This window comes from Pseudomonas sp. OF001, assembly GCF_904426495.1.
Classification (GTDB): Bacteria; Pseudomonadota; Gammaproteobacteria; order Pseudomonadales; family Pseudomonadaceae; genus Geopseudomonas.
This window is the reverse complement of the sequence record NZ_CAJGBM010000065.1, coordinates 57,033-114,140: the sequence shown is the minus strand read 5'-3', so window position 1 is coordinate 114,140 and position 57,108 is coordinate 57,033. Positions and strand designations below refer to the sequence as shown.

Here is a 57,108-nt window from a genome sequence, read left to right as displayed (position 1 = left end):
GGCTTCTTCACCGCCAGGGGCGACTACCAGGAGCAGATGGACAAGGTGCTCGCGCTGTTCCCACGCCTTAAGGAGCGCTACGCCCAGCGCGCCGGCACCATGTCCGGCGGCGAGCAGCAGATGCTCGCCATCGGCCGCGCGCTGATGAGCAAGCCGCGCCTGCTGCTGCTCGACGAGCCGTCGCTGGGGCTGGCGCCGATCATCATCCAGCAGATCTTCGAGATCATCGAGCAGTTGCGCGAGGACGGCGTCACCGTGTTCCTGGTCGAGCAGAACGCCAACCAGGCGCTCAGGCTGGCCGACCGTGGCTACGTGCTGGAGAACGGCCGCATCGTCCTGCAGGACAGCGGCGCGGCGCTGCTGGCCAATCCGGAGGTGCGCAAGGCCTACCTGGGCGGCTGACGATCCAGAGGGTGCGCACGGCGCACCCTACGCCCGGGCCGCACTCGGGCCCAGCAGGATGCGCCATGCGCACCACAAGCGGCAGTCGGCGAATCGCGGACATGAAAAAGGGCGACCGAAGTCGCCCTTTTTCTCGATCAAGCAGAACTTAGTTCTGGTTGCTCATCTGAGCCTTGATCAGGTCGCCGATGGTGGTCGGACCGGCGCTCACGTCTTGCTTGCGCAGTTCCTTCATGGCTTCCTTCTCGTCATCGACGTCCTTGGACTTCACGGACAGGCTGATGACGCGGCTCTTGCGGTCGATGCTGATGATCTTGGCTTCGACTTCGTCGCCTTCCTTCAGCACGTTGCGGGCGTCTTCGACGCGGTCACGGCTGATTTCGGAAGCCTTCAGCACGCCTTCCACTTCGGTGGCCAGGGTGATGACGGCGCCCTTGGCGTCGACTTCCTTGACGGTGCCACGAACGATGGCGCCTTTCTCGTTCAGGGCGGCGTAGTTGGAGAACGGATCGTCTTCCAGCTGCTTGATGCCCAGGGAGATACGCTCGCGCTCCGGATCGACCGACAGGATCACGGTGTCCAGCTCGTCGCCCTTCTTGAAGCGACGCACGGCTTCTTCACCCGGCTCGTTCCAGGAGATGTCGGACAGGTGAACCAGACCGTCGATGCCGCCTTCCAGACCGATGAAGATACCGAAATCGGTGATCGACTTGATGGTGCCGGAGATGCGGTCGCCCTTGTTGAAGTGGCCGGAGAACTCTTCCCACGGGTTCGGCTTGCACTGCTTGATGCCGAGGGAGATACGACGACGCTCTTCGTCGATGTCCAGGACCATGACTTCCACTTCGTCGCCGACGTTGACGACCTTCGACGGGTGGATGTTCTTGTTGGTCCAGTCCATTTCGGACACGTGCACCAGACCTTCGACGCCTTCTTCCAGCTCGGCGAAGCAGCCGTAGTCGGTCAGGTTGGTGACGCGGGCCTGCACGCGGGTGCCTTCCGGGTAGCGCGCCTTGATGGCGACCCACGGATCTTCGCCCAGCTGCTTCAGACCCAGGGAGACGCGGTTGCGCTCGCGGTCGAACTTGAGGACCTTGACTTCGATCTCGTCGCCGACGTTGACGATCTCGGACGGGTGCTTGATGCGCTTCCAGGCCATGTCGGTGATGTGCAGCAGACCATCGACGCCGCCCAGGTCGACGAACGCACCGTAGTCGGTGAGGTTCTTGACGATACCCTTGACCTGCTGGCCTTCCTGCAGGGATTCCAGCAGGGCTTCGCGCTCGGCGCTGTTCTCGGCTTCCAGCACGCTGCGACGGGAAACGACAACGTTGTTGCGCTTCTGGTCGAGCTTGATGACCTTGAACTCGAGCTCTTTGTTTTCCAGGTGGGTGGTGTCACGCACCGGACGGACGTCGACCAGCGAACCCGGCAGGAACGCGCGGATGCCGTTGATGTCGACGGTGAAGCCGCCCTTGACCTTGCCGTTGATGATGCCCTTGACCACTTCTTCGGCAGCGAACGCAGCTTCCAGAACGATCCAGGACTCGGCGCGCTTGGCCTTCTCGCGGGACAGCTTGGTTTCGCCGAAGCCGTCTTCCACGGCGTCCAGCGCCACGTGGACTTCGTCACCGACCTTGATGGTCAGCTCGCCCTGCTCGTTGTAGAACTGCTCGACCGGGATGACGCCCTCGGACTTGAGGCCAGCATGCACGGTAACCCAGTCACCGTCGATGTCGACCACGATGCCGGTGATGATGGCACCCGGCTGCATGTCGAGGGATTTCAGGCTTTCTTCAAAAAGTTCTGCGAAGCTTTCGCTCATGTTCATACCTGTTGATCAAGGGCACAGGAAATGTGCCCGATCCGCACCCCAGCCGGCACGGGTTCGTTTGTCATAAAGAGGCGAAGGAATTGGACTGGGTTCCGTCCGCCTCGCTGGATCATCCGGCCAGATCGCGCGCGGCGACTTCGGCGAGGATGCGCTCCAGTACCTGCTCGATCGAGAGTTCAGTGGAATCCAGCAGGATGGCGTCAGACGCCGGCTTCAGTGGAGCCACAGCACGCTGCGTGTCGCGTTCGTCACGCGCACGGATCTCTTCCAGCAGACTGGACAGATTAGCACCAGGCACCTTGTCCTTCAACTGCAGGTAGCGCCGACGGGCGCGCTCCTCGGCGCTGGCGGTGAGGAAGATCTTCAGCGGCGCGTCGGGAAACACCACGGTGCCCATGTCACGGCCGTCGGCGATCAGCCCCGGCGCGGCGCGGAAATCGCGCTGGCGCTGCAGCAGCGCAGCGCGCACGCCGGGCAGCGCGGCGACCTGCGAGGCGCCGGCGCCGGCCTGCTCGGTGCGCAGCTCGTCGCCGACCTCCTCGCCTTCCAGCAGGATGCGCTGGCCGTGCAGGCCTTCCGCGGCGGCGACGAACTGCACGTCGAGGTTGGCGGCCAGGGTCTCCAGCGCCGCCTCGTTGTCCAGGGCGATGCCGTGGCGGCCGGCGGCCAGCGCCAGCAGGCGGTACAGCGCACCGGAGTCGAGCAGGTGCCAGCCGAGCTGGCGGGCCAGCCGGCTGCACACCGTGCCCTTGCCCGAGCCGCTCGGCCCGTCGATGGCGACGACCGGGGCCAGGCCGATCATTGCTCGCCTTCCCGGGCCACGCGCACCCCGACCTCGGCGCACAGGGCGAGGAAGTTGGGGAAGGAGGTGGCCACGTTGGCGCAGTCGTGGATGCGGATCGGCGCGCTGGCGCGCAGCGAGGCGATGCTGAACGACATGGCGATGCGGTGGTCGCCGTGCGCCCACACCTCGCCGCCGCCGATCGGGCCGCCGTCGATGACGATGCCGTCCGGGGTCGGCTCGGCCCTGACGCCGCAGGCCTGGAGGCCGTCGGCCATCACCTGGATGCGGTCGGATTCCTTGACGCGCAGCTCCTCGGCGCCGCGCAGCACGGTGCGCCCTTCGGCACAGGCGGCGGCGACGAACAGCACCGGGAACTCGTCGATGGCCAGCGGCACCAGATCCTCGGGAATCTCGATGCCCTTGAGCCTGGCCGAGCGCACGCGGATGTCGGCCACCGGCTCGCCGCCGACTTCGCGCTGGTTCTCCAGGGTGATGTCGCCGCCCATCAGCTTGAGGATGTCGATCACCCCGGTGCGGGTCGGGTTGATGCCGACGTGCTCGAGGACCAGCTCGGAGCCCTCGGCGATGCTCGCCGCGACCAGGAAGAAGGCCGCCGAGGAGATGTCTGCCGGCACCTCGATGTGGGTGGCGCTCAGCTTGTGGCCGCTCTCCACCCTGGCGGTGGCGCCCTCGACGCTCACCGGGTAGCCGAAGCCGCGCAGCATGCGCTCGGTGTGGTCGCGGGTCGGCGCCGGCTCGGTCACCGAGGTCTCGCCGGCGGCGTACAGGCCGGCCAGCAGCAGGCAGGACTTGACCTGGGCGCTGGCCATCGGCATCTCGTAGTGCATGCCGGTCAGCTTCTGGCCGCCCTTGATGCGCAGCGGCGGACGGCCTTCCGGGCCGGTCTCGATCTGCGCGCCCATCTCGCGCAGCGGCTTGGCCACGCGGTTCATCGGCCGCTTGGACAGCGACGGGTCGCCGGTCAGCTCGGTGTCGAACGGCTGGGCGGCGAGCAGGCCGGAGAGCAGGCGCATCGAGGTGCCGGAGTTGCCCATGTACAGCGGGCCGGCCGGCGCCTTGAGGCCGTGCAGGCCGACGCCGTGCACGGTGACGCGGCCGTGGTGCGGGCCCTCGATGACCACGCCCATGTCGCGGAACGCCTGGATGGTGGCCAGGGCGTCCTCGCCCTCGAGGAAGCCTTCCACCTCGGTGGTGCCCTCGGCCAGCGAGCCGAGCATGATCGAGCGGTGGGAGATGGACTTGTCGCCCGGGACGCGAATCCGTCCGCTCAGGCTGCCGCCCGGTTGGGCCAGGAAGATCAGGTCGTTGGAATGCATGGCGTCCACATAGGCCCGTTGGGCCAGGATTTTGCTGAAATGCTCGCGGGCGACGCGGGCGCGGGTGAACACGCCCAGCAGGTGATGCCCGTCCCCATGATCGATCGCCTCGCGCAGCACGTCGAGATCGCTGCGGAAGCGGTCGAGGATGCGCAACACCGCCTCGCGGTTGGCGAGGAAGATGTCGTGCCACATCAAAGGATCGCTGCCGGCGATGCGGGTGAAGTCGCGGAAGCCGCCGGCGGCGTAGCGGAAGATTTCCAGGTTCTCGCTCTGGTGGGCCAGCGAGTCGACCAGGCCGAAGGCCAAGAGGTGCGGCAGATGGCTGGTGGCGGCGAGCACCTCGTCGTGGTGCTCGACGCTCATGTGCTCGACGTCGGCGTCCAGCGCGCGCCACAGGCCATCGACCAGTGCCAGCGCCTGCGGATCGGTCTCGGCCAGCGGGGTGAGGATCACCTTGTGGCGGCGGTACAGCTTGCCGTTGGCCGCCTCCACGCCGCTCTTCTCCGAGCCGGCGATCGGGTGGCCCGGCACGAAGCGCGCCACCCGCGCACCGAAGGCGGCGCGCGCGGCGCGCACCACGTTGCCCTTGGCGCTGCCGACGTCGGTGATCACCGCATCGCCCAGCTCGAAGGTGGCCAGCTGGGCCAGCACCTTCTCCATGGCGATGATCGGCACCGCCAGCATGATCGCGTCGGCGCCGGCGCAGGCGGCGGCCAGCTCGCTCTCGCAGCGGTCGACCACGCCGAGCTGCACCGCGAGGCGGCGCGACTCGGCGTCCAGGTCGACGCCGACCACCTCGCGGCACAGCCCCTGCTGGCGCAGGCCCTTGGCGAAGGAGCCGCCGATCAGGCCGAGGCCGACCACCACCAGGCGACCGACCAGGGGCGTGGGCCGGCGATCAGCCACGGTCGAGCACCTGGGCGAGCGCCTCGAGGAAGCGGGCGTTCTCCGCCTGGGTGCCGATGGACACGCGCAGGAAGGTCGGCATGCCGTAGCCGGCCACCGGACGGACGATCACCCCGCGCTGCAGCAGGCCCTGGTTGATCGGCGCGGCGTCGGTGCCGAAGTCGACGGCGAGGAAGTTGCCCTTGCTGGGAATCCACTTGAGGCCCAGCGCGGCCAGACCGGCCTCCAGCTGGGCCATGCCGGCGGCGTTGACCCGGCGGCCTTCGGCCAGGTACTCGGCGTCGTCCAGCGCGGCGCAGGCGGCGACCAGGGCCAGGCTGTTGACGTTGAACGGCTGGCGCACGCGGTTGAGCACGTCGGCCACCTGCGGGCTGGATGCGGCGTAGCCGACGCGCAGGCCGGCCAGGCCGTAGGCCTTGCACAGGGTGCGGGTGACGATCAGGTTCGGGTAGCGCGCCAGGTACTCGAGGCCGTTGGGCAGCTCGGAGCCCTCGGCGAACTCGATGTAGGCCTCGTCGAGCACCACCAGCACGTTGGCCGGCACGCGCGCCAGGAACGACTCCAGCGCGTCCGGGCCGAACCAGGTGCCGGTCGGGTTGTTCGGGTTGGCGACGAACACCACGCGGGTGTTGGCGTCGATGGCCGCCAGCATGGCCTCCAGGTCGTGGCCATGCTCCTTCGCCGGCACGGCGCGGCCCTCGGCGCCGGTGGCCTGGGTGGAGATCGGGTAGACGGCGAAGGCGTACTGGCTGAACACCGCGTTCAGCCCCGGCGCCAGCCAGGCGCGGGCGATCAGGTCGAGCACGTCGTTGGAGCCGTTGCCCAGGGTGATCTGCTCAGGAGCCAGGCCGAAGCGCTCGCTCAGCTTGGCCTTCAGCGCGTAGCCGCTGCCGTCGGGATAGCGGGTGATGTCGCCCAGCTCGGCGCGGATCGCTTCCAGCGCCTTCGGCGAGGGGCCCAGCGGGTTCTCGTTGCTGGCCAGCTTGACGATGCCGGCCGGGTCGAGGTTCAGCTCGCGGGCCAGTTCGTCGACCGGCTTGCCCGGGACGTAGGGGGACAGTTTCTGCACACCCGGCACGGCCAGGGCGAGGAAGTCACAGCTCATCGGTTTGCCTCCGGCAAGGATCGCCGGCCACGGGGCACAGGGCGACCCGGGCCGGCGCAGACGCGTTTTACAGTACCGCCTTGGGATAGGAGCCGAGCACCTTCACGGCCACGGTGTCCTGGCTGATCTTTTCGAGCACGCCCCTGACCAGCGGGTCGTGCTGGTGGCCGACGAAGTCGATGAAGAACACGTAGGTCCACTTGCCGCTGCGCGAGGGGCGGGTCTCGATGCGGGTCAGGTCGATGCCGTTCTGCTGGAACGGCGCCAGCAGGTCGTGCAGCGCCCCCGGCTTGTTGTTGGTGGAGACGATGATCGAGGTCTTGTCGTCGCCGGTCGGCGGCACTTCCTGGTTGCCGATGATCAAAAAGCGCGTGGAGTTGTCCGGGCGGTCCTCGATCTTCTCGTACAGCTTGCTCAGGCCGTACAGCTGGGCGGCCATGTCGCCGGCGATCGCCGCGCTGTTCCACTCGCTCTTCACCCTTTTCGCGGCGTCGGCGTTGCTCGACACCGCGACGCGCTCGACGTTCGGGTAGTGGGCGTCCAGCCACTTGCGGCACTGGGCCAGCGACTGGGCGTGGGAGTAGATGCGCGAGATCTTGTCGGTCTTGGTGTTCTCGCCGACCAGCAGGTGGTGGTGGATGCGCAGCTCCACTTCGCCGCAGATCACCAGGTCGTGCTCGAGGAAGCTGTCGAGGGTGTGGTTGACCGCGCCCTCGGTGGAGTTCTCCACCGGCACCACGCCGAAGTTGACCGCACCGGCGGCCACCTCGCGGAACACCTCGTCGATCGCCGCCATCGGCTGGCTGATCACCGCATGACCGAAGTGCTTGAGCGCGGCGGCCTGGGTGAAGGTGCCTTCCGGGCCGAGGTAGGCGACCTTGAGCGGCTGCTCGAGGGCCAGGCAGGACGACATGATCTCGCGGAACAGCCGCGCCACTTCCTCGTTGTGCAGCGGGCCCTTGTTCAGCTCCATGATGTGCTTGAGCACCCAGGCCTCGCGCTCGGGGCGGTAGAACACCGGCCTCTCGCCGGCCGGCAGGGATGCCATCTTCACCCGCGCCACTTCCTCGGCGCAGCGCGCGCGCTCGCTGATCAGCTCGAGGATCTTCTCGTCGAGGCTGTCGATGCGCACGCGCAGGGCCTGCAGCTGTTCCTTCTCGCTCATCAGCCGTGCTCCTTCTCGAACTCGGCCATGTAGGCGACCAGCGCCTGCACCGCGTCGAGGCCGACGGCGTTGTAGATCGAGGCGCGCATGCCGCCCACCGAGCGGTGGCCCTTGAGGTTGAGCAGGCCGCGCGCCTCGGCGCCGGCGAGGAAGGCCTTGTCGAGCTTCTCGTCGGCCAGGCGGAACGGCACGTTCATCCACGAACGGGCGTTCTTGGCGATCGGGTTGGTGTAGAAGTCGCTGGCGTCGATGGCGCCGTACAGCAGCTCCTGCTTGGCGCGGTTGCGGCGCTCCATCTCCTCGACGCCGCCCTGCTCCTTGACCCACTCGAAGATCAGGCCGGACAGGTACCAGGAGAAGGTCGCCGGGGTGTTGTACATCGAGCCGTTGTCGGCGGCGACCTTGTAGTCGAGCATGGTCGGGCAGATCGAGCGGGCGCGACCGAGCAGGTCCTCGCGGATGATCACCACCACCAGGCCGCTGGGGCCGATGTTCTTCTGCGCGCCGGCGTAGATCATGCCGAACTGCGACACGTCGATCGGCCGGGACAGGATGTCCGAGGACATGTCCACCACCAGCGGCACGTCGCCCAGATCCGGCACCCAGTCGAACTGCAGGCCGCCGATGGTCTCGTTGCTGCAGTAGTGCAGGTAGGCGGCGTTCTGGCTCAGCTGCCAGTCGTTCTGCCCGGGGATGGCGAAGTAGTCGTAGGCCTTGGCGCTGGCGGCGACGTTGATGGCGCCGAAGCGGCGCGCTTCCTCGATGGCCTTCTTCGACCAGATGCCGGTCTCGACGTAGTCGGCGACGCCGTCCTCGGGCAGCAGGTTGAGCGGGATCTGGGCGAACTGCTGGCTGGCGCCACCCTGCAGGAACAGCACCTTGTAGTTCGACGGAATGGCCAGCAGGTCGCGCAGGTCCTGCTCGGCCTTCTCGGCGATGGCGACGTACTCGTCGCTGCGGTGGCTCATCTCCATCACCGACAGGCCCTTGCCGTGCCAGTCGAGGAGTTCGGCCTGGGCGCGCTCGAGCACCGCAGTGGGAAGCGCGGCCGGGCCGGCGCAGAAGTTATAGGCTCGCTTGCTCACGTCTTTCTCTCTCATTCACCGATGACCGCCGCCCGGGGCGACGGTGCGCTGTCAATCTTGTAAGGCCGTTCCGCCGGCGAAGCGGGCTCGCGCCCGCCCCGCCACTGCTCACTCCTCGCTGCCGGCGAGTTCGCCAACCTCGTCGCCGACCAGCTCCTCGCCATTGTCCGACGGCTCCTGCACCCGCTCCAGGCCGACCAGGGTCTCGCCCTCGACCAGCTTGATCAGGGTCACGCCCTGGGTGTTGCGGCCGAGCAGGGATACCTCGTCGACGCGGGTGCGCACCAGGGTTCCCTGGTCGGAGATCAGCATGATCTCCTCGCCTTCCTGCACCTGGATGGCGCCGATCAGCGGGCCGTTGCGCTCGTTGGTGACCATGGCGATCACCCCCTGGCCGCCGCGGCCGCGGCGCGGGAACTTGGACAGCGGGGTGCGCTTGCCGTAGCCGCGCTCGGAGGCGGTGAGGATCTGCGCGCCGGACTCGGGGATCAGCATGGAGATCAGCTGCTGGCCGCTGCCCAGCTTCATGCCGCGCACGCCGCGGGCGTTGCGGCCCATGGTGCGCACCACGCTCTCGGCGAAGCGGATCACCTTGCCGGCGCTGGAGAAGAGCATGACCTCGCGGGCGCCGTCGGTGATCGCCGCGGCGATCAGGGTGTCGCCCTCGACCAGGTCCAGGGCGATCAGGCCGGCCTTGCGCGGGCGGCTGAACTGCACCAGCGGCACCTTCTTCACGGTGCCGAAGGCAGTGGCCATGAAGATGTAGGCGCCGGTCGGCTCGGCGACCAGCTCGGCGGTCTCGCCCTCGGCCTCCTCGGCGGCCTCGGCGGCCTCGACCAGCTCGCCCTCGATCACCGCAGTCTCGTTGTCCAGGTCGTCCTCGCCGCCCGACTGCTGCAGGGCCTCCAGGTCGACCTGGAGCATGGCGGTGATGCGCTCGCCCTCGTCCAGCGGCAGCAGGTTGACCAGCGGGCGGCCGCGCGCGGTGCGCGACGCCTCGGGAATCTCGAAGGTGCGCAGCCAGTAGACCTTGCCCTTGCTGGAGAACAGCAGCAGGGTGGCGTGGCTGTTGGCGACCAAGAGGTGCTCGACGTAGTCCTCGTCCTTCACCCCGGTGGCCGACTTGCCCTTGCCGCCGCGGCGCTGCGCCTGGTAGGCGTCCAGCGGCTGGCTCTTGGCGTAGCCGCCGTGGGAAATGGTCACCACGCGCTCTTCCTCGGGGATCAGGTCGGCGATGGTCAGGTCTTCCTGGCTGGCGCGGATCTCGGTGCGGCGGGCGTCGCCGAACTCGGCCTTGACCTTCTCCAGCTCCTCGCGGATCACTTCCATCAGCCGCTCGGGGCTGGTGAGGATGCGGATCAGTTCGCCGATCTGCAGGAGGATTTCCTGGTACTCGGCCAGCAGCTTCTCATGCTCGAGCCCGGTCAGGCGGTGCAGACGCAGCTCGAGGATGGCCTGGGCCTGCTCGGGCGACAGATGGTACCTGCCGTCGCGCAGGCCGTACTGCGGATCGAGGTCGTCGGGGCGGCAGGCATCGGCACCGGCGCGCTCGACCATCGCCTCCACCGCGCTGGACTCCCAGGCGGTGGCGATCAGGCGCTCCTTGGCCTCGGCCGGGGTCGGCGAGGTCTTGATCAGCTCGATCACCGGGTCGATGTTGGACAGCGCCACCGCCTGGCCTTCGAGGATGTGGCCGCGCTCGCGGGCCTTGCGCAGCTCGAACACGGTGCGGCGGGTCACCACTTCGCGGCGGTGACGGACGAACACCTCGAGCATGTCCTTGAGGTTCAGCGTGCGCGGCTGGCCGTCGACCAGCGCCACCACGTTGATGCCGAACACGCTCTGCATCTGGGTCTGGGCGTAGAGGTTGTTGAGCACCACCTCGCCCACCTCGCCGCGGCGCAGCTCGATGACCACGCGCATGCCGTCCTTGTCGGACTCGTCGCGCAGCTCGCTGATGCCCTCGATCTTCTTTTCCTTGACCAGCTCGGCGATCTTCTCGATCAGCCGCGCCTTGTTCAGCTGGTAGGGCAGTTCGGTGATGATGATCTGCTGGCGGCCGCCGCCCTTTTCCATCTCCTCGATCTCGGCGCGGGCGCGGATGTAGACGCGTCCGCGGCCGGTGCGGTAGGCCTCGATGATGCCGGCGCGGCCGTTGATGATCCCCGCGGTGGGGAAGTCCGGGCCGGGGATGTACTGCATCAGCTCGTCGACGGTCAGCTCGGGGTTGTCGATCAGCGCCAGGCAGCCGTCGATCACCTCGCCGAGGTTGTGCGGCGGGATGTTGGTGGCCATGCCCACGGCGATGCCGCTCGATCCGTTGACCAGCAGGTTGGGGATCTTGGTCGGCATGACCGCCGGGATCTGCTCGGTGCCGTCGTAGTTGGGCACCCAGTCGATGGTTTCCTTGTCGAGGTCGGCGAGCAGCTCGTGGGCCAGCTTGGCCATGCGCACTTCGGTGTAACGCATGGCCGCGGCGTTGTCGCCGTCCACCGAGCCGAAGTTGCCCTGGCCGTCGACCAGCATGTAGCGCAGCGAGAACGGCTGGGCCATGCGCACGATGGTGTCGTACACCGCGGTGTCGCCGTGCGGGTGGTACTTACCGATGACGTCGCCGACCACACGGGCGGATTTCTTGTACGGCTTGTTCCAGTCGTTGCCCAGCTCGCTCATGGCGAACAGCACGCGCCGGTGCACCGGCTTCAGGCCGTCGCGCGCATCCGGCAGGGCACGTCCGACGATCACGCTCATCGCGTAGTCGAGGTACGACTGTTTCAGCTCGTCTTCGATATTGACCGGGAGGATTTCTTTGGCCAGTTCGCCCATGAGAAGCCGGATTCCTTTGTTCTAAGCAGGGGCCGGCGGGCCAGCCTCCTGCGCAATCTGGACAGCCCTTGCAGGCCGCTTGAAATAACGCGTGAGCTTACCACAGGCGGTGCGGCTGGCGGCACTGCAGAGGCCACCGGCGTGGCGAGCAGCCTTGGCATCCGCGGTGACGCAAACACCCCCTCGAGGACGGGTCTGCCACCCGCCTGCCCGCCAAACCGCCCAGGAATCGCCCCACTCAGTGCAGTCGCTTGCGGCACATCAGCTGGGCCATCTTGGCCGCGTCCGGCCGCTCGACCACGCCCTTCTCGGTGACGATGGCATCGATCAGATCAGCGGGGGTGACGTCGAACACCGGGTTGACCGCCTCCACCGCGGCGGCCACGCGCTTGCCGCCGACCTCGAGCAGCTCGCGGCCGTCGCGCTCCTCGATCGGGATGTCGTCGCCGCTTTCCAGGCTCATGTCGATGGTCGAGCTGGGCGCCACCACCATGAAGCGCACGCCGTGGTGCATGGCGTTGACCGCCAGCTGGTAGGTGCCGATCTTGTTGGCCACGTCGCCGTTGGCGGTGATGCGGTCGGCGCCGACGATCACCCAGCTGATGCCTTCGGTCTTCATCAGGTGCGCGGCGGCGGCGTCGGCGTTGAGGCTCACCGGCACGTGCTCGTTGGCCAGCTCCCAGGCGGTCAGGCGCGCGCCCTGCAGCCACGGGCGGGTCTCGTCGGCGAACACCCGCTCGACCAGCCCGGCCAGGTGGGCGGCGCGGATCACCCCCAGCGCGGTGCCGAAGCCGCCGGTGGCCAGCGCGCCGGTGTTGCAGTGGGTCAAGAGCTTCTGCGGCCGCGCGTCGTGGCGGCGGATCAGCTCGACGCCGAGCTGGGCCATGGTCAGGTTGGCCTCGCGGTCGCTGTCGTGGATGCCGATGGCCTCGGCCTCCAGCGCGGCGAGCACGTCCTCGCAGTCGGCCAGGCGGTTGAGGCGCTCGCGCATGCGATCCAGCGCCCAGAACAGGTTGACCGCGGTGGGGCGCGACTCGGCCAGCACGCGGAAGTCCTCCTCCAGCGCCGCCTGCCAGTCGCCGCCGGCGGCCAGCCGCGCGCGGGCACCGAGCACCACCCCGTAGGCGGCGGCGATGCCGATCGCCGGGGCGCCGCGCACCACCATCAGACGGATCGCCTCAGCCACCCCTGCGGCACTGTCGTAGGCGCGCCAGGTTTCCTCGAACGGCAGCACGCGCTGGTCGAGCAGATGCAGGACGCCGTCCCGCCAGTCGATTGCCGTGACCTTTTCCGCTGCCAGCAGTTGCTCGCGCATGGGGATTCCTCAACCAGTCATGAAAAGCCGCGCAGTATACCCGCCCGGCCGCGCGCCCGCTTCAAGACCGCCGGCACAGCCGCTACACTCGCAGGCCGTTCAACAGACGCACCGGAAGCCCTGCCCATGCCCAGCCCCACCGCCCCCCTGGACCTGCTCCTGCTCCCCGAATGGATAGTCCCGGTGGAGCCGGCCGGCGTGGTGCTGCGCGAGCATGCGCTGGGCATCCGCGACGGGCGCATCGCCCTGCTCGCCCCGCGCCAGCAGGCCCTGGCCGTGCCGGCCCGCGAGCGCCGCGAGCTGCCCGGCATGCTGCTCGCCCCCGGCCTGGTCAACGCCCACGGCCACGCGGCGATGAGCCTGTTCCGCGGCCTGGCCGACGACCTGCCGCTGATGACCTGGCTGCAGGAGCACATCTGGCCGGCCGAGGCGAAATGGGTCAGCGAGGAGTTCGTCCGCGACGGCAGCGAGCTGGCCATCGCCGAGCAACTGCAGGGCGGCGTCACCGCCTTCTCCGACATGTACTTCTTCCCCGAGGTGGCCAGCGAGGTGGTGCACCGCGCCGGCGTGCGCGCGCAGATCACCATCCCGGTGCTCAACTTCCCGGTGCCCGGCGCCCACGACACCGACGAGGCGCTGCGCCGCGGCCTCGAGCTGTTCGCCGACCTGCGCCACCACCCGCGCATCAAGGTGGCCTTCGGCCCGCACGCGCCCTACACGGTCAGCGACGACCGCCTGGAGCGGGTGCGGGTGCTCGCCGAGCAGCTCGACGCCGGCATCCACATGCACGTCCACGAGACCGCCTTCGAGGTGCAGCAGGCCCTCGAGCTGTCCGGCGAGCGGCCCATGGCCCGCCTGGCGCGCCTCGGCCTGCTCGGCCCGCGCTTCCAGGCCGTGCACATGACCCAGATCGACGACGCCGACCTCGCCCTGCTGGTGCAACACAATGCCAGCGTGATCCACTGCCCGGAGTCCAACCTCAAGCTGGCCAGCGGCTTCTGCCCGGTCGAGCGCCTGTGGCAGGCCGGCGTCAACGTCGCCGTCGGCACCGACGGCGCGGCCAGCAACAACGACCTCGACCTGCTCGGCGAGACGCGCACCGCGGCGCTGCTGGCCAAGGCGGTGGCCGGTTCGGCCACCGCGCTGGATGCCCACCGCGCCCTGCGCATGGCCACCCTCAACGGCGCCCGGGCGCTGGGCATCGACGACGAGTGCGGCTCGCTGGAGGCCGGCAAGAGCGCCGACCTGGTGGCCTTCGACCTCTCCCGCCTGGCCCAGCAGCCGGTCTACGATCCGGTGTCGCAGCTGGTCTACGCCAGCGGCCGCGACTGCGTGCGCCACGTCTGGGTCGGCGGCAAGGCGCTGCTCGAGGACGGCCGCCTGACCCGCCTCGACGAGGACGAGCTGCACGCCAAGGCGCGCGCCTGGGGCCGGCGCATCGCCGGGGAGTGAGCGCAGCGCGGCTCCTCTTGTGGTGCGCACGGCGCACCCTAAGCAAGGCCGCCCGCCCCCAATCCGCCCAAAAACTGGCAAGATAGACGGCTGAGCATCCAGCCTTGCCAACGGAACCACGTCATGAGCAACGTCGACCACGCCGAAATCGCCAAGTTCGAGGCCCTCGCCCATCGCTGGTGGGACCGCGAGAGCGAGTTCAAGCCGCTGCACGAGATCAACCCGCTGCGGGTCAACTGGATCGACGAGCGGGTCGGCCTGGCCGGCAAGCGCGTGCTCGACGTCGGCTGCGGCGGCGGCATCCTCAGCGAGTCGATGGCCCTGCGCGGCGCGACCGTCACCGCCATCGACATGGGCGAGGCGCCGCTGGCCGTGGCGCGCCTGCACCAGCTCGAATCCGGCGTGCAGGTCGACTACCGGCAGAGCACCGCCGAGGCGCTGGCCGCCGAGCTGCCCGGCCAGTTCGACGTGGTCACCTGCCTGGAGATGCTCGAGCACGTGCCCGACCCGGCCTCGGTGATCCAGGCCTGCCAGCGCCTGGTCAAGCCCGGCGGCCAAGTGTTCTTTTCCACCATCAACCGCAACCCCAAGGCCTACCTGCTGGCCATCGTCGGCGCCGAGTACCTGCTCAAGCTGCTGCCGCGCGGCACCCACGACTTCCGCAAGTTCATCCGCCCCTCGGAGCTGGGCGCCTGGTGCCGCGAGACGGGCCTGGCGGTCAAGGACATCGTCGGCCTGACCTACAACCCGCTGTCCAAGACCTACAAGCTGGGCAGCGACGTGGACGTCAACTACATGATCCAGACCCTGCGCGAGGAGTGAGCCGATGCGGTTGCGAGCGGTCCTCTTCGACATGGACGGCACGCTGGTCGACAGCGCGCCGGACTTCATCGCCGTGTGCCAGGCCATGCGCGCCGTGCGCGGCCTGCCCGCCCTGGAGCCGCAGCGCATCCGCGACCAGGTGTCCGGCGGCGCGCGGGCCATGGTCTGCGCCACCTTCGCGCTGGACCCGGAGCACCCCGAGTTCGACGCCCTGCGCCGCGAGTTCCTCGAGCGCTACCAGGAGCACTGCGCGGTGCTGACCCGCCCGTTCGACGGCATCCCCGAGCTGCTCGCCGACCTCGAGCGCGCGCGCCTGCGCTGGGGCGTGGCGACCAACAAGCCGCTGCACTACGCCGAGCCGATCATGCGCCAGCTGCAGCTGGCCGAGCGCGCCGCGGTGCTGGTCTGCCCCGAGCACGTCAAGCGCAGCAAGCCCGACCCGGAGATGCTCCTGCTGGCCTGCCAGCAGCTCGGCCTGGATCCGCGCGAAGTGCTCTACGTCGGCGACGACGCCCGCGACATCGAGGCCGGCCGCGCCGCCGGCACCCGCACGGTGGCGGTGCGCTACGGCTACATCCACCCCGACGACAACCCCGGCCACTGGGGCGCCGACCTGGTGGTCGACCATCCGCGCGAGCTGCGCGCGGCGCTCGACCGGGCGCTGTGCGGCTGCTGAACCGCCCGGCACGCGTTCGACTTCCGGCGCATAGCCGCTGCGTAGCGGCTGCGCCACACTCGAATGCAAACCCAGGGTCGGCTGGCGCAGCGTAACCCACCATTGCCGCGCCAGGCGGCACCTGCCGGTGCCGATGGCGGGTTACGCCGCAAGCGGCCAACCCACCCTGTGCCCGGCCCAGCGCGATTTCGATTCAACGAGGCTCTACCCATGTTCCAATATTCCGCCCGTCCCGACCTGCTCAAGGATCGGGTGATCCTGGTCACCGGCGCCGGCCGCGGCATCGGCGCCGCCGCCGCGCGCAGCTTCGCCGCCCACGGCGCCACCGTGATCCTGCTGGGCAAGACCATCGAACACCTCGAGGAGGTCTACGACCAGATCGAGCAGGCCGGCGGCCCGCAGCCGGCGATCTTCCCGTTCAACCTGGAAACCGCCCAGCCGCACCAGTACGACGAGCTGGCGGCGACCATCGAGCGCGAGTTCGGCCGCCTCGACGGCCTGCTGCACAACGCCGCGATCCTCGGCCCGCGCACGCCGATCGAGCAGTTCAGCGGCGACAACTTCATGCGCGTCATGCAGGTCAACGTCAACGCCACCTTCATGCTCACCAGCGTGCTGCTGCCGCTGCTCAGGCTGTCCAGCGACGCCTCGGTGGTGTTCACCTCCAGCAGCGTCGGGCGCAAGGGTCGCGCCTACTGGGGGGCCTATGCGGTGTCCAAGTTCGCCGTCGAGGGCATGATGCAGGTGCTCGCCGACGAGGTCGACGGCACCAGCGCGGTACGCGCCAACAGCGTCAACCCTGGCGCCACCCGCACCGGCATGCGCGCCCAGGCCTACCCGGGCGAGAACCCGCAGCAGAACCCGGCGCCCGAGGAGATCCTGCCGGTCTACCTGTACCTGATGGGACCGGACAGCGCCGGGGTCAACGGCCAGGCCTTCGACGCCCAGTAGCGCCTCCAGCTGCGGCCGCTGCGGCCGCAGCCTTCCCGGCGAGGCGCAGTCCGCCGCAAGCCGCGCGCCAGACGCCTCCCGCCTACCGCGACCTTGGTCGCAAGTGACTGACGGCGCAGCGCTTTGCTGCCACACTCTGGCCATCCTGCACTTTTCCGGAGCCGCCAGTTCCCATGTCGCTGTCCAGCGGGCTGATCGCCGCGGTCGCCCTCCTCTACATGGCCATCCTGTTCGCCATCGCCTTCTACGGCGACCGCCGGCAGACCAACGGGGTGACCCGCCCACGCCTGCGCGCCTGGGTCTACAGTCTGTCGCTGGCGGTTTACTGCACCAGCTGGACCTTCTTCGGCGCGGTCGGCCAGGCCACCGGCCAGCTGTGGTCGTTCGTGCCGATCTACCTCGGCCCGCTGCTGCTGCTGCTGTTCATGCCGCAGATGCTGGCCAAGATGATCCTGATCAGCAAGCAGGAGAACATCACCTCGATCGCCGACTTCATCGCCGCGCGCTACGGCAAGTCGCGCTCGCTGGCGATCATCGTCGCCCTGATCTGCCTGGTCGGCGTGCTGCCCTACATCGCCCTGCAGCTCAAGGGCATCGTCCTCGGCGTCAACCTGCTCACCGGCGCAGCGCCCAACGCCAACGGCATCGGCGCCCAGGACACCGCGCTGATCGTCTCGTTGGTGCTGGCGCTGTTCACCATCCTGTTCGGCACGCGCAACCTCGACGCCACCGAGCACCACCGCGGCATGGTGATGGCGGTGGCCTTCGAGTCGCTGGTCAAGCTGCTGGCCTTCCTCGCCGTCGGCGTGTTCGTCACCTGGGGGCTGTTCGGCGGCGTCGGCGACCTGCTGGAGCGGGCGCAGGCGGCCCCCGAGCTGGAGGAGTACTGGCGCCGCCCGGTGGACTGGACCGCCATGGTAGTGCAGACCGGGGTGGCGATGATGGCGATCATCTGCCTGCCGCGGCAGTTCCACGTCACCGTGGTGGAGAATATCGAGCCGCGCGACCTCAACCTGGCGCGCTGGGTATTTCCCCTGTACCTGGTGCTGGCGGCGCTGTTCGTGGTGCCGATCGCCCTCGCCGGGCAGCTGCTGCTGCCGGCCGGGTTCGAGCCCGACTCCTTCGTCATCAGCCTGCCGCTGGCCGAGCAGCATCCGAGCCTCGCGCTGCTGGCCTTCATCGGCGGCGCCTCGGCGGCCACCGGCATGGTGATCGTGGCCAGCGTGGCGCTGTCGACCATGATCTCCAACGACATGCTGCTGCCCTGGCTGCTGCGCCGGCACAGCGCCGAGCGGCCGTTCGAGGAGTTCCGCCACTGGCTGCTGTCGGTGCGGCGCATCGCCATCATCGTCCTGCTGCTGCTGGCCTACGTGATCTACCGGATGATGGGGCCGAAGATCAGCCTGGCCAGCATCGGCCAGATCGCCTTCGCCGCCGTCACCCAGCTCGGCCCGGCGATGTTCGGCGCGCTGTACTGGAAACAGGCCAACAGCCGCGGCGTGTTCGCCGGCCTGGCGGTCGGCGCGCTGCTGTGGTGCTACACCCTGCTGCTACCGCTGGTGGCCAGCGGCATGGGCTGGTCGCTGGATATGCTGCCCGGCCAGCGCTGGCTGGCCGGCAACCCGCTGGGCCTGCCGATGGACCCGGTGACCCAGGGCACCCTGCTGTCGCTGCTCAGCAACTTCCTGGTGTTCGTGCTGGTCTCGCTGTTCTCGCGCACCCGCGTCTCCGAACACTGGCAGGCCAGCCGTTTCGTCGGCCAGGAGGCCTCGGTGCGGCCGATCCCGCGCCTGCTGCTGGCGGTGCAGGTCCAGGACCTGTTGATGCTGGCGGCACGCTTCGTCGGCGAGGAGCGCGCGCGGCAGAGCTTCATCCGCTTCGCCTACCGCCAGGGCAAGGGCTTCAGTCCCAACCAGACCGCCAGCGGCGAATGGATCGCCCACACCGAGCGCCTGCTCGCCGGTGTGCTCGGCGCCTCCTCGGCGCGCGCGGTGGTCAAGGCGGCCATCGAAGGCCGCGAGATGCAGGTCGAGGACGTGGTGCGCATCGTCGACGAGGCCTCCGAGGTCCTGCAGTTCAACCGCGCCCTGCTGCAGGGCGCGATCGAGAACATCTCCCAGGGCATCAGCGTGGTCGACCAGTCGCTGCGTCTGGTGGCCTGGAACCGCCGCTACCTGGAACTGTTCGAGTACCCCGAGGGGCTGATCAGCATCGGCCGGCCGATCGCCGACATCATCCGCTACAACGCCGAGCGCGGCCTGTGCGGCAAGGGCGACCCGGACATCCACGTCGCCAAGCGCCTGTACTGGATGCGCCAGGGTACCGCACACACCTCCGAGCGCACCTTCCCCAACGGCCGGGTGATCGAACTGGTCGGCAACCCGATGCCCGGCGGCGGCTTCGTCATGTCGTTCACCGACATCACCGCCCACCGCCAGGCCGAGGACGCGCTCAAGGAGGCCAACGAGAGCCTCGAGCAGCGCGTCGCCGAGCGCACCCAGGAGCTGTCCGCGCTCAACGAGCAGCTGTCCGAGGCCAAGGCCCGCGCCGAGGTCGCCAACCAGTCGAAGACCCGTTTCCTCGCCGCGGTCAGCCACGACCTGATGCAGCCGCTCAACGCCGCGCGGCTGTTCTCCGCCGCGCTGTCCCACCAGGAAGCGCTGCCCGGCGAGGTGCGCGAACTGGTGCAGCACCTCGACTCCTCGCTGCGCTCGGCCGAGGACCTGATCGCCGACCTGCTGGACATCTCGCGCCTGGAGAGCGGCCGCTTCACTCCCGAGCGCAGCGCCTTCGCCCTCGACACCCTGTACGACGCCCTCGGCGTAGAGTTCCGCGCCCTGGCCCAGGAACAGGGTATCGACCTGCGCATCCGCGCCAGCAAGCAGCGCATCGACAGCGATCCGAAGCTGCTACGCCGGGTACTGCAGAACTTCCTGACCAACGCCTTCCGCTACGCCAAGGGCAAGGTGCTGCTCGGCGTGCGCCGCGACGGCCGCCACCTGCGCCTGGAGGTGTGGGACCACGGCCCCGGCATCCCGGCCGACAAGCTCAAGGTGATCTTCGAGGAGTTCAAGCGCCTCGACAGCCACCAGACCCGCGCCGAGAAGGGCCTGGGCCTGGGCCTGGCGATCGCCGACGGCTTCTGCCAGGTGCTCGAGCACCGCATCGAGGTGCGCTCCTGGGTCGGCAAGGGCAGCGTGTTCAGCGTGCGCGTGCCGCTGGCCCGCGGCCGCGCCGTGCCGCAGGCGCGGCCGGCGGCACCGGCCAGCGCGCCGCAGCCGATGAACGGCGCCCAGGTGTGGTGCATCGACAACGAGGACAGCATCCTCACCGGCATGCGCAGCCTGCTGACCCGCTGGGGCTGCCAGGTGCAGACCGCGCGCTCGCGCGCCGAGTGCGAGCATCTGCTCGGCCAGGACGGCCCGCCGGAGCTGGTGCTGGTCGACTACCACCTCGACGACGGCGAGACCGGCCAGGCGCTGATGGGCTGGCTGCGCGCGCACCTGGGCCAGCCGGTGCCCGGCGTGGTGATCAGCGCCGACGGCCGCCCCGAGCTGATCGCCGAGGTGCACGCCGCCGGCCTCGACTACCTGAGCAAGCCGGTCAAGCCGGCCGCCCTGCGCGCCCTGCTCAGCCGCCATCTCAAGCTGCACTGAGCCGCCCGCCGTGCCGCCCGCGGGTGCGGCGCGGCGGGATTTGCCGCGGGACGGCTTGCTAGACTGACCAGCCCCACCCGCCAAAGGATTGCCCATGACGCCCGAGTTCGACGTCCTGCTCGACCTGGCCAGCGCGCTGGCCATCGGCCTGCTGATCGGCACCGAGCGCGGCTGGAGCGCCCGCGCCAGCGACGACGACCGGCTGGCCGCCGGGGTGCGCACCTACGGCCTGGTCGGCCTGCTCGGCGGCCTCGCCGCCCTGCTCGCCGGCCATCTCGGCGTGCTGGTCTGGGTCGGCGTGCTGCTGGCCCTGGCCCTGCTCAGCACCACCGCCTACGTGATCGGCCTGCGCCACGACCCCGACCAGGGCCAGACCAGCGAGATCGCCCTGCTGCTGACCTTCCTGCTCGGCAGCCTGGCGCTGGCCGACGACCGCCTGCTGGCCGCCGGCTGCGCGGTGGTGGTGGCCCTGCTGCTGCGCCTCAAGGAACCGATGCATGCGGCGCTCCGGCGGCTGTCCGCCGAGGAGCTGTCCGGCGCGCTGAAGCTGCTGTTCATCTCGCTGGTGCTGCTGCCGGTGCTGCCCGACCGCGGCTACGGCCCCTGGCAGGTGTTCAACCCCTACGTCACCTGGTGGATGGTGGTGCTGATCGCCGGCCTGGGCTTTGCCGCCTACGTGGCCGTCCGCCTGATCGGCACCCGCCATGGCCTGCTGCTGACCGCCCTGCTCGGCAGCGTGGTGTCCTCCACCGCCATGACCCTCACCCTCGCCCGCCTGCATGGCCAGCGCGAGCTGCACGCCCTGCTGGCCTGCGGCCTGCTGGGCACCTCGGCGCTGGTGTTCCCCCGCGTGCTGCTCGAGGTGGCGGTGATCAACCCGCCGCTGGTGCAGGGGCTGCTGTGGCCGCTGGCCGCCGCGGCGCTGGTCTACGCCCTCGGCGCCCTGTACTGGTGGCAGCGGGCCAAGGCGACGGAACTCGGCGCCCAGGCCGAGCCGCCGCTGAAGAACCCCTTCGAGTTCGGCCCGGCCGTGCGCTTCGCCCTGCTGCTGGCGCTGATCCTGCTGCTGGTGGAAATCGCCCGCCGCGAACTGGGCGACGTCGGCGTGTACCTGGTCGCCGTGCTGTCCGGGCTCACCGACGCCGACGCCATCACCCTGTCGCTGTCGCGCAGCGCCCTGGGCGAGCTGGACCCGCAGGTGGCGGTGCGCGGCATCGCCCTGGCCGTGGTCAGCAACAGCCTGATCAAGGGCGTGCTGATCGCCATGTTCGGCGGCAGGCGCCTGGCGCTATTCACCCTGCCGGTGATGGCAGGCGGTCTGGGACTAGGGCTGGCGCTGGTATTCGCCGGCGCGACTCTGAGCTGAGCGGCGCACCCGACACCTTTGCCACACGGCCTTTCCGTCTTTGCCGCACGGCTGATTGCGCCGTCACAGCGCCCCCTGCGCGGGAAAACTTGGCAGACTGGCGATACAACCGCCCGGCCCCACCCCACTGGGCTGCGGCGGCTCCACATCAAGCAGCTACTGGCCGCCGCGTAACATCCAGCAGATGGCATCGGGTGCCTACATCCGCCCCGCACACTAGGCGTCAGACACCGCAAGCACAGGCCCCGGCCAGGCCCGCAGGAGAATCCGCATGATCGACCACCCCCCAGCGGCTTCCATCACCCCGCAGGAACTGATCCAGCGCATCGTCCAGATGGCACGCCTGCTGCACGTCAGCCTGCAAGAACTGGGACTGAACAAGGCCATCGAGCAGGCCGCGCAGGCCATCCCCGATGCTCGCGAGCGCCTGGACTACGTCGCTGCGATGACCGAACAGGCCGCCGAGCGTGTGCTCAATGCCCTGGAACGGGCCCAGCCGCGCCAGACCATGCTGATCGAGGGCGCCCGCGATCTGGAGGCACGCTGGCAGTCCTGGCTCGCCGCGCCGCAGCAGAGCGACGAAGCGCGCCGCCTAGTGGAGGAAACCCGCCGCTACATCGGAGCGGTGCCTGACCATACCCGGGCGACGCAGAGCGAGCTGCAGGAAATACTCATGACCCAAGACTTCCAGGATCTCACCGGCCAGACCCTCAAGAAGATGATCGAGGTGACCCGCGAGATCGAACAACAACTGCTCAAGGTGCTGATCGACAGCGCTCCGGCCACCGCCGAACAGCGTACGCTACAGCGTCTGGCCGGCAGCGAACGGGCCGACCGCAAAGGCCCGCAGATCAAACCGACCGACGGCGAAGCAGTGACCGACCAGGCCCAGGTCGACGCTCTGCTCGCCCAGCTCGGCCTCTGAACAGCGGCAGGCGCTCACACATATATCCCCTAAATAGGAACGCAGGATCGACGAGCACCTGCTCGCCATCGACCGCAGCCCCCGCGCAGCACGACCTCGACAAGGTGGTACGCCTGCTCCTGCGCGCCCCACCGACGAAGCTGGCAAGCTGATCGCCCACCAGGATGCTTGGACCAGAAGGGCACCGACGCGGCAAATCCTGCTCAAGTCATGACAACGCCAACCCTCTGTAGCATTATGTGCGCCAGACACAAAAACGTGATATGCATCACGTTTTTTTGACGCCACCAAGTGGTAGCACGCAGGGAGGCAGGCACAGAACCAATGACAACGAGCAACCGCCTTTTCGGCAACAACAACCTGCAAGACCGTCACATTCTGATTGTGGAAGACGCCGACGTTGACCGCATGCTGCTGGAAGCCTATCTGCGCCAGAAAGGCGCCCTCGTCCACCTGGCCACCAATGGCCTGGAAGGCATCCGCAAGGCCCTTCTGATCCGCCCGGACATGATCTTGATGGACGTACACATGCCGGTCTGCGACGGCCTGAGCGCCTGCCGGCAACTGCAGGCCGACGCCCGCACCAGCAACATTCCGGTGATTTTCCTGTCCGGCGCGGTGATGCCCGACGAACGCCTGGAAGGCCTGCTGGCCGGCGCCGTGGACTACGTCACCAAGCCGTACAACTTCGAAGAAGTACGTATCCGCCTGAGCATGCACCTGCGCGCGCAGAGCCGCGGCGCAGACGCCGGCGAGCCGGCGCCGAGCGTTTCCAACCTCGACAGCATCTTGTTCCAGTCGGCCCGCCAGCACCTGCTGCGTAACCTGGCCGAGACACCCAACCTCGAATGTCTGGCGCGCATCCTGCGCACCAACCCCAAACGCCTCAACGAGGCATTCAAGCAGTGCGTCGGGGCCACCGTGTTCAGCTACCTGCGCGAGGAGCGCATGCGCCAGGCCCGCACACTGCTCAGCGATACGGTGCTGGAAGTGCAGGCCATCGCTCTGGAGCTGGGCTTTACCAGTGGCGCCAACTTCGCCACCGCTTTCAAGGAACGCTTCGGCGTCACCCCGCGGGAGTTCCGCCAGAGGCAGGGCGAGGAGCACACAGTCGGCGGCGAGTAACAGGAATCCCATCCCAGACTTTACCTTTACCTTTACCTTTACCGCAAACGAGTGACTGCCTGTCGCTCACGAGCACTCAAGACCAAGCAAAGATAGACACCATTAATCCCGCCTTGAAAAGCTAAATACACCCTGAACGACATTGCCGATAAGCATCGACAGACGTGAGTCACCGTAAATCCTTACGAGTAGTGGCTGCTTTCGGTCGAAGGCAAGCGTAACTTCTGCAGGCACCCCTCGGTTCGCCAATTTCTGCAAGGCTGGCGAGGCGAGCACCGAACTGATCCAGGACAGGCGACAAGGGCGCGGCCTCGCGGTGGTCATCGGCGAAGTATGCAAGCTGGCCCGTCATAGTGCCGACGTGGCATGCGAGATCAAGCGCTGGTCGGTGGATCGGGGCGGCGCGACGCTGGCCAGCCGCGTCGGCAAAACCGGTCGGCGCAGCTCGCCAGCAACCGGCACAGGCCCCACGAGGCAAGGGGAGGCCTTCTGAACTGGATGCCCCACCCAGGCCTCCCGAATAGACTGCAGAGACCTGGGTTGCCGGAGGACACGCATCCGGACCGCGCCTTTGCTTCTCGGCTCTTTCGATTTTGCTGGCCGGCACACTCGCCGGCACGCAATTGACGATAAATCATCCCAACCGTAACCTTTAAACAAGCTAGAAACAATAATGCCACACAAAATAAGCGGCCATTAGAGCCTTCACCAAATAATAATTATCATCTAATCCGCCGTAAAGGCGCCAGAAATACAACGTCAAAACCTCGCATCGCGAGGCAAGCGTTGGCTTTTTATTTTCACGGTATTGGCGTACTTGCGAAAGGCAAGACTAAAAACCTTATAACAATCAAGGGTAATGAAAGCCTGCGCATAGTCTGATGCACCGTCATCTTCGCCAGCCTCTAGGCGTTCGCCAGCATGTTTCTGCCTGATGCGCAGAGGCATGCATACATCCATTGGTCTCGGGTAGATATATATCTGCCGGAAATCCCCGCTCAAAGCGCCTGAATTAGCATTCGGCTCGCGCAGGGGATTCCCATGTCTGAAAAATGAGGAAATAACCAATGCTGTTCGGAACCATTGGCTCCCATGAGTACTTGCTCAACAGTGACGACTTCCTGATTTCGCGTACCGACCTGTCCGGAAGGATCACCTACGCCAATCCGGCGTTCATCGCGGTGAGCGGCTTCTCTTGGGATGAGCTCAATGGCGCAGACCACAACATAGTCCGCCATCCGGACATGCCGAAGGCCGCCTTCGCCAACCTTTGGGAAACCCTCAAGGCTGGGCGGGAATGGAACGGACTGGTCATGAACCGGCGCAAGAACGGCGACTACTACTGGGTCGAGGCCCACGTCACCCCCTACTTCGAAGGCAACACCCTGGTCGGCTACGCCTCGGTGCGCATCAAGGCCGACGCCCAGGCCGTGGCGCAGGCCCGTGAGGTCTATGGCGACATCGCTGCCGGCAGGCGCAGCGCCTTCTACCTGAGGGATGGCGTGTTGTGCCGCAAGGGCGTGCTCGGGCAGCTCGCCCGGCTCAACCCCTCGTCCATGCAGTTCCGCCTGCCGGCCATGTCGGTCACCGCCATCCTCTGCACCGGCGCCGGCTTCGCGGTTGGCGCGCAGGCCGCGGCGGTCCCCGTCTGGGAGGCGCTGGACGGTTCCTCGCTGGCCGTGCTCGGCGGCCTGTCCGCCGTGCTCGCCTACATCGGCTATCGCACGCTGCGCTCGATCAAGGCCCCGATCGCCGCGGCTATGAAGTTCAACTCGCAGATCGCCGCCGGCAACCTGAGCGTGCAGATCCCCAACTTCGGCCGCACGGAAATCGGCCAACTGGCAGCCATGATGGACACCATGCGCAAGAGTCTGTCGAGCATTGCCCTCGATGTGAACCGCAGCATCCACAGCGTATCGTCCGCCACCCACAACATCGCCACGGGCAACGACGCCCTCGCCGCACGCACCGAGGACCAGGCCGCCGCGCTGCAGCAGACGACCAGCAGCATGGAAGAGATCACCACCACGGTCGATCAGAACGCCAGCAATGCCCAGCATGCCAACCAGTTGTCCGAGCACGCCTCCAGCCTGGTCAAGGACAGCGGCGAGGTGATGCACAAGGTTGTGCGCAAGATGTCGGCGATCTCCGAGGCCGCACAGAAAATGGGCGAGATCATCGAGTTGATCGACTCGATTGCCTTCCAGACCAACATCCTCGCGCTGAACGCCTCTATCGAGGCGGCCCGCGCCGGCGAGCATGGGCGCGGCTTTGCCGTGGTGGCCACCGAGGTGCGTCTGCTGGCCGGCCGCTCGGCAGAAGCGGCAAGGGACATCCGCCAGCTCATCGACCACTCGACCAGCGAAATCGGCGAAGGCGTCGCCCTGGTCAAGGCGGCGGAGTCGTCAATCGACGAGGTCATCGCGTCGGTCGTCAAGGTCAGCGACATCATGGGCGAAATATCTTCCGCGTCCTCGGAGCAGAGCGCCGGTATCGCCCAGGTGAGCCAGGCCATCGTTCAGCTCGACGGCGTGACGCAGAAGAACGCCGGCATGGTCAACCACGCCCAGCAGGTCTCGGGCAGCCTGCAGGCGCAGGTGCGCGAGCTGGTTCAGGCGATCTCGATCTTCAAGGTCGACAGCCGCCAGCTGCTTGAGCCCGATCTGCAGCACATGCGGGCGGCATTCGACGAGGTGCTCCCGCCACGGGGGCCGGTGAACGCGCTCGCCCCGCGGCTGCGCAACGGCAAAGCCGCCACGGCGGAGGAAAGCTGGGAGGCATTCTGAGCCCGGCCCGACAGTCGGCGGAGCCCCCGAGGGGCGTTGACGCCCATCAAGATGGGCCACCGCCCAGCGGCAGTTAATGAAGGGGACGGGGACTGCGGCAGCCACGCGGCACCTGTTCCCTCCCCCGCAGGCCCCCGCAGCGTGCCGAGGGGCGACTCCCCACGCTTTTCCCGCGCGGCTTCTTTCACCTTACCGGCAATGTTCCCCAGCCATGCTCGACCTGTTTTTCCTGCTCGCCCCCGTCGCCCCCAGCCTGTACCTGTACGGCACCTTCGATCTCTGGCTGGTCGCCCTGTCGATCCTGCTCTCGGTCGGCGCCGCGACCATGGGCCTGCAGGTGGCCGGGATCGCCCGCACCAGCAACACGGTGCTGCAACGCCAGGTGGCGCTGCTCTCTGGCGCCCTGGCGCTGGGCGGCGGCATCTGGGCGATGCATTTTCTCGGCATGCTGGCCTTCCGCCTGTGCAGCCCGGTCAGCTACGACCCGCTGACCACCCTGCTGTCGGTGCTGCCCAGCCTGGCGGCCTCGTGGGTCGCCCTGTCGCTGCTCACCCGCCCGCACCTGCGGGGGCGCCAGTTGGTGCTCGGCGGCGTGCTGGTCGGCGCCGGCATCGGCACCATGCACTACAGCGGGATGGCCGCCATGCGGATGGCACCGCTGCTGCGCTACGACCCGTGGTGGTTCGCCCTGTCGATCCTGCTCGCCGCCGGTCTGGCCATGCTGGCGCTGTGGGTCCGTTTCGGCCTGGAGCACAACGCCCGCCTGCGCCCGCTGCACAGACTGCTGCTCGGTGGCCTGGTGATGGGCTCGGCCATCGCCGCCATGCATTACGCCGGCATGGCGGCAGCACGCTTCATTGGCACCGCAAGCTCGGACAATCCGCTGCCGGCGCTGCAGAGCGGGCTGATCGCCAATGCCGTGCTGTTCGGCACCCTGCTGCTGATCGTTGCCGTACTGCTCAGCAATACCTTCCTACACTACCGGGAGCGGATGCGCTGGACCCTGCGCAGCCAGGAGCGCTTCATCCAGTCGCTGATCGGCAACCTCCCCGGCATCGTCTTCCGCTCCCGGCTGGACGACGCCTGGAGCCTGCTGTTTCTCAGCGACGGTATCGAGCAGCTCACCGGCTGGAGCAGTCGCGAACTGCTCGACAGCGGCGGCCTGCGTCCACTGATCCCCGCCGAAGACCTGCCGCGCCTGGCCGAGGCCCGCCACCGGGCCATTGCCGAGGGCGGCAGCTATTCGGCCGAATACCGCCTGCGCTGCAAGGACGGACGCCTGCTGCGGGTCTGGTCGCTCGGCCACATCGTCACCGAAACCCAGCGCTCGCTCGAGGGCGAGGGCGAGGGCGAGGGCGAGGTAGTGCTGCTCGACGGCATGATCTTCGACATCAGCGAACGCCATGCCCTGGAACAGGAACTGCGGCGCGCCCGTGACCATGCCGAACAGGCCTCGAAGGCGCGCAGCCTGTTCCTCGCCAACATGAGCCATGAAATCCGCACGCCGATGAACGGGGTGATCGGCATGCTCGACCTGGCGCTGGAAACCCCGCTCAACCCCGAGCAGCGCGAATACTTGCAGATCGCCCAGCGCTCCGGCGAGACGCTGCTGGCGCTGCTCAACGACATCCTTGACGTGTCCAAGGTCGACGCCGGGCATCTGGAGCTGGAAAGCGTCGCCTTCGACCTCAGTGAAATCGTCGAGCACACTGCCAAGCTGCTGGCCGCCCGCGCCCACCAGAAGCAGCTCGAACTGATCATCGAGATCGAGCCCAGCCTACCGCGGCAGGTGCTTGGCGATCCGCTGCGCCTGCGCCAGGTGCTGCTCAACCTGCTCAGCAACGCGATCAAGTTCACCGAGCGAGGCGAAGTCGCACTCTGCGTCGGTCGCTCACCCCGCACGCCGGGGGCGCTGTGCTTCGCCGTGCGCGACACAGGTATCGGCATCGCCCCGGAGGTGCAACCGCTGATCTTCGACTCCTTCCGCCAGGCCGACGAATCAACTACCCGCAAGTACGGCGGCACCGGTCTGGGCCTGTCGCTCAGCCGCCGCCTGGTCGAGCTGATGGGTGGCGAAATCCATCTGGAGTCGACGCCCGGCCAGGGCAGTCGCTTCTTCTTCGAGCTGCAGCTGCCATTGCAGGACAGCCCCTGCGGCGAACGCAGCGCCAGCGAACGTGCCGCCGAACAACTTGCCGGTCGCGGCCTGCTGATCGTCGACGACGTGCTGGCCAACCGGCTGATCGTCGAGCGTCATGCCATCGCCTGGGGCATGCAGCCGCACGGTTTCTGCAACCCGCTCGATGCGCTGGCCTGGGTGCAGGACCCGCAACACGCAGCCAGCGTGCAGCTGGCGGTACTCGACCGCATGATGCCCGAACTGGACGGTCTGGAGCTGGCGCACCGGCTGCGCGAGCAGCACCCACGCCTGCGTCTGGTGATGCTCTCCTCGGCCAGCGATCAACTGGAGATCGAGGCCCGCGAACACCAGGTGCTCGACCAGTGCCTGAGCAAACCGGCTGGCCCCGATGCGCTGGCCTATGCCCTGATCAGTGCGCTGCACAGCCCGCGCGCCACTGGCGCGGCGGCCGCCGACGTTGAGCCCTGCCTTAGCGGCTGCCGTGTGCTGCTGGTCGAGGACCACCCGGTCAACCGCATGCTCGCCCAGCGCCTGCTCGACAAGCATGGCGCGCTGATCGACGAGGCGGAGGACGGCGCCCAGGCAGTCGCCCGCATCGAGTCCGGCGAACGCTTCGACATCATCCTCATGGACTGCCAGATGCCGGTGATGGACGGCCCCACCGCCACCCGTGAGATCCGCCGCCTGGAACACAAGCGCGGCCAACCACGCACACCGATCCTCGCCCTCACCGCCCATGCCAACACCCCGGAAGTCGCCGAATGCCGACACGCGGGCATGGACGACATCCTCAGCAAGCCCTACAACGTGCGACAGCTGCTCGACTGCATGCTTGCCCTGCTCGCTCCCCCGCCGTCTGCACTGACGGCTCCCGCCGCCTTGCCGCCACTGCCGACGTTACTCGACGACGCCATGCTCGACACCCTGCACGAGGCGCTGGGCACCGACCTGCACACGGTCGTGAGCTTCTTCTGCACCAATCTCCCGGGACATATCGCACGTTTGCAAAGCGCTCTCGCCAAGAGCGACCACGACGAGGTTCGCAAGGAGGCTCACCGGCTCAAGGGCAGTGCCGGCAACCTCGGTGCTCTGGCGCTGGCAGCGCTGGCGTGCGACATCGAGCAGTACGCCGCGACCAGGCAGGCGGTCCCGGCAGACAGCGCCGAACGCTTGGCGCAACTGGCCGAAGCCAGCGTGCGCAGACTTCAGCAACGCTATCCCGACCCGGAGCACGGCGCCGCGCCCCCCCCCCAGCAACAGAACGCCCACTGACGATCCGGCAAGGAGCGGCACTACGACCATGCATACCGAGCAATCCATCCTCGTCATCGAGGACGACCAGTCCACCCGAATGCTGATCAAGTCGATCCTCGGCAAGCAGGGCTATCGACTGCTGGAGGCCACCGACGGCCAAGAAGGCCTGGAGGTTTTCCTGCGCGACAGCCCCGATCTAGTGCTGATGGACGTGATGATGCCGCGTCTCGATGGCTTCGCCGCCTGCCGGGCGATGCGCGAGTCCGAGGCCGTGCCGGGCACGCCGGTGATCATGCTCACCGCCGCCGATGCCACCACTGACGTGGAGCGGGCCTTCGAGTCCGGCGCCACCGACTTCATCACCAAGCCGATCAACTGGCCGCTGCTCGCCTCGCGGCTGCGCTATGCCCTGCGCGCCCGGCGCACCAGCCTGGAACTGCAGCGCACCCGGCTGCGCCAGAGCCACGCCCAGAAGATCGCCCGCCTCGGCTTCTGGGCCTGGCACACCGACAGCGACTGCCTAGAGTGGTCGGTGGATCTGGCCGAGATGGCCGGGATCGCCGCCGCGGAGGTCGATCATCTCGACAAGCTGCTCACCCGTGTCCATCCCGACGACCGGACGCGTCTCGCCCAGGCCATGAATGTCTCGCGCACGGCGCTGAGCCGGCTCGACCAAGAGGTCCGCTTGCCGCAGGCTGGAGGCGGCATGCGCGTGCTGCATCTGGTCGCCGAGCACAGCCCGACGCAAGGTCCCGCGCGGTTGTTCGAGGGCGCCTGGCAGGACGTCACCCAGACACGCGAAGCCGAGCGGATGGTCCAGCATCTGGCCCTGCATGACACGCTCACCGGCCTGCCCAACAGCAAGCTGTTCCTGCGCCTGCTGGAAACCGCGATAGAGGGCGCCCGCCGCGCGGGGTACGGCATCGCCATGGTGCTGTTCGACATCAGTCGCCTGGGACGCATCAACGATGCCCTCGGCATGAAAGTCGGCGACCTGGTGCTGGCGCGCGTCGCCCATGCCCTGCAACAGGGGATGCCCAGTGAGGTGCATGCCGCCCGCCTGGCCGGCGACGAGTTCGCCCTGCTGGTCCCGCACAACGACCTGTCCCGCCTGCGCGCCAAGACCGAGGCGGCGCTGGCGCGCACCAGCCAGCCACTCGACGTCGACGGCCAAGCGCTGTTCGTGTCGCTGACCGCCGGCATCGCCTTGTTTCCCGACCACGCCGGCGATGCAGAGGAGATGATCCAGGCCGCCCGGGATGCCCGCAAGCTCGCCCGCCTGCAAGGCAGACCACTGGGCATCGCCCGTCCGTCCGACACCGACAGGGGCACCGAGCTGAAACTGGAGCTTGCCCTGCGCACTGCGCTCGAGGAGAACTTCCGTCAATTCCATCTGGTCTACCAGCCGCAGCTGCAGCTGCGCGACAACCGCATCGTCGGCGTCGAGGCGCTGATACGCTGGGAGCATCCGGAGGTCGGTCCGGTGCCGCCGCCGCGCTTCATCCCGATCATGGAGGAGCTGGGCCTGATCAATGCCTTGGGCGAATGGATCCTGCGCAGCGCCTGCCGACAGCTACGCGCCTGGCAGAACCTCGGCATCCAGCTGCAGATGAGCATCAACCTGTCGCCGCGCCAGTTCCAAGACAACCGGCTGACGGAAGTGCTCGTCGCGGCGGTGCGCGATGCTGGCGTGCCACCGACGCAGATCAAGCTGGAGATCACCGAGAGCATCGCCATGCAGGACCCACAGGGCACCATCGAGCAGTTGCGCGGCTGGCGCGCCCAGGGCTTCCAGATAGCCATCGACGACTTCGGTATCGGCTACTCGTCGCTGGAATACCTGCTGCGCTTCCCGCTCGACACCATCAAGATCGACCGCGCCTTCATCAAGGACATCGTCGCCTCGCCCAGCGACCGCGCCATCGTCCGCGCAGTCACCGTCATGGCCCAGAGCATGGGCCTGAGCACAGTCGCCGAAGGCGTCGAAACCCAACGCCAGCAGGACTACCTGGATGCCATCGGCATCAGCCAAATCCAGGGCTACTTGTTCGGCAAGCCAATGCGCGCCGACGATTTAGCACGCTTCTACCTGACCCATCAGGGGCGCTCGACCACTACCGGCGCCGCGACACGACTGGCGCAGGCGCTCTAGTCCTAGGCTCCGTCGTCATCGGCCGCCACCAGCGGCGGCGCCCCGGCACGTACCAGCCAGTCGGCCGGCAGGCTCTTGCTGGCGCGGGCGCCGAGCGCCTTGAGCTGCTCGGCGCGGCCGATCAGGTTGCCGCGCCCCTCGCCGAGCTTGTTGCGCGCATTGGCGTAGGCCTTGTCGAGCTGCTGCAGGCGGCTGCCGATCTCGTCGAGGTCCTGGACGAACAGCACGAACTTGTCATACAGCCAGCCGGCGCGCTCGGCGATCTCGCGGGCGTTGAGGTTCTGCCGCTCCTGGCGCCACAGGCTGTCGATCAGGCGCAGGGTGGCCAGCAGGGTGGTCGGCCCGACGATCACGATGTTCTGCGCGAAGGACTCCTCGAACAGCCCGGGTTCGGCCTGCAGCGCGGCGGCGAAGGCGCCTTCCAGCGGCACGAACAGCAGCACGAAATCGAGGCTGTGCAGGCCCTCCAGGCGCTGGTAGTCCTTGGCCGACAGGCCCTTGAGATGGCTGCGCAGCGACTGCACGTGCAGCTTCAGGGCCTGCGACCGGGCGCCCTCGTCCTCGGCGGCGACGTACTGCTGGTACGCGGTCAGGCTGACCTTGGCGTCGACCACCACCTGGCGCTCGCCGGGCAGGCGCACCAGCACGTCGGGCTGGTAGCGCTGGCCGCCTTCGCCACGCAGGCTGACCTGGGTGTCGTACTCGCGGCCCTTCTCCAGGCCGGCGTGCTCGAGCACCCGCTCCAGCACCAGCTCGCCCCAGTTGCCTTGGGTCTTCTGACCCTTGAGCGCGCGAGTCAGGTTGTGCGCCTCCTCGCCCAGGCGCTGGTTGAGCTGCTGCAGGCGCTCCAGCTCCTTGCCCAGCGAGAAGCGCTCGCGCGCCTCCTGCTGGTAGCTCTGTTCGACGCGCTGCTCGAAGCTGTGGATGCGCTCGCGCAGCGGATCGAGCAGCTGGCTCAGCCGCTGCTGGCTGTTCTCGGCGAAGCGCTGCTCGCGCTCCTCGAAGATCCGCCCGGCCAGCTCGGCGAACTGCGCGCGCAGCTCGTCGCGCGCCGCCTGCACCTCCTCGAGGCGCTGGCGATGGCCCTGCTGCTGCTCGCGCAGGGCGCTGGCCAGCGCGGCGCGCTCGGCGGCGAGGTCGCGCAGCTCCTCCTCGCGCTGCTGGCGCTCATCCTGCCACTGGCGGGCCGCCTCGGCGGCCTGCTGGCGCTCGGCGCCGAGCAGCTGGACCTCGCGGCGCAGGGCGGCGTTCTCGCCCTGCAGGGTCGCCAGCAGGCGCTGCTGGCCCTGCGCCTCGCCACGGACCTGGGCCAGTTGCCCGGCCAGCGCCTCGCGCGCCTGTTCGCCGGCGGCCAGACGCTCCTCCAGCAGGCCGGCCTGCTGGCGCGCCTCGCCGCGCTGCTGCTGCAGGCGCCAGAGCAGCCCCGCTAGAGGGAGGGCGGCAGCGACGATACCGAGCAACAGGCTGGACAGATCGAAAGGCATGAACGGACTCCCTGGCTGATAGCACCGAGTATAACGGTCAGGCGCTGCGGGCAGCGTCGCGCCGCCCCGGTTCAATCCACAATTGCTGTGGATAACTGGGTGGACAAATACCGGACAGATCGCCCCGCCCCCGGCGCGGCAGGGCCTGCAGACAGATTGGCTGTTTTTTGTTCAGAAGTTTTTCTGCTTGATTTTCAAAGAATTAGTTATTAGGGCAGCAGCCGTCCCGGCCCTGCTCCCGGATGCGACGGCGCGTCGCAGGCCTCGGGTTTTGTGCACAGGCGCACTTGACGATGGCGGCAGAGCACGCAGCGGCAGCGAGCGGGCAGAACCCCGGCGGGCGCCCAAACGAAAGGGCCGGCTGCTCGCGCAGCCGGCCCTTGTGTGGACAACCCGCAGCGTCGCCTTACAGCGGCTTGCCGCGGTTGCCGTGCTGGCTGACGAAGTCCTGCACCGCCTTCAGGTCGTTGGGCAGCACGCTGCAGCGCTCCTCGCGCTGGAACAGGTCGGCCAGGTGCGGCGGCAGTTGCGGTACGGCAGCGATGCCGGCCTTCTCCACCGCTTCCGGGAACTTGACCGGATGCGCAGTGCCGAGCACCACCATCGGCAGCGCCAGGCTGCGGCGGCACTCGCGGGCGGCCTTGACGCCGATCGCGGTGTGCGGGTCGAGCAGGTAGCCGGTCTGGCCATGCACCTCGGCGATGGTGGCGCAGGTCTGCTCGTCGTCCACCGCCAGCGAGTCGAACAGGCGGCGGGCCTCGGTCCAGCGGTCGTCCTCGACCGACAGCTTGCCGGTGGCCTTGAACTCGTCCATCAGCGCGCTGACGGCGGCGCCGTTGCGGCCGTGCAGGTCGAACAGCAGGCGCTCGAAGTTGGAGGAGACCATGATGTCCATCGACGGCGACAGCGACGGATGCAGGGTGTCCTTGTCGTAGCGGTTGCCGGACATGAAGCGGTGCAGGATGTCGTTGCGGTTGGTGGCGACGATCAGCTGGTTGATCGGCAGGCCCATGTTGCGCGCCAGGTAGCCGGCGAAGATGTCGCCGAAGTTGCCGGTCGGCACCGAGAAGGCCACCGAGCGGTGCGGCGCGCCGAGCTGCAGGGCGGCGTGGAAGTAGTAGACGATCTGGGCCATGATCCGCGCCCAGTTGATCGAGTTGACCGCCACCAGGCGAGTGCCCTTGAGGAAGCCCTGGTCGGCGAAGCTGGCCTTGACCATCTCCTGGCAGTCGTCGAAGTTGCCTTCGATGGCGATGTTGTGGATGTTGTCGCCGAGGATGGTGGTCATCTGCCGGCGCTGCACCTCGGACACGCGGTTGTGCGGGTGCATGATGAAGATGTCGACGTTGTCGCAGGCCTTGCAGCCCTCGATGGCGGCCGAGCCGGTGTCGCCGGAGGTGGCGCCCATGATCACCACGCGCTCGTTGCGCTTGGCCAGCACGTGGTCGAGCAGGCGGCCGAGCAGCTGCAGGGCGAAGTCCTTGAACGCCAGGGTCGGGCCCTGGAACAGCTCGAGCACCCACTCGTTGGCGCCCAGCTGGGTCAGCGGCGCCACCGCCTGGTGGGCGAACACGCCGTAGGTCTCTTCCAGGATCCGCTTGAAGTCGGCGTCGGCGATGGAGCCGGCGACGAACGGGCGCATCACCCGGAAGGCCAGCTCGTGGTACGGCAGGCCAGCCCAGGAGGCGATCTCCTCGACGGTGAAGCGCGGCAGGTTTTCCGGCACGTAGAGGCCGCCGTCGCTGGCCAGGCCGGCGAGCAGCACGTCTTCGAAGTTGAGGGCCGGCGCCTGGCCGCGGGTACTGATGTAGCGCATGGGGAAAAACCTTCGGTGCGGGCTGCCGGCGCGCGGCCGGCAGCCGTTGACGGATTAGTTGAGCTGCTCGACGCGGATGCGCACGACCTTGCCGGCCACGCCCTCGAGGGCCTCCAGGGCGGCGATGGCGTCGTCGATCTGCGCCTCGCGCACGCGGTGGGTGACCAGGATCATCGGCACCAGGCCGTCGTGCTCCTCGGCTTCCTTCTGCATGATCGACTCGATGTTGATGCCGCGCGCGGAGAGGATGCTCGCCACCTGGGCCAGCACGCCCGGATGGTCCTTGGCCTGGATGCGCAGGTAGTAGGCGCTCTCGCAGGCCTCGATCGGCAGGATCGGGTGGTCGGACAGCGCGTCCGGCTGGAACGCCAGGTGCGGCACGCGGTTCTCCGGGTCGGTGGTCAGCGCGCGGACCACGTCGACCACGTCGGCCACCACCGCCGAGGCGGTCGGCTCCATGCCGGCGCCGGCGCCGTAGTACAGGGTGCTGCCGACGGCGTCGCCGTTGACCATCACCGCGTTCATCACGCCGTTGACGTTGGCGATCAGGCGGTCGGCGGGGATCAGGGTCGGGTGCACGCGCAGCTCGATGCCGGCCTCGGTGCGGCGGGCCACGCCGAGGTGCTTGATGCGGTAGCCCAGCGCCTCGGCGTAGTTGACGTCGGCGGTGGTCAGCGCGGTGATGCCTTCGGTGTAGGCCTTGTCGAACTGCAGCGGAATGCCGAAGGCGATGGAGGCGAGGATGGTCAGCTTGTGCGCGGCGTCGATGCCCTCGACGTCGAAGGTCGGATCGGCCTCGGCGTAGCCCAGCGCCTGGGCTTCCTTGAGCACGTCGTCGAAGGTGCGGCCCTTCTCGCGCATCTCGGTGAGGATGAAGTTGCCGGTGCCGTTGATGATGCCGGCCAGCCAGTTGATGCGGTTGCCGGCCAGGCCCTCGCGGATCGCCTTGATCACCGGGATGCCGCCTGCCACGGCGGCCTCGAAGGCGACGATGACGCCCTTCTCGCGCGCCTTGGCGAAGATCTCGTTGCCGTGCACGGCGATCAGCGCCTTGTTGGCGGTGACCACGTGCTTGCCGTTGTCGATGGCCTTGAGCACCAGCTCGCGGGCCACGGTGTAGCCGCCGATCAGCTCGATGACGATGTCGATTTCCGGGTTGTCGACCAGCTCGAACACGTCACCGGTGATGGGGGTACCGGTGGTATCGCATTGCGGGTTGGCGTCACGCGCGGCAATCTGCGCCACTTCGATGCCGCGCCCGGCACGGCGGGCGATCTCCTCGGCATTGCGTTTGAGCACATTGAAGGTACCGCCACCGACGGTCCCCAACCCACAGATACCTACTTTCACCGGTTTCACTATCAGTTCCCCATCTTTACGACGCAGTACGGCCGGGAATCCCGGCCGATGAAAAGATCCGCACATTACGAAGCGGTGGATTGTTAGTCAATCGGCAGCTGAACGCCGATCACTTCGCCGCCAGCGCCGCCTCGGCCAGCTGCGGCGCCGGCTGGTAGCCGGGGATCAGCTGGCCGTTGGCCAGCACGATGGCCGGAGTGCCCTGCACGCCGATCATCTGGCCCAGTGCGTACTGCTTGCTCACCGGGTTGTCGCACTCGGCCTGCGGCACGTCCTTGCGCGCCTTGGCCAGGTTCATCGCCTCGCGCGGGTCCTTGGCGCACCACACGCTGACCAGGGTGTTGTAGCCGTGGCTGCCGACGCCCTGGCGCGGGAAGGCCACATAGCGCACCTCGACGCCGCGGCGGTTGAGCTCGGCCACCTCGCTGTGCAGCTTCTGGCAGTAGCCGCAGTCGGTGTCGGTGAACACGGTGATGTGGGTCTTCTGCGCTGCCTTGGCGTCGGCCGGGAACACCACCATCTCCTTGACCGGGATGGCATTGATCTCCTTGGCCACCGCCTTGCTTTCGGCCTGCTCGGTGAGGTTGACGGCCTTGCCGTCCTTGACCTGGTACAGGAAGCCCTGCATGACGAACTGGGCGTCGGCGCTGGTGTAGAGCAGGCGGCCGCCCTTGAGCTGCACCTGGTACAGGCCGGGCATCGGGCTCTCGCTGATCGCCTCGATCGGCAGGTCCGGCTGCAGCGCCTTGAGGGACTGGCGGATCGTCTGATCGGGGTCGGCAGCCTGGGCGATGGCGCTGGCCAGGCCGAGAGTGACGGCAGCGAGGAAGCGGAACGGACGCATGAAGACTCCTTGAAGCGGCGAAGCGGCTTGGTTGATGGCCAAGCCTACCACAGCCACCCGGGCCGGCCGCGGCAACGGCGCACGCTGCCGACGATCAAGCGGACGAGCTGCCCTGCAGGGCCTGCAGGCGCGCGTCGGCGATGTGGATGTAGATCTGCGTGGTCGACAGGTCGCGATGCCCGAGCAGCATCTGCACCACCCGCAGGTCGGCGCCGTGGTTGAGCAGGTGGGTAGCGAAGGCGTGGCGCAGGGTGTGCGGCGACAGCGGCTGATCGATGCCGGCGCTGCGCGCGTGGCGCTTGATGCGGTGCCAGAAGGTCTGCCGGGTCATCTGCTCGCCGCGCAGGCTGGGAAACAGCACCTCGCTGGGCCGTCCGAGCAGCAGCTCGCCGCGCGCCGCGCGCAGGTAGCGCAGCAGCCAGTCGATGGCTTCCTCGCCGAGCGGCACCAGGCGCTCGCGCCCCCCAGGGCCGTTCACCCGTACCACGCCCTGGCGCAGATCGACCTGCTCGAGGGTCAGCGCCACCAGTTCGCTGACCCGCAGGCCGCAGGCATACAGCACCTCAAGCATGGCGCGGTCGCGCAGGCCGAGCGCCGCGCCGGTGTCCGGCGCGGCCAGCAGCGCCTCGACCTCGGCCTCGCCGAGGCTGTGCGGCACGGCGCGCGACTGGCTCGGCAGGACCACCTGCAGGGTGGGGTCCTCGGCGATCAGCCCGGTGAACTGGCAGTAGTGGTAGAAGCCGCGCAGGCAGGACAGCAGGCGCGCCGTGGAGCGCGCGTGGTAGCCGCGCTCCTGGCGCCAGCCGAGGTACTCGCGGACCAGATCGCGGTCGACCCGCAGCAGGTCGAAACCGCGCTCGGCCAGCCAGGCACGGAACAGCGCCAGGTCGGTGCCGTAGGCTTCCCGGGTGTGGCGCGACAGGCCCTTCTCCAGCCAGAGGGCATCGAGAAAGCGATCGATCAGGGGATGGGCGTGCTCGGACATGGGCGGGGCGCGATGACGACGGGAGCGCCAGTCTGGCACGCCCGCCCGGCCAGCGGCCAGCCCGCCCCGCCAGGGCGGGCCGGGGGCAGTCAGGACGCCGAGCGCAGGCCGTCGGTGGCGGGCCGGAAATACAGGCGGTCGCCGCGCGCCAGACCGACCAGGCTGGCATGGCTCTTCACCACCTCGGCCTCGACCAGCTCGCCCTGCCCCTCGACCCTGAGGGTCACCCGGGTGATGGCGCCGAGCGGGCGGATGTCGCGCACCTCGGCGGCCAGATGGCCGGCCAGCGCCTCGCGCGCCAGCGACACCTCGTGCGGACGGAACAGGATGTGCCCCTCCTCGCCCAGCTGCAGGCGGTTGGAGTCGCCGAGGAAGTGGTAGACGAAGTCGCTGGCCGGCTGCTCGTAGACCTCGCCGGGCGCGCCGATCTGCTCGATGACGCCCTTGTTCATCACCACGATGCGGTCGGCGACCTCCATGGCCTCCTCCTGGTCATGGGTGACGAACACCGAGGTCAGGTTGATCTCCTCGTGCAGGCGCGCCAGCCAGCGGCGCAGCTCCTTGCGCACCTTGGCGTCCAGCGCGCCGAACGGCTCGTCGAGCAGGAGGATCTTCGGCTCCACCGCCAGGGCGCGGGCCAGGGCGATGCGCTGGCGCTGGCCGCCGGAGAGCTGCTCGGGGTAGCGGTCGGCCAGCCAGTCGAGCTGCACCATGTTCAGCAGTTCGTGGACCTTGTCCCTGATCTGCGCCTCGCTCGGCCGTTCGCGCTTGGGTTTCATGCGCAGGCCGAAGGCGACGTTGTCGAACACCGTCATGTGGCGGAACAGCGCGTAGTGCTGGAACACGAAGCCGACGTTGCGGTCGCGCACGTCGTGGCCGGAGACGTCCTCGCCGTGGAAGGCGATGCTGCCGACGTCCGGGGTTTCCAGGCCGGCGATGATGCGCAGCAGGGTGGTCTTGCCGCAGCCGGACGGGCCGAGCAGTGCCACCAGCTCGCCGCTGTGGATGTCCAGGTCGATGGCGTCGAGGGCCTGGAAGGCGCCGAAGCGCTTGCTGACGGTGCGGATCTCGATACTCATGGCTTATTCCTCGGCAGCATTCGACTTGAGGCGGGTCAGACGGCTTTCGCTCCACTGCTTGAGCAGCAGGATGCACAGCGCCAGGGCCAGCAGCAGGCTGGCGACGCTGAAGGCGGCGACGTGGTTGTACTCGTTGTAGAGGATCTCGACATGCAGCGGCAGGGTGTTGGTGACGCCGCGGATATGCCCCGACACCACCGACACCGCGCCGAACTCGCCCATCGCCCGCGCGGTGCACAGCACCACGCCGTAGATCAGGCCCCACTTGATGTTGGGCAGGGTGACGTGCCGGAACATCTGCCAGCCGTTGGCGCCGAGCAGCCGCGCGGCCTCCTCCTCCTGGATGCCCTGCTCCTGCATCAGCGGAATCAGCTCGCGGGCGACGAAGGGCACGGTGACGAACACGGTGGCCAGGACGATGCCGGGCACGGCGAAGATGATCTGGATGTCGCGCTCCTGCAGCCACGGGCCGAAGAAACCCTGGGCGCCGAACAGCAGCACATAGATCAGGCCGGCGATCACCGGCGACACCGAGAACGGCAGGTCGATCAGGGTGACCAGCAGGCTCTTGCCGCGGAACTCGTACTTGCTCACGCACCAGGCGGCGGCGACGCCGAACAGCAGGTTCAGGGGCACGGCGATGGCCACGGCGGTGAGGGTCAGCTGCAACGCGGCGAGGGCGTCCGGCTCGAGGATGGCGGTGACGAAGGTGCCCAGGCCCTGCTTGAGCGCCTCGCCGAGCACCACGTACAGCGGCAGCAGCAGGAACAGGGCGAACACCAGCCAGGCGCCGGCGATCAGCAGGGAGCGGCCCAGCGCATGGCCGCGGCGGGCGGCATTGCCCTGTGCGGCGCCGTAGGCGACGGTTACGGATGACATGGCGGCCTCCTCACGGCGTTTCGATGCGGCGCTGCAGCAGGTTGATCAGCAGCAGCAGGACGAAGGACACCACCAGCATCAGCACGCCGATGGCGGTGGCGCCGGTGTAGTCGTACTGGTCGAGCTTGACCATGATCAGCAGCGGCAGGATCTCGGTCTTCATCGGCATGTTGCCGGCGATGAAGATCACCGAACCGTACTCGCCGATGCCGCGGGCGAAGGCCAGGGCGAAGCCGGTCAGCCAGGCCGGCAGCAGCGCCGGCAGCAGCACGTGGCGGAACACCTGCCAGGGTTTGGCGCCCAGACAGGCAGCGGCCTCCTCCACCTCGCGCGGAATGTCCTCCAGCACCGGCTGCAGGGTGCGCACCACGAACGGCAGGGTGACGAAGGTCAGTGCCAGGGTGATGCCCAGCGGGGTGTAGGCGATCTTGAAACCGAGATCGGCGGCCAGGCTGCCGATCAGCCCCCTGGGCGCGTAGAGCGCGGTCAGGGCGATGCCGGCCACCGCGGTGGGCAGGGCGAACGGCAGGTCGATCATCGCGTCGATGACCTTGCGCCCGGGGAAGCGGTAGCGCACCAGCACCCAGGCCAGCAGGGTGCCGATCACGCCGTTGAGCAGCGCCGCAGCCAGGGCGACCCCGAAGCTCAGCTTGAGCGCAGCGAGCACCCGCGGCGCGCTGACGATGGCCCAGAACTGCTCCCAGGTGAGCTGGGCCGCATGGACGAACATGGCACCCAGGGGGATCAGCACCAGGAGGCTGAGATACACCAGGGTGTAGCCCAGCGTCAGCCCGAAGCCGGGTATGACGGGGGAAATGCGGCGGGACATGGGTTCCTCGCAAGTTTCTTGGCCCGGAGGCCATCCGGGTTGTGGTCAAGCAACAACCCCCGGTGGCGGACACCGGGGGCTCGATCGGCAGGCGGAGATCACTGCACCTGGTAGATCTGGTCGAATACGCCGCCATCGTTGAAGAACTTCGGCTGCGCGCTCTTCCAGCCGCCGAAGTCTCCATCGATGGTGACCAGCTTGAGCGCCGGGAACTGCTGGGCGAACTCGGCGGCGACCTTCTCGTTGCGCGGGCGGTAGAAGTGCTTGGCGGCGATGCGCTGGCCTTCCTCGCTGTACAGGTACTCGAGGTAGGCGGTGGCCACTTCGCGGGTGCCCTTCCGGTCGACGTTCTTGTCGACCACCGCCACCGGCGGCTCGGCGAGGATCGACAGGCTGGGCGCGACGATCTCGAAGTTCTCGCCGCCCTCCTCCTTGAGCGCCAGGAACGCCTCGTTCTCCCAGGCCAGCAGCACGTCGCCGATGTCGTTGTTGACGAAGGTGATGGTCGAGCCGCGGGCGCCGGTGTCCAGCACCGGGACGTTCTTGTACAGCTGCTCGACGAAGGCCTTGGCCTTGTCCTCGCTGCCGTACTGCTGCTGGGCGTAGGCCCAGGCGGCGAGGAAGTTCCAGCGCGCGCCGCCGGAGGTCTTCGGGTTGGGGGTGATCACCTCGACGCCCGGCTTGACCAGGTCGTCCCAGTCCTTGATCTGCTTGGGGTTGCCCTTGCGCACCAGGAACACGATGGTCGAGGTGTAGGGGGTGCTGGCCTGCGGCAGGCGCGACTGCCAGTCCTCCGGGATCAGCTTGCCGAGCCTGTGCAGCTCGTCGATGTCGCCGGCCAGAGCCAGGGTCACCACATCGGCCTTGAGGCCGTCGATCACCGCACGGGCCTGCTTGCCCGAACCGCCGTGGGACTGCTGGATGCTCACGGCCTCGTGGCCCTGGGCCTGCCAGTGCTGGTTGAAGGCCGCGTTGTACTCCTGGTACAGCTCGCGGGTCGGGTCGTAGGACACGTTGAGCAGGGTCTGCGCCTGTGCGGCGGCGCTGAGGGACAGGCCGACGATGGCGGCCAGAGCGAAACGACGAATGGACATGCTGGTGCTCCTTGGGCGTGCTCGACAGCACGCCGGATAACGGCGGAATGTGGCAATCGGGTCGGGAACGACGGTTGGCGTCACATTCGCCAGCAACAGCGGCGGAGGGCTCGGATGCTCATGTGCGTGCTCATGGTCTGGTCGATGTCAGGTTGCATGCTCACGCCCTCCGGTGGTCCAGTCGGGCCTGTGCGAAATCAGGGTTGCTTGCTGCCGCTCGGCGGCTGCAGGCGGAACTTTTCCTTGCGCTCGATCTGCACCACCTGGCCGTTGTGCACAGTGATTTCCACCGCGCCGTAGCGCAGGCCGTGCAGGGCATTGTGGATCTCGCGCAACAGACCGGCTTCGTCCTGGCCGGCGACACTGCGTAGGTTGGCGCTCATGGGGATGCTCCTTGGCTATGGATCGCCCGCGGGCCGTGCCCCGGCGATGGAGCGCATATTAGGCACACCATTTATATTCTTAAAAATATTGTTTAAGAATTTTTATATATCTAAATGACATAAAAGCCAGGCAGCCCAGGCGCCGCCGGCGCGACTCGAATCGCCGCCCGCCGCCGCAGCGCAGCCTGGCTCCCGGCTGCGCCGCCTGGCCGCCTATACTGCAGGACACATGCGCAGCGGGCTCCATGCGCCGCTGCCGCTACCCCGATCCACCGGGCGCCCTCGCCCGGCCTGCCGAACAGCCCGCGCACGAGGTGCGCAGGCCGGCGTCCGAGCGCACGACGAGGTAGGCATGCTCATTCTGGCGGCAGACATCGGCGGTACCCGGGCGCGCCTGCTGCTGAGCGAGAGCCGCGGCGACGCCTGGCAGCCCCTGCGTCAGCAGACCCTGGCCAGCCAGGAACATGCCGACGGCCTGAGCCTGCTGCGCGCCTTCCTGCGCCCGGGCGAACAGCCGCAGGTCGCCTGCCTGGCCGTGGCCGGGCCGGTCGATGGCCAGCAGGTGCGACTGACCAACCTGCCCTGGGACCTGGACGCCGACGAACTGGCCGGGCAACTCGCTCTGCGCCGGATCGAGCTGGTCAACGACCTGGCCGCCCAGGTCCAGGGCTTGCCCCTGCTGCACGACGAGCAACTGTGCCCCCTGCAGAGCGGCAGGCCGCAGCCCGGCGGCGTGCGCGCCCTGCTCGCCGTCGGCACCGGCCTGGGCATGGCGCTGCTCGCCGGCACGCCGGCGCAGCCGCTGGTCCTGCCCAGCGAGGGCGGCCATGCCGACTTCGCCGCGCAGGACGAGCAGCAGCTCGCCCTGCTGCACCACCTGTTGCCACGCCACGGCCGGGTCAGCCTCGAGCTGCTGCTGTCCGGTGCGGGGCTGGTCCGCCTCTTCGCCTTTCTCGCCGGCCGCGATGAGGATGCCGACGGCCTGCCCGGTCCCGCGCAGATCGGCGCCGCCGCCGCGGCCGGCGACGCCCGGGCGACGGCGACCCTCGAGCTGTTCGCCCGCCTGCTGGCCGGCGCCGCCGGCAACCTGGCGCTGACCGGCCTGGCCCGCGGCGGCGTGTACCTGGGCGGCGGCATCGCGCCGAAGATCCTGCCCTGCCTGCGCCTGCCGGCGGTGCGCGAGGCGTTCGTCGCCAGGCCGCCGATGCGTGCGCTGCTGGAAGGCATCCCGCTGCAGGTGGTGCTCGACGAGCAGTTGGGCCTGCGCGGCGCCGCGCAGATCGCCGCGCGCCTGGCGCTGCAGGCGGAGTGACGCCATGGCACCGGCCAGCCCGCCCCCGCCCCGGCTGACCTGGCAGTTCCTGCGCCTGGCCGGCGCCTACTGGAACTGCGAGCGCCGCTGGACGGTGCGCGCGGCGGTGCTGCTGCTGGTGGCGCTGACCCAGGCGCAGGTGGGCCTGGCGATCTGGATCAGCTACTGGCATCGCGAGCTGTTCGACGTCCTCGAGGCGCGCTCGCTGCGCGATCTGGTCTGGCTGATCGCCACCTTCCTGCTGATCTTCGTGCTGACCATGCTGGTCACCGCCCTGCACCTGCACGTCAAGCGCTGGCTGCAACTGGACTGGCGGCGCTGGCTGACCGACCGCCTGCTCGACCAGTGGATGGCCCACGCCCGCCACTACCAGCTGCAGTTCACCAGCGGCGAGCACGACAACCCCGACGGGCGCATCGCCGAGGACATCCGCATCGCCACCGAGACGGCCATCGCCCTGGCGCTGTCGCTGCTCTATTCGCTGCTGATCCTCGGCAGCTTCATCGACATCCTCCTCGACGTCTCCGGCAGCCTGCCGATCCCCGGCACCTCCCTGGTGGTGCCCGGCTATCTGGTGCTGCTGGCCTTCCTGTATGCCGGCGGCGGCACCGTGTTCGGCCTGCTGCTGGGCCGGCCGCTGATCCGCGCTACCAACCGCCTGCAGACGGTGGAGGCCAACCTGCGCTTCGGCCTGGCCCGTGCCCGCGAGAACTCCGAGGCGATCGCCCTGATGCACGGCGAGGAGATCGAGCACCGCCAGGCCGATCGGCTGTTCGCCGACGTCGGCCAGGGCTGGAACCGCCAGACGCTCGGCTACCTGGGCATCGTCTCCTTCTCCACCGGCTACGGCACCCTGCTGCCGGTGTTCCCGATCCTGGTCGCCGCGCCGCAGTTCATCGCCGGGGGCATGACCCTGGGCGTGCTGATGCAGGCGGCGCAGGCCTTCCAGCGCCTGACCTCGGCGCTGTCCTGGCCGATCGACAACCTCGGCGAGCTGGCCAAGTGCCGCGCCTCGGTCGACCGGGTGGTGAGCCTGTACAACGACATGCTGCTGCTCGAGGAGCGCGCCGACAATCCGGTGGAGCACCGCATCGACCTGCGCCGCAGCCAGGGCGACACACTGACCCTGCGCAACCTCAGCCTGGCCAATCCGGACGGACGGGTGCTGCTGGAGCCTCTGGACCTGAGCATCCAGCGTGGCGAACGGGTGCTGATCAGCGGCGACCCGACGGTGACCATCGCCCTGTTCAAGGCGGTCGCCGGGCTGTGGCCCTGGGGCCATGGCGAAATCGAGCTGCCCGCCGGACAGAGCATCGTGTTCCTGCCGCAGCGGCCGTTCCTCCCCGACGGCACCCTGCAGGCGGCGCTCAGCTACCCGCATCCCGCCGGCCACTTCGGCCACGCGCAGATTCTCCACGCCCTGGACTGCGCCGGCATCCCCTGGCTGGCGCCGCGCCTGGAGGACAGCGACGACTGGGACCGCGTGCTGCCGCTGCGCGCCCAGCAGCGCATCGGCATCGCCCGCCTGCTGCTGCACCATCCGGCCTGGGTGTTCATCGAGGAGGCCACCGACGCCTTCGACGTGCAGGGCGAGGAATGCATGACCGAGGTGCTGCACCGCGAACTGCTCGGCTCGACGCTGCTGACCATCAGCTTCCACCGCACCCTGGAACACTTCTACACGCGCCGGCTGGTGCTCGACCGGCTGTGCGAAGACAAGTACCTGAACTGCTCGCCGGAGCCGGCCCCCTGCGCCCTACGCGAACCCTGACGGCAGCCAGCCGCGCTCGACGCAGTCGCGGAAACACCAGGCCGGAGTGGTCTCGGTCTTGTAGCTCCAGAAGAACCAGCCCAGGTACTTCTCCCAGGTAGCCAGCTGGGCGGCGGCGTAGCCGCGGTAGGCCACATCCTCCTGGAAGGCGTCCATGTACTCCAGCGCGTGATTGAACGGCCCCTCGGCCCACAGCGAGACCACCCGGAGGTCCAGGCCCAGACTCCACTCGCCGCAGAAGGTCGGCAGGCCCAGCTCGGTGATGACGGCATCGGCCTCCTGCTTCCACTCGCCGGCGGCCTTGCGCAGGTGGCCGTAGATGTCCATGTCGATGTCGCCGCGCTCGAAGCACTGGTAGCGGTGGATGTCGAAGATCACGTTGCGGAACTCCGGCCCCTGCATGAAGCCCAGATACTCGCGGAAATCGCGGAAACCGTCATGGAACACCACCGCCACCCGCTCGGCCGGGCAATGCTTGCGGATGCGCGCGTAGGCGGCCAGGTAGTAGGCCTTGAGGTAGTCGGTAGGCACGTCCCAGCGCGGTTCGTTGAGTGCTTCGATGGCGTGCAGCGCCGGATGGTCGCGATAGCGCTCGGCCAGGCGCTCCAGCACCGCCAGCGAATGCTCGAGGTATTCCGGGCGGGTGTGCCATTCGCAGACGTCCTTGATTCCGCCGTTGTCGAAACCGTTCTGGCAGCCCGGGGCGGCATGCAGGTCGAGCACCACGCGCAGACCGAACTCCTGCGCCCAGTCCATGGCGCGGTCGAGCACCTCGATGCCGCCTTCGACGAAGGGATGGCGGTGCACGCCGTAGCTCGGGTGCCAGGGATAGTCGGGGCCGAAGATCCAGTGGCCCAGCGGGATGCGCACGGCGTTCAGGCCATGGCCGGCGATCCAGGCGAAGTCGTCGCGGGTGACGAAGCTGTCCCAGTGCCGGCGCAGGCGCTCGCCCGCAGCCTCGCCCAGTTCGGCGCACCAGGTGGTCTCGTCGGTGGCCGCCAGCCCTTCGAACAGACTCGGCACCATCCATTTCTCCAGCACCAGCCAGCTGCCCAGATTGACCCCGCGCAGCTTCATGCCTGCCTGCTTCATCGCCGTCTCCCCCGCGCCTGGCGCGTCCAGCCCACCTGACTGTCAGGCTAGCAGACGCCAGACGCAGCCGAGGCCGCGCACCACCGACCCAAATCGCGGACACAAAAAAAGCAGCCCGAGGGCTGCTTTTTTTGCTGCAGGGAAGCGGGTCTCAGACCAGCTTCTCCTTGATGCGAGCGGCCTTGCCGGACAGGTCGCGGAGGTAGTACAGCTTGGCCTTGCGCACGTCGCCGCGACGCTTGACGGTGATGCTGTCGACCAGCGGGCTGTAGGTCTGGAAGGTACGCTCGACGCCGAAGCCGCTGGAGATCTTGCGCACGGTGAAGGCGCTGTTCAGGCCGCGGTTACGCTTGCCGATCACCACGCCTTCGAAGGCCTGCAGACGCTGACGGTCGCCTTCCTTCACCTTCACTTGCACGATCACGGTGTCGCCGGGGGCGAACGCCGGGATCTCTTTGTTCATCTGTTCAGCTTCGATCTGCTGAATGATCGGGTTCTTGTTGCTCATGCTGTGCTCCATAGACAAGCCTGCGGCCTGCCATCGATACGTTAACTATCGTTCTGCTGGCGGATATATTCGTCCAGCAGCTTTTTCTCTTCTCCAGAAAGCGAGCGACTATCCAGAAGATCGGCACGTCGTTCCCAGGTACGTCCCAGGGACTGCTGCAAACGCCAGCGCCGGATGTGTTCGTGGTTGCCGCTGAGCAGCACCGGCGGAACACTTTTGCCCTCGTACACCTCGGGTCGGGTGTAGTGCGGACAGTCGAGCAGGCCGTCGGTAAACGAGTCCTCCTCGGCGGAATCGGCGTGTCCCAATGCTCCGGGCAACAGCCGCGTCACCGCATCGATCAGCACCATGGCCGGCAGCTCACCGCCGGACAGGACATAATCGCCGATCGACCATTCTTCATCCACGTGCGTCTCGATGAAACGCTCGTCGATGCCTTCGTAACGCCCGGCGATGAGGATCAGACGCTCCTCGTTCGCCAGTTCGCGGACCGCCGCCTGATCGAGACGACGCCCCTGCGGCGACAGGTAGATCACCTTGGCCGCACCGCCTGCAGCTTGCCTGGCATCGGCCAGGGCCCGCTCCAGCGGCTTGATCTTCATCACCATCCCCGGGCCACCGCCGAAGGGCCGATCGTCCACCGTCTGGTGGCGGTCCTCGGTGTAATCCCGCGGATTCCAGCATTGCAGCTGCAGGAGACCCTGCTTCACCGCACGGCTGGTGATGCCGTACTCGCTGATGGCGACGAACATCTCGGGGAACAGGCTGAGAACGTCTACCCGCATGGGTCAGAAATCCGCATCCCAGTCCACCCGCAGCTCACCGGCAGCCAGATCGACCTTCTGCACGCATTGCTCCGTGTAGGGCAACAGGCGCTCGCGATCATCCAGACTGCCCGCACAGGGCTTCACCACCAGCACGTCGTTGGCGCCGGTTTCCAGCAAGTGGTCGACCTTTCCGAGCAGCTGCCCGTCCTGGTTGATGACCTTCAGACCTTCCAGCTGATACCAGTAGAACTCGTCCTCTTCCAGCGCCGGCAGCAAGCTGCGCGGTACACAGATGAGGAATCCGGCATAGCCGCGGGCCTCTTCGCGATCGTCGAGTCCCTTGATCTTGGCGGTCAGCACCTTGTTGTGCAGGCGCCCACTGGCCAGTTCGACCTGACGGACCTCGCCATCACGCTTGAGCGTCCAGTGGCGGTAGTCCAGCAGGTTATCCAGCGGATCGGTGTAGGAGTAGATCTTGACCTCACCGCGGATGCCGTACACCGAGACGATTTTGCCAAGGACGACCAGATCCTCGGCGGGTGCCGGCGAATTTTGCATCATCGAGCACTCAGGCCTGAGCAGCCGCTTCCTTGAGCAGCTGGGCAGCGCGCTCGGACGGCTGGGCGCCCTGGCTCAGCCAGTACTGGGCACGCTCGGCGTTCACGGAGAGACGCACTTCACCACCGGTGGCGACCGGGTTGAAGAAACCGATGCGCTCGACGAAACGGCCGTCACGGGCGGAGCGGCTGTTGGTCACGGTCAGGTGGTAGAAAGGGCGCTTCTTGGAGCCGCCACGAGCAAGACGGATGGTTACCATTGAACTTCGTTCCTGTAGTAGGTGCTTGCAAAAGCTGTATGCACACTAGGGCCCACGGCCCGAAAGGCCGCACATTTTAAGGATTATCCGGAGAAATGCAAAGCCATTTTGCGGCGCCCGCCATGGCGGGCACCGTTCCCGGGGTCTTCCTCATTGTCGCGCGCGGTCTTCGCCGCGCACTACGTCCGGCGGCATCGCCTGCGCGACGCCGCCGATCGATCCTCACATCTTCGGCATGCCGCCGCCCATCAGGCCGCTCATGCCGCGCATCATCTTGGCCATGCCGCCCTTGGCGGTGACCTTCTTCATCATCTTCTGCATCTGCTTGTGCTGCTTGATCAGCCGCCCGACATCCTGCACCTGGGTGCCGGAACCCAGGGCGATGCGGCGCTTGCGCGAGCCGCTGATCATTTCCGGGTCGCGCCGCTCGGCGGGGGTCATCGAGTTGATGATCGCCTCCATCTGGCGGAACTGCTTCTCCGCCGCCTGCTGGGCATTGCCCATCTGGCCGAGGTTGACGCCGCCGAGCATCGGCAGCTTGTCCATCAGGCTGCCGAGGCCGCCCATGTTCTTCATCTGCTGCAGCTGGTCGCGGAAGTCCTCGAGGTCGAAGCCCTTGCCCTTCTTCAGCTTCTGGGTGAGCTTGGCCGCCTTCTCGCGGTCCATGGTCTGCTCGGCCTGCTCGATCAGGCTGAGCACGTCGCCCATGCCGAGGATGCGCGAGGCCACGCGGTCGGGATGGAACGGATCGAGCGCCTCGCTCTTCTCGCCCATGCCGAGGAACTTGATCGGCTTGCCGGTGATCGCGCGCACCGACAGCGCGGCGCCGCCGCGGGCATCGCCGTCGACCTTGGTCAGCACCACGCCGGTCAGCGGCAGGGCGTCGTTGAAGGCCTTGGCGGTGTTGGCCGCATCCTGACCGGTCATGGCGTCGACCACGAACAGGGTCTCGACCGGATTGATCGCGGCGTGGACCTGCTGGATCTCCGCCATCATCTCGGCGTCGACGTGCAGACGGCCGGCGGTGTCGACGATCACCACGTCGATGAACTTCAGCCGGCCCTCGGCGATGGCCGCGCGGGCGATGTCCACCGGCTTCTGGCTCAGGTCGGAGGGGAAGAAGGTCACCCCCACCTCATTGGCCAGGGTCTCCAGCTGCTTGATCGCCGCCGGGCGGTAGACGTCGGCGGACACCACCAGCACCGACTTCTTCTTGCGCTCCTTGAGAAAGCGCGCGAGCTTGCCGACCGTGGTGGTCTTGCCCGCGCCCTGCAGGCCGGCCATCAGGATCACCGCCGGCGGCGCGGCGTTCAGCGCCAGGTCCTCGTTGGCCGCGCCCATCAGCGCTTCCAGCTCGGCGCGGACAATCTTCACGAACGCCTGGCCCGGGGTCAGACTCTTCGACACCTCGGTGCCGACCGCACGCTCCTTGACCTTGTTGACGAAGTCCTTGACCACCGGCAGGGCGACGTCGGCCTCGAGCAGGGCCATGCGCACCTCGCGCAGGGTGTCCTTGATGTTGTCCTCGGTCAGCTTGGCGCGGCCGGTGACATTGCGCAGCGTCTGCGAGAGGCGGTCGGTCAAATTCTCGAACATGCACGTTCCTTTGAAGAGGGAGCTTGCGGCAGGCGGCGGATTATAGCCGAGTGCGACGACCACCGACACCGTCCCCCAGGCTTTCGTGGATAGCCGGTTCTGTGCCAAACTCGGCAACTTCGAGGCTTTCCCCACAAGGACTTATGACGCCTTTGCTGCCCAGCCTGGCGGCGGCCGGCCTGTATGCCGGCGCGGCCCTGTACCAGGCCCTGCTGCTCTCCCGCCGCGCGGTGCCGGACAAGCGCCTGCTCGGCCTGCTCGGTGCGCTGGCCCTGCTGGCCCACGCATTCGGCCTGCGCCTGCTGCTGCTCGACAACGGCGCCCTGCTGCTCGATTTCTTCAACGCCGCCAGCCTGCTGGCCGCCGCGGTGATCGCCCTGACCCTGCTGGCCAGCCTGCGCATCCCGGTGGAGAACCTGCTGGTGCTGCTGTTCCCGCTCGGCAGCCTGACCGCCCTGCTGGCCCTGCTGCCCGGCGGCACCACCCGGCCGATCGTCGAGGCGCCCGGCATCCTCGCCCACATCCTGCTGTCGATCCTCGCCTACGGCCTGTTCACCATCGCCGTGGTGCAGGCCCTGCTCCTGCTGCTGCAGAACCACCAGCTCAAGCACAAGCACCCCTCGGGGATCATCCGCAACTTCCCGCCGCTGCAGACCATGGAGAGCCTGCTGTTCGGCTTCCTGTGGGGCGGCTGGAGCCTGCTGTCGCTGTCGCTGCTGTCCGGCTGGCTGTTCCTCGACGACCTGTTCGCCCAGCACCTGGTACACAAGACCCTGCTCGCCTGCCTGGCCTGGGTGGTGTTCGGCGTACTGCTGTGGGGCCGCCACCAGCTCGGCTGGCGCGGCGGCAAGGCGATCCGCTGGACCCTGGCCGGCTTCCTGCTGCTGATGCTGGCCTACTTCGGCAGCAAGCTGGTCCGCGAATTCATCCTGCACATCTAGGACAGCCGACGCCGTGGGCGATCTCCATTCGGGTTTGTTGTTCGGACTGCTGGTATTCCTGATCGCCTGCTCGGCGTTCTTCTCCAGCTCCGAGACCGGCATGCTCAGCCTCAACCGCTACCGCCTGCGCCACCTGGCGCGCGAGGGGCACAAGGGCGCCCGGCGCGCCAGCGAGCTGCTCAGCCGCCCCGACCGCCTGCTCGGCACCATCCTGGTCGGCAACAACGTGGTCAACATCCTCGCCGCCTCCATCGCCACGGTGATCGCCGTGGACCTGTGGGGCGAGGCCGGCATCGCCATCTCCACCGTGGTGCTGACCATCGTCATCCTGATCTTCGGCGAGATCACCCCCAAGACCCTGGCCGCCCTGCGCCCGGAACAGGTCGCCTACCCGGCCAGCCGCGTGCTCCTGCTGCTGATGCGCCTGCTCCACCCGCTGGTGTGGGTCACCGGCGCGATCAGCAACGGCCTGCTGCGCCTGCTCGGCATCGACCCGGCACAGCACCGCCAGGAAGGCCTGTCCGCCGAGGAGCTGCGCAGCGTGGTGCGCGAGGCCGGCGGCGGCCTGCCGCTCGACCGGCAGAACATGCTGCTGGGCATCCTCGACCTGGAGCGGGTCTCGGTCAACGACATCATGATCCCGCGCAACGAGGTCATCGGCATCGATCTCGAGGAGGACATCGGACAGATCGTCGCCCAGCTGCGCAGCACCAGCCACACCCGCCTGCCGGTGTACCGCCACGACCTCAACCAGGTCGAGGGGGTGATCCACATGCGCCGCATCGCCCGCCTGCTGACCCACAGCCAGCTGACCCACGAGGCGCTGCGCAGCGCCTGCGTGGAGCCCTACTTCGTGCCGGAAAACACCCCGCTGTCGACCCAGCTGATCAACTTCCAGAAGTTCAAGCGGCGCATGGGCATGGTGGTCGACGAGTACGGCGAGGTGATCGGCCTGGTCACCCTCGAGGACATCCTCGAGGAGATCGTCGGTGAGTTCACCACCCAGCCCGGCCTGCGCGAGCCGTCCGTCCACCCCCAGGACGACGGCAGCTTCGTGGTCGACGGCAGCGCCAACATCCGCGAGGTCAACCGCGAACTGGGCTGGCACCTGCCCTGCGATGGGCCGCGCACCATCAACGGCCTGGTCACCGAGGCGCTGGAAACCATCCCCGACAGCAGCGTATGCCTGAAGATCGGCCCCTATCGCCTGGAGATCCTCCAGGCCGAGGAAAACCGCGTGAAGCGCGTACGCGCCTGGCGGGCCGAGCCCGGCCGGCACGAGGACGAATGAGCCGTCGCCGCCCCACAGATCAAAAGAAAGGCCGGCACCCGCGAGGGTGGCCGGCCTTTTCGCTGCCCGGGCCGCTTACAGCTCGACAGTGACCGCCTGCGCCGCGCGCAGCGCCTTGGCGTGCGCCGCCTCGATCGACTCGTCGCGCGCCAGCGCCACGCCCATGCGCCGCTGGCCGCTGACTTCCGGCTTGCCGAACAGGCGCAGCGCGGTATCCGCCTCGGCCAGCGCGGCGCCGAGGTTGCCGAAGGCGACCTGCTGCGACTCGCCCTCGACCAGGATCACCGCCGAGGCCGAAGGGCCGAACTGGCGGATCGCCGGGATCGGCAGGCCGAGGATGGCCCGCGCGTGCAGGGCGAACTCGGAGAGGTCCTGGGAGATCAGCGTCACCAGGCCGGTGTCGTGCGGGCGCGGCGACACCTCGCTGAACCACACCTGGTCGCCCTTGATGAACAGCTCGACGCCGAACAGGCCGCGGCCGCCGAGGGCCTCGGTCACCGCACGGGCGATGCGTTCGGACTCGGCCAGCGCAGCAGGACTCATCGCCTGCGGCTGCCAGGACTCCTGGTAGTCGCCCTTCTCCTGGCGGTGGCCGACCGGCGCGCAGAAGGTGGTGCCGCCGATGTGGCGCACGGTGAGCAGGGTGATCTCGTAGTCGAAGTCGATGAAGCCCTCGACGATCACCCGGCCCTTGCCGGCGCGGCCGCCTTCCTGGGCGTAGTCCCAGGCCTTGCGCACGTCGTCCGCACCGCGCAGCAGGCTCTGACCCTTGCCGGAAGAGCTCATGATCGGCTTGACCACGCAGGGGAAGCCCAGCTCGGCGACCGCCGCGGCATAGTCCTCGAAGCTGCCGGCGAAGCGGTACGGCGAGGTCGGCAGGCCCAGCTCCTCGGCGGCCAGGCGGCGGATGCCCTCGCGGTTCATGGTCAGCTTCGCCGCGCGCGCGGTGGGCACCACGGTGAAGCCCTCGGCCTCCAGCTCGACCAGGGTATCGGTGGCGATGGCCTCGATCTCGGGGACGATGTAGTGCGGCTGCTCCTGCTCGATCACCGCGCGCAGCGCGGCGCCGTCGAGCATGCTGATCACGTGGCTGCGGTGCGCCACCTGCATGGCCGGAGCGTTGGCGTAGCGGTCGACGGCGATCACCTCGCAGCCCAGGCGCTGCAGCTCGATGACGACTTCCTTGCCCAGCTCGCCAGAGCCGCACAGCAGTACACGGGTCGCGCTCGGCGACAGCGGGGTTCCGATCATGGTCACTAAGGCTTTCCTCAGAGGGGGGTCAACAGTCCTGCGGCCAGGGCGCGCTCGCGGCAGCGCGCGAGCACGGCGCGGCGCTCGGCGTTGTCCATGCGGCCCCAGCGGGTGATTTCGTCGCCGCTGCGCTGGCAGCCGACGCAGAGGTCGTTGTCGTCCAGCGCGCAGACGTACACGCAGGGCGAGGCGACCGGCTTGTCCTGCAGCTCGACCATCAGTCGTCCTGCTCGGCCAGTTCGCGGGCGTAGCGGCGGGCGTTGTCAACGTAGTGGGCAGCGTTGGCCTGCAGTCCGCGGATCTGTTCCTCGCTCAGCTGGCGCACCACCCTGCCCGGCACGCCCATCACCAGGCTGCCGTCGGGAATCTCCTTGCCCTCAGGGATCAGCGCGCCGGCGCCGATCAGGCAGTTGCGGCCGATCCTGGCGCCGTTGAGCACCACGGCGCCGATGCCGACCAGGCTGTGGTCACCGATGGTGCAGCCATGCAGGGTGACCTTGTGGCCGATGGTCACGCCCTTGCCGATGGTCAGCGGCCAGCCCATGTCGGTGTGCAGCACGCTGCCGTCCTGCACGTTGCTGTCTTCGCCGACGTGGATCAGCTCGTTGTCGCCGCGCAGCACGGCGCCGAACCACACGCTGGCACCGGCATCCAGGCGCACCTTGCCGACCAGGCTGGCGCCGGGGGCCACCCAGCTGTCGGGATGGGCTTCAACTCGGGCATCGCCCAGGCGGTATTTCATCGGCAGCCTCCTCGGCACGCTCAACGGTAATGAATGTAGTGGGGCGGCGGCTCGCGCAGCTGGATGCCGGCGTCGTACACCAGGTTGACCAGCTCGACCACCATGATCGCGGTCAGTCCCCAGATCTTGAAGCCGGCGTAGCGGTAGCTCGGCACGTACCAGCTGTGGCCGAGATAGTCGATGCGGTGGGTGATCTCGCGCGGGTCCTCGCGGAAGAACTCCAGCGGCACGCTGAACACCGCATCGATCTCGTCGCGATTGGCCTGGAAGTCGACATGGTCGGGAATGAAGCCGACGTAGGGAACGACCTTGATGCCGTGACGGGAGATCTGAGTGCTCAGCGGGCCGACCACCTCCACCAGTCCCGGCGCCAGCCCCACCTCCTCGTGCGCCTCGCGCAGGGCGGTGAACACCAGCGACTCGTCGTCCGGGTCGCGGCGCCCGCCGGGAAAGGCCACCTCGCCGCCATGGGTCGACAAGCCGCTGGCGCGCAGGGTCAGTACCAGTTGCGGCTCGGCGCTGCGGGTGACCGGCACCAGCACCGCCGCCTCAGGAAAGTCGCGGTCACTGGGCAGGGAACCCGGCGTGTGGGCCTGTACGCGTTGGCGCAGCACGTCCAGCATGGAGCACTCTCGTCATGGGAAATGCATGAATCATGGCATGAAAGACGCGACACGCCCAAGCCCTCGCCGCCGGCGCCGACCAGCCGCCGCTGCGCACCCTTCCCCCACCCCCGCCACTGGCCTAAAATTCACCCATCGCCACAGCCGGCAGCAGTCCGGCCTCCCCGTGGTACAGCGCGACCAATCAGCCCCCGTGGCGCGCTGCATGAACAACCGGCCGCCGGGCTGACGGCCACCCTGGTTTGCACTGGAATGCCTTTCATGCGCTGGTTGATCGTACTCTGCAGTTTCCTCTTCGCCTCCCTGGCCCTGGCGATGAGCACCCCGGGCCTGGACTCCAACACCAAGGTCGACAAGGTGCTGGTGGTCAAGTCCGAGCGCAAGCTGCACCTGCTCAGCCGCGGCGAGATCCTCAAGAGCTATCGCGTCTCGCTGGGCAAGCGCCCGGATGGCCCCAAGCGCTACCAGGGCGACAAGCGCACCCCCGAAGGCTTCTACTGGATCGACTGGCGCAAGCCCAGCGACAAGTACAACCTGTCCATGCACATCTCCTACCCCAACGCACAGGATCGCCAGCACGCCGAGCAGAAGGGCCTGCCGCCGGGCGACATGATCATGATCCACGGCACGCCACTGGACGAGGAGTACCCCGAGTGGTACTTCCACACCCTCGACTGGACCGAAGGCTGCATCGCCCTGCGCAACCGCGACATGCGCGAGGTGTGGAGCCTGGTCAAGGACGGCACGCTGATCGAAATCCGCCCCTGACCCGCGGAAACGAAAAAGGCGCCGGCATCGAGGGATGCGGCGCCTTTTTCATGCCTGCCGGCGGATCAGAACACCATGTCCGACAGCCGCCAGACGTCGAAGGCCGGCGTCTCGTAGGGATGGCTCTGCTTGAGAGCCTTGACCGCGGCATGGATCAGCTCGTCCGCCACCACCATTTCCACCTTCCATTCCGCCACCCTGGCCAACTCGCCCTGGGCTCCCTCGTAGGGCTGGCTGCCCGGCAGCGGATGGAACTGCCCCTGACCGAGGGTCTGCCAGCAGCAGCTGTCGTAGCTGCCGATACGTCCGGCGCCGGTGGCGAAGATCGCGGCCTTGACCGCATCGAGGTGGGATTCGGGAACGAAGAAGCAGAGTTTGTACATCCAGAGGACTCCGGGGCGAAGAGGGTTACGGCGGTAGTGGCCCTTGGCCACCGATCGTGCCACGACCCCATGACGGCCGTGCACTTCGTCCCTGACATCTCGGCGAAATTAACGGCCCGTCCACAGCAAATCCGTGAACGGGAGCACGCTCCACGCAGAAAAAGGGCGCCCTCCGAAGGCGCCCCGATGAACTCCACCTCCCCTGCGCCTGCCAAGGCAGGCACAGGGGCGCAGCCGGATCAGTCGACCCAGACCCGCGCGTTGCGGAACATGCGCATCCAGCCGGCGTCCTCCTGCCACTCGTCCGGGCGCCAGGAGTTCTGCACGGCGCGGAACACCCGCTCCGGGTGCGGCATCATGATGGTGACGCGACCGTCGCGAGAGGTCAGGCCGGTGATGCCGCGCGGCGAACCGTTGGGGTTGGCCG

The 57,108-nt window shown here is 68.1% G+C and carries 48 protein-coding genes and 1 pseudogene (2 of these 49 running past the window's edge); 18 read left to right on the top strand and 31 right to left on the bottom strand.

What is annotated here, in order from left to right; genetic code table 11:
• Window positions 1-402, top strand: partial view of an ABC transporter ATP-binding protein gene (locus RA210_RS21515; protein ID WP_136490578.1) — the 3' portion only. It extends 300 nt beyond the left edge of the window; the window shows 402 of its 702 coding nt (coding positions 301-702); its start codon lies off the left edge, out of view; its stop codon occupies window positions 400-402.
• Window positions 403-550: 148 nt separating this feature from the next.
• Here RA210_RS21515 and rpsA read toward each other — a convergent pair whose 3' ends face one another.
• From rpsA to mtnA, 8 genes are all read right to left on the bottom strand, one after another.
• The gene (rpsA, locus tag RA210_RS21510) at window positions 551-2,227 is read right to left on the bottom strand and encodes a 30S ribosomal protein S1 (protein WP_136490579.1); all 1,677 of its coding nucleotides are present in this window, start codon (window positions 2,225-2,227) and stop codon (window positions 551-553) included.
• Window positions 2,228-2,345: 118 nt separating this feature from the next.
• A complete protein-coding gene (cmk, locus tag RA210_RS21505; RefSeq protein WP_201487951.1) occupies window positions 2,346-3,038 on the bottom strand; it encodes a (d)CMP kinase in 693 nt (230 codons plus the stop codon).
• Window positions 3,035-5,266, bottom strand: coding sequence for a bifunctional prephenate dehydrogenase/3-phosphoshikimate 1-carboxyvinyltransferase (locus RA210_RS21500; protein WP_201487950.1), 2,232 nt, complete (start codon window positions 5,264-5,266; stop codon window positions 3,035-3,037). Before RA210_RS21500 ends, cmk begins: the two co-directional genes overlap by 4 nt.
• Window positions 5,259-6,371, bottom strand: coding sequence for a histidinol-phosphate transaminase (gene hisC, locus RA210_RS21495; protein ID WP_201487949.1), 1,113 nt, complete (start codon window positions 6,369-6,371; stop codon window positions 5,259-5,261). Before hisC ends, RA210_RS21500 begins: the two co-directional genes overlap by 8 nt.
• Before the next feature lie 67 nt (window positions 6,372-6,438).
• On the bottom strand, window positions 6,439-7,536 hold the full coding sequence (pheA, locus tag RA210_RS21490; RefSeq protein ID WP_201487948.1) for a prephenate dehydratase: 1,098 nt from the start codon (window positions 7,534-7,536) through the stop codon (window positions 6,439-6,441).
• On the bottom strand, window positions 7,536-8,621 hold the full coding sequence (gene serC / locus RA210_RS21485; RefSeq protein ID WP_201487947.1) for a 3-phosphoserine/phosphohydroxythreonine transaminase: 1,086 nt from the start codon (window positions 8,619-8,621) through the stop codon (window positions 7,536-7,538). Before serC ends, pheA begins: the two co-directional genes overlap by 1 nt.
• Window positions 8,622-8,729: 108 nt before the next feature.
• A complete protein-coding gene (gene gyrA, locus RA210_RS21480) occupies window positions 8,730-11,447 on the bottom strand; it encodes a DNA gyrase subunit A (protein WP_201487946.1) in 2,718 nt (905 codons plus the stop codon).
• A 238-nt stretch (window positions 11,448-11,685) separates the two neighbouring features.
• Window positions 11,686-12,762 (bottom strand): S-methyl-5-thioribose-1-phosphate isomerase, encoded by a 1,077-nt coding sequence (gene mtnA, locus RA210_RS21475; protein ID WP_201487945.1) that lies wholly within the window; start codon window positions 12,760-12,762, stop codon window positions 11,686-11,688.
• Window positions 12,763-12,888: 126 nt separating this feature from the next.
• Here mtnA and RA210_RS21470 point away from each other — a divergent pair, with 126 nt between their 5' ends.
• From RA210_RS21470 to RA210_RS21435, 8 genes are all read left to right on the top strand, one after another.
• A complete protein-coding gene (locus RA210_RS21470) occupies window positions 12,889-14,214 on the top strand; it encodes a TRZ/ATZ family hydrolase (RefSeq protein ID WP_201487944.1) in 1,326 nt (441 codons plus the stop codon).
• A gap of 123 nt (window positions 14,215-14,337) precedes the next feature.
• Window positions 14,338-15,036, top strand: a complete 699-nt coding sequence (ubiG, locus tag RA210_RS21465; RefSeq protein ID WP_201487943.1) for a bifunctional 2-polyprenyl-6-hydroxyphenol methylase/3-demethylubiquinol 3-O-methyltransferase UbiG — start codon at window positions 14,338-14,340, stop codon at window positions 15,034-15,036.
• 4 nt (window positions 15,037-15,040) lie between these two features.
• On the top strand, window positions 15,041-15,712 hold the full coding sequence (mupP, locus tag RA210_RS21460; protein ID WP_136490589.1) for an N-acetylmuramic acid 6-phosphate phosphatase MupP: 672 nt from the start codon (window positions 15,041-15,043) through the stop codon (window positions 15,710-15,712).
• Window positions 15,713-15,922: 210 nt separating this feature from the next.
• A complete protein-coding gene (locus RA210_RS21455) occupies window positions 15,923-16,663 on the top strand; it encodes a YciK family oxidoreductase (protein WP_136490590.1) in 741 nt (246 codons plus the stop codon).
• A 173-nt stretch (window positions 16,664-16,836) separates the two neighbouring features.
• Window positions 16,837-20,319: a hybrid sensor histidine kinase/response regulator gene (locus RA210_RS21450; RefSeq protein WP_201487942.1), complete on the top strand. Its 3,483-nt coding sequence runs from the start codon at window positions 16,837-16,839 to the stop codon at window positions 20,317-20,319.
• A gap of 94 nt (window positions 20,320-20,413) precedes the next feature.
• On the top strand, window positions 20,414-21,685 hold the full coding sequence (locus RA210_RS21445) for an MgtC/SapB family protein (RefSeq protein ID WP_201487941.1): 1,272 nt from the start codon (window positions 20,414-20,416) through the stop codon (window positions 21,683-21,685).
• A gap of 271 nt (window positions 21,686-21,956) precedes the next feature.
• The gene (locus RA210_RS21440; RefSeq protein WP_136489796.1) at window positions 21,957-22,610 is read left to right on the top strand and encodes a protein phosphatase CheZ; all 654 of its coding nucleotides are present in this window, start codon (window positions 21,957-21,959) and stop codon (window positions 22,608-22,610) included.
• Between the two features lie 324 nt (window positions 22,611-22,934).
• Window positions 22,935-23,735: a response regulator transcription factor gene (locus RA210_RS21435; protein WP_136489795.1), complete on the top strand. Its 801-nt coding sequence runs from the start codon at window positions 22,935-22,937 to the stop codon at window positions 23,733-23,735.
• A 759-nt stretch (window positions 23,736-24,494) separates the two neighbouring features.
• On the opposite strand, the gene RA210_RS21430 is transcribed toward RA210_RS21435, so the two are convergent.
• Window positions 24,495-24,683, bottom strand: coding sequence for a hypothetical protein (locus tag RA210_RS21430; RefSeq protein WP_136489794.1), 189 nt, complete (start codon window positions 24,681-24,683; stop codon window positions 24,495-24,497).
• A 119-nt stretch (window positions 24,684-24,802) separates the two neighbouring features.
• Between RA210_RS21430 and RA210_RS22275 the strand changes: the two are divergent.
• From RA210_RS22275 to RA210_RS21415, 4 genes and pseudogenes are all read left to right on the top strand, one after another.
• Window positions 24,803-25,600, top strand: a pseudogene (locus RA210_RS22275) (PAS domain-containing protein); the annotation flags it as partial.
• Window positions 25,583-26,521, top strand: a complete 939-nt coding sequence (locus RA210_RS22270; RefSeq protein WP_372239875.1) for a methyl-accepting chemotaxis protein — start codon at window positions 25,583-25,585, stop codon at window positions 26,519-26,521. The pseudogene RA210_RS22275 and the gene RA210_RS22270, both read left to right, overlap by 18 nt.
• A 211-nt stretch (window positions 26,522-26,732) precedes the next feature.
• Complete coding sequence (locus RA210_RS21420) at window positions 26,733-29,933, top strand: MHYT domain-containing protein (RefSeq protein ID WP_168772508.1); 3,201 nt, start codon at window positions 26,733-26,735, stop codon at window positions 29,931-29,933.
• Between the two features lie 28 nt (window positions 29,934-29,961).
• On the top strand, window positions 29,962-32,067 hold the full coding sequence (locus tag RA210_RS21415) for a putative bifunctional diguanylate cyclase/phosphodiesterase (protein ID WP_136489791.1): 2,106 nt from the start codon (window positions 29,962-29,964) through the stop codon (window positions 32,065-32,067).
• 2 nt (window positions 32,068-32,069) lie between these two features.
• Here RA210_RS21415 and rmuC read toward each other — a convergent pair whose 3' ends face one another.
• The 10 genes from rmuC to oscA form a co-directional block, all read right to left on the bottom strand.
• Window positions 32,070-33,551 carry a DNA recombination protein RmuC gene (rmuC, locus tag RA210_RS21410; RefSeq protein ID WP_136489790.1) on the bottom strand — a complete coding sequence of 494 codons (1,482 nt, stop codon included), beginning with the start codon at window positions 33,549-33,551 and terminating at the stop codon, window positions 32,070-32,072.
• Window positions 33,552-33,957: 406 nt separating this feature from the next.
• The gene (thrC, locus tag RA210_RS21405) at window positions 33,958-35,367 is read right to left on the bottom strand and encodes a threonine synthase (RefSeq protein WP_201487940.1); all 1,410 of its coding nucleotides are present in this window, start codon (window positions 35,365-35,367) and stop codon (window positions 33,958-33,960) included.
• Window positions 35,368-35,421: 54 nt separating this feature from the next.
• Window positions 35,422-36,726 carry a homoserine dehydrogenase gene (locus tag RA210_RS21400; RefSeq protein WP_136489788.1) on the bottom strand — a complete coding sequence of 435 codons (1,305 nt, stop codon included), beginning with the start codon at window positions 36,724-36,726 and terminating at the stop codon, window positions 35,422-35,424.
• Window positions 36,727-36,835: 109 nt separating this feature from the next.
• On the bottom strand, window positions 36,836-37,570 hold the full coding sequence (locus RA210_RS21395) for a disulfide isomerase DsbC N-terminal domain-containing protein (RefSeq protein ID WP_136489787.1): 735 nt from the start codon (window positions 37,568-37,570) through the stop codon (window positions 36,836-36,838).
• A 94-nt stretch (window positions 37,571-37,664) separates the two neighbouring features.
• On the bottom strand, window positions 37,665-38,555 hold the full coding sequence (gene xerD / locus RA210_RS21390) for a site-specific tyrosine recombinase XerD (RefSeq protein WP_201487939.1): 891 nt from the start codon (window positions 38,553-38,555) through the stop codon (window positions 37,665-37,667).
• A gap of 89 nt (window positions 38,556-38,644) precedes the next feature.
• Window positions 38,645-39,634: a sulfate/molybdate ABC transporter ATP-binding protein gene (locus RA210_RS21385; protein ID WP_201487938.1), complete on the bottom strand. Its 990-nt coding sequence runs from the start codon at window positions 39,632-39,634 to the stop codon at window positions 38,645-38,647.
• Between the two features lie 3 nt (window positions 39,635-39,637).
• The gene (gene cysW, locus RA210_RS21380) at window positions 39,638-40,513 is read right to left on the bottom strand and encodes a sulfate ABC transporter permease subunit CysW (RefSeq protein ID WP_201487937.1); all 876 of its coding nucleotides are present in this window, start codon (window positions 40,511-40,513) and stop codon (window positions 39,638-39,640) included.
• Between the two features lie 10 nt (window positions 40,514-40,523).
• A complete protein-coding gene (gene cysT / locus RA210_RS21375; RefSeq protein WP_201487936.1) occupies window positions 40,524-41,342 on the bottom strand; it encodes a sulfate ABC transporter permease subunit CysT in 819 nt (272 codons plus the stop codon).
• Window positions 41,343-41,440: 98 nt separating this feature from the next.
• A complete protein-coding gene (locus RA210_RS21370; RefSeq protein WP_201487935.1) occupies window positions 41,441-42,436 on the bottom strand; it encodes a sulfate ABC transporter substrate-binding protein in 996 nt (331 codons plus the stop codon).
• A gap of 197 nt (window positions 42,437-42,633) precedes the next feature.
• The gene (gene oscA / locus RA210_RS21365; RefSeq protein ID WP_136489781.1) at window positions 42,634-42,819 is read right to left on the bottom strand and encodes a sulfur starvation response protein OscA; all 186 of its coding nucleotides are present in this window, start codon (window positions 42,817-42,819) and stop codon (window positions 42,634-42,636) included.
• 352 nt (window positions 42,820-43,171) lie between these two features.
• Between oscA and RA210_RS21360 the strand changes: the two genes are divergently transcribed.
• Window positions 43,172-44,131, top strand: coding sequence for a glucokinase (locus RA210_RS21360; RefSeq protein WP_201487934.1), 960 nt, complete (start codon window positions 43,172-43,174; stop codon window positions 44,129-44,131).
• Between the two features lie 4 nt (window positions 44,132-44,135).
• Entirely contained in the window at window positions 44,136-45,902 is a 1,767-nt protein-coding gene (locus RA210_RS21355; RefSeq protein WP_201487933.1) for an ABC transporter ATP-binding protein/permease, read from the top strand.
• Here the strand turns inward: RA210_RS21355 and RA210_RS21350 are convergent.
• The 6 genes from RA210_RS21350 to ffh all read right to left on the bottom strand — a co-directional run bounded on the left by RA210_RS21350 (window position 45,888) and on the right by ffh (window position 50,682).
• Window positions 45,888-46,994 (bottom strand): glycoside hydrolase family 5 protein, encoded by a 1,107-nt coding sequence (locus RA210_RS21350; RefSeq protein WP_136489778.1) that lies wholly within the window; start codon window positions 46,992-46,994, stop codon window positions 45,888-45,890. The two genes, RA210_RS21355 and RA210_RS21350, sit on opposite strands and share 15 nt — an antisense overlap.
• A 151-nt stretch (window positions 46,995-47,145) precedes the next feature.
• Complete coding sequence (gene rplS / locus RA210_RS21345; RefSeq protein ID WP_136489777.1) at window positions 47,146-47,502, bottom strand: 50S ribosomal protein L19; 357 nt, start codon at window positions 47,500-47,502, stop codon at window positions 47,146-47,148.
• A 41-nt stretch (window positions 47,503-47,543) separates the two neighbouring features.
• Window positions 47,544-48,287, bottom strand: a complete 744-nt coding sequence (gene trmD / locus RA210_RS21340; protein ID WP_136489776.1) for a tRNA (guanosine(37)-N1)-methyltransferase TrmD — start codon at window positions 48,285-48,287, stop codon at window positions 47,544-47,546.
• A 3-nt stretch (window positions 48,288-48,290) separates the two neighbouring features.
• Complete coding sequence (gene rimM / locus RA210_RS21335; RefSeq protein ID WP_136489799.1) at window positions 48,291-48,827, bottom strand: ribosome maturation factor RimM; 537 nt, start codon at window positions 48,825-48,827, stop codon at window positions 48,291-48,293.
• Window positions 48,828-48,837: 10 nt separating this feature from the next.
• Window positions 48,838-49,086, bottom strand: coding sequence for a 30S ribosomal protein S16 (gene rpsP / locus RA210_RS21330; RefSeq protein ID WP_136489775.1), 249 nt, complete (start codon window positions 49,084-49,086; stop codon window positions 48,838-48,840).
• A gap of 222 nt (window positions 49,087-49,308) precedes the next feature.
• Entirely contained in the window at window positions 49,309-50,682 is a 1,374-nt protein-coding gene (ffh, locus tag RA210_RS21325) for a signal recognition particle protein (protein WP_201487932.1), read from the bottom strand.
• Window positions 50,683-50,825: 143 nt separating this feature from the next.
• Between ffh and RA210_RS21320 the strand changes: the two genes are divergently transcribed.
• Both RA210_RS21320 and RA210_RS21315 read left to right on the top strand, forming a co-directional pair.
• The gene (locus RA210_RS21320; protein ID WP_136489773.1) at window positions 50,826-51,623 is read left to right on the top strand and encodes a cytochrome C assembly family protein; all 798 of its coding nucleotides are present in this window, start codon (window positions 50,826-50,828) and stop codon (window positions 51,621-51,623) included.
• 13 nt (window positions 51,624-51,636) lie between these two features.
• Window positions 51,637-52,914 carry an HlyC/CorC family transporter gene (locus RA210_RS21315; RefSeq protein WP_136489772.1) on the top strand — a complete coding sequence of 426 codons (1,278 nt, stop codon included), beginning with the start codon at window positions 51,637-51,639 and terminating at the stop codon, window positions 52,912-52,914.
• Window positions 52,915-52,989: 75 nt separating this feature from the next.
• On the opposite strand, the gene purT is transcribed toward RA210_RS21315, so the two are convergent.
• The 4 genes from purT to RA210_RS21295 are packed head-to-tail and all read right to left on the bottom strand — an operon-like array spanning window position 52,990 to window position 55,530.
• On the bottom strand, window positions 52,990-54,171 hold the full coding sequence (gene purT / locus RA210_RS21310) for a formate-dependent phosphoribosylglycinamide formyltransferase (RefSeq protein ID WP_201487931.1): 1,182 nt from the start codon (window positions 54,169-54,171) through the stop codon (window positions 52,990-52,992).
• A gap of 11 nt (window positions 54,172-54,182) precedes the next feature.
• Window positions 54,183-54,383: a DUF1289 domain-containing protein gene (locus tag RA210_RS21305; protein ID WP_136489770.1), complete on the bottom strand. Its 201-nt coding sequence runs from the start codon at window positions 54,381-54,383 to the stop codon at window positions 54,183-54,185.
• On the bottom strand, window positions 54,383-54,907 hold the full coding sequence (locus RA210_RS21300; protein WP_136489769.1) for a gamma carbonic anhydrase family protein: 525 nt from the start codon (window positions 54,905-54,907) through the stop codon (window positions 54,383-54,385). Before RA210_RS21300 ends, RA210_RS21305 begins: the two co-directional genes overlap by 1 nt.
• Before the next feature lie 20 nt (window positions 54,908-54,927).
• Window positions 54,928-55,530, bottom strand: a complete 603-nt coding sequence (locus RA210_RS21295) for a CoA pyrophosphatase (RefSeq protein WP_136489768.1) — start codon at window positions 55,528-55,530, stop codon at window positions 54,928-54,930.
• Window positions 55,531-55,791: 261 nt separating this feature from the next.
• Here RA210_RS21295 and RA210_RS21290 point away from each other — a divergent pair, with 261 nt between their 5' ends.
• The gene (locus RA210_RS21290) at window positions 55,792-56,298 is read left to right on the top strand and encodes a L,D-transpeptidase family protein (RefSeq protein WP_136489767.1); all 507 of its coding nucleotides are present in this window, start codon (window positions 55,792-55,794) and stop codon (window positions 56,296-56,298) included.
• A 65-nt stretch (window positions 56,299-56,363) separates the two neighbouring features.
• Here RA210_RS21290 and RA210_RS21285 read toward each other — a convergent pair whose 3' ends face one another.
• Window positions 56,364-56,681, bottom strand: coding sequence for a Nif3-like dinuclear metal center hexameric protein (locus RA210_RS21285; protein ID WP_136489766.1), 318 nt, complete (start codon window positions 56,679-56,681; stop codon window positions 56,364-56,366).
• A gap of 239 nt (window positions 56,682-56,920) precedes the next feature.
• Window positions 56,921-57,108 carry the end of a phosphoribosylformylglycinamidine synthase gene (purL, locus tag RA210_RS21280; RefSeq protein WP_201487930.1) on the bottom strand. Its footprint extends 3,709 nt past the window's final position, so only the last 188 of its 3,897 coding nucleotides appear in the window; its start codon lies beyond the right edge, outside the window; it ends in the stop codon at window positions 56,921-56,923.

What these genes read in the sequence shown, in the direction of transcription:
- thrC (WP_201487940.1), bottom strand. Translation starts at nt 35,367, where the DNA reads ATGCGCTACATCAGTACCCGCGGCCAGGCGCCGGCCCTCAACTTCGAA.
- RA210_RS21440 (WP_136489796.1), top strand. Translation starts at nt 21,957, where the DNA reads ATGATCGACCACCCCCCAGCGGCTTCCATCACCCCGCAGGAACTGATC.
- gyrA (WP_201487946.1), bottom strand. Translation starts at nt 11,447, where the DNA reads ATGGGCGAACTGGCCAAAGAAATCCTCCCGGTCAATATCGAAGACGAG.
- RA210_RS21295 (WP_136489768.1), bottom strand. Translation starts at nt 55,530, where the DNA reads ATGCTGGACGTGCTGCGCCAACGCGTACAGGCCCACACGCCGGGTTCC.
- RA210_RS21430 (WP_136489794.1), bottom strand. Translation starts at nt 24,683, where the DNA reads ATGCCTCTGCGCATCAGGCAGAAACATGCTGGCGAACGCCTAGAGGCT.
- RA210_RS21445 (WP_201487941.1), top strand. Translation starts at nt 20,414, where the DNA reads ATGACGCCCGAGTTCGACGTCCTGCTCGACCTGGCCAGCGCGCTGGCC.
- rpsP (WP_136489775.1), bottom strand. Translation starts at nt 49,086, where the DNA reads ATGGTAACCATCCGTCTTGCTCGTGGCGGCTCCAAGAAGCGCCCTTTC.
- rpsA (WP_136490579.1), bottom strand. Translation starts at nt 2,227, where the DNA reads ATGAGCGAAAGCTTCGCAGAACTTTTTGAAGAAAGCCTGAAATCCCTC.
- RA210_RS21450 (WP_201487942.1), top strand. Translation starts at nt 16,837, where the DNA reads ATGTCGCTGTCCAGCGGGCTGATCGCCGCGGTCGCCCTCCTCTACATG.
- RA210_RS22270 (WP_372239875.1), top strand. Translation starts at nt 25,583, where the DNA reads ATGATGGACACCATGCGCAAGAGTCTGTCGAGCATTGCCCTCGATGTG.
- RA210_RS21370 (WP_201487935.1), bottom strand. Translation starts at nt 42,436, where the DNA reads ATGTCCATTCGTCGTTTCGCTCTGGCCGCCATCGTCGGCCTGTCCCTC.
- RA210_RS21300 (WP_136489769.1), bottom strand. Translation starts at nt 54,907, where the DNA reads ATGAAATACCGCCTGGGCGATGCCCGAGTTGAAGCCCATCCCGACAGC.
- RA210_RS21395 (WP_136489787.1), bottom strand. Translation starts at nt 37,570, where the DNA reads ATGCGTCCGTTCCGCTTCCTCGCTGCCGTCACTCTCGGCCTGGCCAGC.
- rplS (WP_136489777.1), bottom strand. Translation starts at nt 47,502, where the DNA reads ATGAGCAACAAGAACCCGATCATTCAGCAGATCGAAGCTGAACAGATG.
- RA210_RS21285 (WP_136489766.1), bottom strand. Translation starts at nt 56,681, where the DNA reads ATGTACAAACTCTGCTTCTTCGTTCCCGAATCCCACCTCGATGCGGTC.
- RA210_RS21455 (WP_136490590.1), top strand. Translation starts at nt 15,923, where the DNA reads ATGTTCCAATATTCCGCCCGTCCCGACCTGCTCAAGGATCGGGTGATC.
- oscA (WP_136489781.1), bottom strand. Translation starts at nt 42,819, where the DNA reads ATGAGCGCCAACCTACGCAGTGTCGCCGGCCAGGACGAAGCCGGTCTG.
- mupP (WP_136490589.1), top strand. Translation starts at nt 15,041, where the DNA reads ATGCGGTTGCGAGCGGTCCTCTTCGACATGGACGGCACGCTGGTCGAC.
- cysW (WP_201487937.1), bottom strand. Translation starts at nt 40,513, where the DNA reads ATGTCATCCGTAACCGTCGCCTACGGCGCCGCACAGGGCAATGCCGCC.
- RA210_RS21290 (WP_136489767.1), top strand. Translation starts at nt 55,792, where the DNA reads ATGCGCTGGTTGATCGTACTCTGCAGTTTCCTCTTCGCCTCCCTGGCC.
- cmk (WP_201487951.1), bottom strand. Translation starts at nt 3,038, where the DNA reads ATGATCGGCCTGGCCCCGGTCGTCGCCATCGACGGGCCGAGCGGCTCG.
- RA210_RS21385 (WP_201487938.1), bottom strand. Translation starts at nt 39,634, where the DNA reads ATGAGTATCGAGATCCGCACCGTCAGCAAGCGCTTCGGCGCCTTCCAG.
- RA210_RS21360 (WP_201487934.1), top strand. Translation starts at nt 43,172, where the DNA reads ATGCTCATTCTGGCGGCAGACATCGGCGGTACCCGGGCGCGCCTGCTG.
- rmuC (WP_136489790.1), bottom strand. Translation starts at nt 33,551, where the DNA reads ATGCCTTTCGATCTGTCCAGCCTGTTGCTCGGTATCGTCGCTGCCGCC.
- RA210_RS21305 (WP_136489770.1), bottom strand. Translation starts at nt 54,383, where the DNA reads ATGGTCGAGCTGCAGGACAAGCCGGTCGCCTCGCCCTGCGTGTACGTC.
- rimM (WP_136489799.1), bottom strand. Translation starts at nt 48,827, where the DNA reads ATGCAAAATTCGCCGGCACCCGCCGAGGATCTGGTCGTCCTTGGCAAA.
- RA210_RS21355 (WP_201487933.1), top strand. Translation starts at nt 44,136, where the DNA reads ATGGCACCGGCCAGCCCGCCCCCGCCCCGGCTGACCTGGCAGTTCCTG.
- mtnA (WP_201487945.1), bottom strand. Translation starts at nt 12,762, where the DNA reads ATGCGCGAGCAACTGCTGGCAGCGGAAAAGGTCACGGCAATCGACTGG.
- trmD (WP_136489776.1), bottom strand. Translation starts at nt 48,287, where the DNA reads ATGCGGGTAGACGTTCTCAGCCTGTTCCCCGAGATGTTCGTCGCCATC.
- RA210_RS21320 (WP_136489773.1), top strand. Translation starts at nt 50,826, where the DNA reads ATGACGCCTTTGCTGCCCAGCCTGGCGGCGGCCGGCCTGTATGCCGGC.
- ubiG (WP_201487943.1), top strand. Translation starts at nt 14,338, where the DNA reads ATGAGCAACGTCGACCACGCCGAAATCGCCAAGTTCGAGGCCCTCGCC.
- RA210_RS21415 (WP_136489791.1), top strand. Translation starts at nt 29,962, where the DNA reads ATGCATACCGAGCAATCCATCCTCGTCATCGAGGACGACCAGTCCACC.
- hisC (WP_201487949.1), bottom strand. Translation starts at nt 6,371, where the DNA reads ATGAGCTGTGACTTCCTCGCCCTGGCCGTGCCGGGTGTGCAGAAACTG.
- cysT (WP_201487936.1), bottom strand. Translation starts at nt 41,342, where the DNA reads ATGTCCCGCCGCATTTCCCCCGTCATACCCGGCTTCGGGCTGACGCTG.
- RA210_RS21350 (WP_136489778.1), bottom strand. Translation starts at nt 46,994, where the DNA reads ATGAAGCAGGCAGGCATGAAGCTGCGCGGGGTCAATCTGGGCAGCTGG.
- RA210_RS21420 (WP_168772508.1), top strand. Translation starts at nt 26,733, where the DNA reads ATGCTCGACCTGTTTTTCCTGCTCGCCCCCGTCGCCCCCAGCCTGTAC.
- RA210_RS21470 (WP_201487944.1), top strand. Translation starts at nt 12,889, where the DNA reads ATGCCCAGCCCCACCGCCCCCCTGGACCTGCTCCTGCTCCCCGAATGG.
- xerD (WP_201487939.1), bottom strand. Translation starts at nt 38,555, where the DNA reads ATGTCCGAGCACGCCCATCCCCTGATCGATCGCTTTCTCGATGCCCTC.
- pheA (WP_201487948.1), bottom strand. Translation starts at nt 7,536, where the DNA reads ATGAGCGAGAAGGAACAGCTGCAGGCCCTGCGCGTGCGCATCGACAGC.
- RA210_RS21435 (WP_136489795.1), top strand. Translation starts at nt 22,935, where the DNA reads ATGACAACGAGCAACCGCCTTTTCGGCAACAACAACCTGCAAGACCGT.
- ffh (WP_201487932.1), bottom strand. Translation starts at nt 50,682, where the DNA reads ATGTTCGAGAATTTGACCGACCGCCTCTCGCAGACGCTGCGCAATGTC.